Source organism: Adhaeribacter pallidiroseus, assembly GCF_003340495.1.
Taxonomy (GTDB): domain Bacteria; phylum Bacteroidota; class Bacteroidia; order Cytophagales; family Hymenobacteraceae; genus Adhaeribacter; species Adhaeribacter pallidiroseus.
Genome location: NZ_QASA01000001.1, coordinates 4,611,672 through 4,669,342 on the forward strand (window position 1 = coordinate 4,611,672; position 57,671 = coordinate 4,669,342).

Sequence of the window (57,671 nt, forward strand, 5' to 3'; positions counted from 1 at the left end):
GCGATTTCGAAGTATCGTCCATTATCATCGGGGGTAAACGAAACCAGAAAACCTAAGCTAGCACACACCAGCAGACCGGCGGTAATTTTTTTAACCATATTATTTCAGATTTGCAACAAAAGAAGCGGCTATTCCATAAAGGAACGTTGTAAACCTGAAATTAGTTTTTTTGAATAATTTTAAAAGGCTTTTTTTCTTTGGCAATATACAGGATGCCAAGCAATTGAATGGAGCTTTGCCCTTCGGGGTACAAAATGGTTTTATTTTGGCGATACGCTTCGCGAATTTGGCGTTTTAACCGGTTACGGTCTACCGCTTTTTTAAAATTTCGCTTCGAAACCGAAATAAGTATTTGCGGAACAATCGCCGCCGGGGGCGATTGTTTGATGAAAATAAACCGCAGCGGGTATAAATTAAAAGAAGAACCCTCGCGAAAAAGCTGTTCAATCAGCTTTTTACTGCACAAGCGTTCTTCTTTTTTAAAACTAGTAGTGTTTTTATCGCTGGCGGGAATTTCAGACGCGGCATTCATGCCCGTATACCCTTTTCAGGACCCGTAGTGTCCTGCCAAAATTAAGCTTTGTGTCTTCTTTCGTCTGAAACGGTCAGTTTTTTACGACCTTTTGCTCTTCTGCTGGCAAGCACTCTTCTACCGTTTGCCGTTTCCATTCTGGAGCGGAAACCGTGCTTGTTTCTTCTTTTTCTTTGAGAAGGTTGGAATGTTCTTTTCATTTTAAACCAAAGCTTTTTATATGGCCTGCAAAATTAGGACTCTTTTCTGAAATTACAAACTTATTGGTTAGAAAGTTGAAAAGTTGGAAGGTTACAAGTTAGAGGTTGCAAGTTGGAAGGTTGAAAATGCTTTGCTCTGAATGATTTTTTCACTTTTGTGAACTATATGTATTAGAAGCGCTTGTCAGTTCCATTCTAATGCGAACAATAATTAACACGCCAACGAATCTTATACTGTGGCCAGTTTAACGGAGTGTAACTGGTGACTACTTATGGGAGCCAGTTTTTAACTGGCGAAAGTCTTTCATAATGTTTTCAACTATCTTGGCTCATTCATGCGTAACTATCACTTATGATTCATTACTACATTTCCTATATAAATCCGCTTACTTCCTTTATGCAAATCCAGATGGTAATTCCAGTTCAAGAAGTTATGGCGATGGAATTACAATTACCAGCCTGGCGTCCGGGGCGTTACGAACTGCAGAATTTTGCGCAGAAAGTGCAGCATTTCCGGGTAGTAGATGCCCAGGAACAACCTTTGAAATTTAAAAAAATAACCAAAGACCGCTGGCTAATAGAAGGAACCGAACAAACGGAAGTTACAGTACTTTACAACTTTTACGCCCACCAAATGGATGCCGGTGGGTCCTGGCTCGATGAAACACAACTGTACATTAATCCGGTAAATTGCATGATGAGCGTCGCTGGATTGGAAAACCAAGCTTGTCAGTTGCAGCTAACCATACCCCCCAACTGGCAAATAGCTACGGGCCTGAAGCAAATTAACCCGCACACTTTACAAGCTGCTTCTTACGACGAATTAGTAGATTGCCCGCTAATAGCTAGTGCCAACCTGCAATGCCAAACCTATTGGGTTAACAGCATTCCGTTCCACGTGTGGTTTCAGGGCGATTGCCAGCCGGATTGGGACGTTCTCTTAACAGATTTTAAAAAATTTACTCACGCGCAATTACAATTATTCGGTAATTTTCCGGTTTCCGAGTATCATTTCCTGAATCAGATTTTACCCTATCGTTTTTACCACGGCGTGGAACACAGCAATTCTACGGTAATTGCGCTGGGCCCCGGCGAATTATTAATGACCCGCGACGTGTACAAAGAGTTGTTAGGCGTTAGCTGTCACGAGTTGTTTCATACCTGGAATATCAAACAAATCCGGCCTGCCGAAATGATGCCGTATGATTATACCGGCGAAAATTACTTCCGGACCGGGTACGTAGCCGAAGGTATTACCACCTATTACGGCGACTATTTACTAGCTCGTTGCGGCGTGTTCTCTACCGATCAATATTTTACCGAATTAAACGAAGTATTTCGGAAACATTTCGACGATCAGGGGCAACATTATTTATCCGTGGCCGATTCGTCGTTTGATTTATGGCTGGATGGTTACAAACCCGGCATTCCGGACCGCAAAGTATCTATCTACCATAAAGGCTGCATTGCCGCTCTTATTTTGGATTTAGAAATCCGCAAAATAACAACTAACCAGAAATCCCTGGACGATGTGTTGCGTAGTTTGTGGCAGCAATTTGGTAAAACCCAGACCGGCTACACCGAACAAGATTACCAGTGCCTAGCCGAAGAAGTAGCCGGCCAATCGTTGCAAATGTATTTCGACGACATTATCAATGGTACCGTACCCGTGCAAGATTCTTTAAATCAGACCTTATTATACGTAGGCTGCACTTTGCAACCAACCGTTAACCCGGGAATTACTGAAGCGCGGTTTGGATTTAGAACTAGTTTTAACAACACCAACTTACTGGTAAGTTATATTGAGCCCAACAGTCCGGCGGCACAAGTACTGGCTTTAGAAGATGAGTTGGTAGCGATTAATGGCCGAAAAATCGAAGGGAACCTGGCCGGTTTAGTCCAACAAAAATCAACCTTAGAAATAACACTTTTCCGGAATAAAACTTTGCGTACAATAACACTCGTAGCCGATGGTAAACCACATTTAACTAAGTACCTGATCCGGAAATTGCCCGCGGCCAGCCCGGAACAAAGAGAAAATTTTAAAAACTGGATCAATCAGGCGTTTTAAATCTGAGTGTTAGACTTAAAATAAAGATCAATTACATTTAGCATATAAAAAAACGGAGCTATTTGATTAGCTCCGTTTTTTTGTTAAATATTAAAATCTAATGTTTAGCGTTTAAAAACTACCGGCCTTGGTTATCGCTGGGGTTGCTCCGGGGGCGGTTTAACCGGTTATGATGGTCGTCATTGTCGCCATTCACGTGGTCGCGGTTTTTATTGCCTTCCCGGGATACCTGATTCTGGTCGGCATTCATCACTTGGGTGTCGCCGTTAGATAAGGCGCTTTTTTTCGCCATATCTTCGTTATCATCGATAATTTCGCCGCTGTTATTCAGCTTTTGCTTATTCGGATCGTCAAAAACATTATCAGGAATATTCGTTAATTTCGGTTTGCCTTTCATGATATCCTCCTTTTTAAACTTTGAGTTACTAGTAAGAATATGGATATACGGAAGCCCGGCTCAAAAGGCTAAAGATGTTGCATTAAAATCTGTTATTATGGTTCTGGAAATTGCCCTGCTGGACGTAGTACCTGCGCAAACAAGTAATTTTGAAAAAGCATTTGCCCAGGCGCAACAGATAATAGCCCGTATGCCTGGCTACGTAACACATGAACTTCAGCGCTGTCTGGAAAAAGAAAACCGGTACGCCTTATTAATAACCTGGCAAACCTTGGAAGATCATACCATTGGCTTTCGGCAATCGCCGGAATACCAGGAATGGAAAAAATTATTGCACCACTTTTATGATCCGTTTCCGGTGGTAGAACATTTTAGAAAAGTAGCTTTACCATGATTACAAGTATCGCAAACGCAGAGCATTACATCTGGGGCGACAACTGCGAAGGTTGGCACTTAGTAAAAACGCCCGCATTAAGCATTATTCAGGAACGAATGCCCGCCGACACTTCCGAGAAATTACACTATCATGCGTTGGCGCAACAGTTCTTTTTTATTCTGGCAGGTACCGCCACTTTTATCGTAGACGGAAAAACTTTTATAATTTCGGCCCCGCAAGGATTGCATATTCTGCCGGGACAAGTGCACCAAATTTTAAATCAGACCGATACAGATTTACTTTTTACTGTTACCTCGCAGCCCACCAGCCGCGGCGACCGCATAGAGGTGAATTAAAATTTTGAAAGGTACGCCGAACTCTTTCTAACAATCCAGTAGCTTTGCTCTGTTACTTACCCCCGATGCCTTATGCCGAAAGAGTTTTACTACTTTATTGCCTTTATTGCCGGTAGCGGCATTGCCGTTCAATCGGGCGCAAACGCGCAGTTGCGGCTTTTAATCAACAATCCTTTAATTACCGCTTTAATCTCTTTTCTGGTCGGCACCATAACTTTGGTTATTCTGGTATTAACCACCGCGCACAAAGAGTTACCAACCGCACAAACATTAACGCATATTGCCTGGTGGAAATGGTTGGGTGGCATTATGGGTGCCTTTTATATTTGTTCGGTAGTGATTACGGCTCCGAAAATTGGCGCCGCTAACACCTTGGGCTTTGTAATGGCGGGGCAGTTGTTGTTTGCCGTTTTATTCGATCATTTTGGCTGGCTTGGTTTTAACATTCACGCGGTAAGTCCCATGCGCATTGTAGGGGTAGCCTTGCTCCTGCTCGGCATTTACCTGGTTCAAAAGTATTAACAGTGAGGTACTAAACGCTGGATATTAGATTGCGGTAGTTAGATAAGGCTGATTTTAAAAAAGAACCGCTGCTTACAATCAAACAGCGGTTCTTTTTATTAAAAAATTTAAAAATCTAAAGTTAACGTTCAGTAGCTAGTGCCTAACATCCAGTTGCTAAATTTCAAAAGAAGCCAGATTTACGAATTGTTGTACGCGCTCCTGTACTTCGGTTTCGGTTAAATTAATAATTCGTTCGGGGCCAAATTTTTCGACGCAGAACGAGGCTAAAGCCGAACCATGAATAACGGCCCGTTTCATATTTTCGAAAGAATAATCGTCGGTTTTGGCTAAGTAACCAATAAAGCCGCCCGCAAAGGTATCGCCGGCACCAGTTGGGTCAAACACTTCTTCCAGGGGCAAGGCCGGAGCAAAAAACACTTGTTCCTCGTGAAACAATAATGCCCCGTGTTCGCCTTTTTTAATAATCAAAAACTTAGGCCCCATGGCCATAATTTTCTTAGCTGCTTTGCGTAACGAGTAATCGCCAGCCAGTTGGCGGGCTTCTTCGTCGTTAATACTAAGCACGTCTACTAGGGCAATAGTTTGCATCAAATCATCGAGGGCAATGTTCATCCAGAAATTCATGGTATCCATCACCACGAGTTTCGGGCGGTTTTTTAAACGCTCAATTACCTGCTTTTGCACTTGCGGTGCCAGATTCCCCAGCATTAAATACGAACAATCCTGGTAACTTTCCGGAATAATCGGGTCGAAGTCGCCGAGTACGTTTAGTTCGGTTACCAAGGTTTCGCGGCTGTTCATGTCGTTAAAATAGCGGCCTTTCCAAAAAAACGATTTTTCATTTTCTTTAATCTGCAAGCCTTCGGTATTAACGCCATGTTCCTGCATCATAGCGATATCCGATTGCAAAAAATCACCCCCTACTACCGATACCAGGTTGATGGGTTTCACAAAATTTGAAGCGGCTAGCGCAATAAACATACCCGCACCACCTAAAATTTTATCGGTTTTACCGAAAGGAGTTTCCAGGGCATCGAACGCCACTGACCCAATTACTAATAAACTCATTCTATAATTTTATTTTTTAAATTCGGAATGCAAAGCAAAGGGCAAAATTAGAATATTAATCAATATTTAATCTTAATCTGCTTTTTTAAGCAACAATTAAATTATCAGCTAACCACTTAACCCCAATACAGAACAGGTATCCAGCAAAGTACCAGCTATAACTAAAGGAGGTCAATCTGGCCAACACCTTAACTTGTACCAGTTTTTTTTAAATTTCGGCCCGGCGACCAGTAACATTTTACTTACCATTCATCCAGGCAGCTACTATTTTTGATTGTTCCTTCGAAGGCTTGTCACTCAGGCTGATTTTGTAACTGCGCACTTCGGAGGGTACCAGCGGAAATTCTAGATGAAGCATTTGCCCGTCGCGGTTCACGAGTAAACTGATGGGCTGGCCCGGCCTGGCTCCTACCAGCGATTGATTCACGTCGTCGGTGATACGGTAGCCGTTTAAAGCCAGAATTTCGTCGTTTACGTTTAAACCGCCTTTCCAGGCGCTGCCATCCCGCACCACCGCGGTAACGAGTTGCCGCCCGCTTGTCAAGGCAACTTTGGCTCCTAAATTAGCGTCTTGTTTTCCGGCATTTTGGTTCACAACATTTAAACCTGCATAACCAAAGAAAGTAGCGTAAGCAGGGGTTTTAATTCCGTAAATGTAATCGCTGAAAAAGGCATCGAGTTTACTGCCGGCTACTTGTTCGGCGGCTTGTTTAAACTCTGCATCGGTAAATCCGCGATCTAGTTTTTTGTAATACTGCTGGTACAACTGGCGCATTACATCATCCAAACTTTTCTGTCCGTTGGTACGATGCAAAATTTCTAAGTTTAATAATAAGCCAATCACCGCGCCCTTGGAGTAATAAGAAGTACCCGCGTTAGCCGAGTTTTCGTTGGGCCGGTAATACTTAATCCAAGCATCAAAGCTCGACTCGGCGGCTGATTGCACCCGTACGCCCGGAGCATTTTCCAAAGCGCTTATTTCTTCTGCCAGAGTAGCCAAGTATTGTTCGTTCCCTAAAAAACCGCTACGCCGTAAAATTACATTGGCGTAATAACTGGTAAACCCTTCCGAAACCCACAACAAATTGGTGTAGGTTTCGGCGTCGTAATTAAAAGGACCTAAACCAACGGGGCGTAAGCGCTTTACGTTCCAAAGATGAAAATACTCGTGCGCCGCTAAGCCCAAAATAGAATTATAACCGGCCACGGTGCTATAGCCCCATTTTTTAACCTGCAAGGTAGTCGAAAACTTATGTTCTAGGCCACCACCTCCCACGGGTAGATTATGAATAATAAATAAATACCGGTCGAGCGGCGATTCTCCCATAATCTGGATGGCGGTAGCAGTGATTTTTTTTAAATCGGCTAAAAATCTTTCCTTATTGGCGTTGGATTCTCCGAACATGGCTACCCGGTGCGGAATACCATTTACCTCAAACTGCCATACTTCGTGGTTGCCAATTTCAATCGGCGAATCTACTACCTCGTCGTAATTAGCAGCCCGGAAAGTAAAAGGCTGGTTACCCACGGCCGGTAACGCTGTAGAGACTACTTTCCAATCTTTATAAGGAACTACCTTAATTTCAGAAGCTTCGTTTTGCAGGCCATCCGGGTACATAAACATACTGGCTCCGTTTACATAGCCATGCTCCGCATTTAAGAAGCTGGTTCGTACGGTTAGTTCAAAGGCATATACCTGGTACGTTACTTTTACCTGCGGTGCTTTTGCCGCATATACCCGCCAGGTATTTTTCGTTATTTTTTCAAACCGAATGGGTTGGTTGCCGGCAGTAGCGGTAAATGCTTCTACGTTCTTGGCATATTCGCGTACTAAGTAAGAGCCCGGCGTCCAGACCGGCATTTTTACATCCAGGTACTCTTTTCCGGGATTGTCGAAAATTAATTCTACCGTAAAATAATGGGTTTGGGGCTCAGGCATGCTTAAGGTGTAATTAACCTTAGCAATGGCCCAAAGTTTGACCGGAACAATTAAAAAAATTAAAAAAAGTACGGAAAAGCATACTATTCGGAAGCGTTGAAACATGGGAAGTAAGAAATAAAGCAAGCTTTTAGTTAAAATTTTTAAAATAAAAGAGCAAGAAAAAATAGTTGTACGGTTATAGATTACCCGCGACTTACTCATAAAGAAATGAAACTAATCTGGGTACTTTTTGGCATTACATTACTGGCGCTGGTAGCTTACGGCTTCTGGCGTCCGGCAAATATACGGGACACCAACGGAGATTCCAGAGAAATGCCCACTGAAACCAAAAACTCCTTCCTTAAATCAACCAACTATTCAACAAATGCCGATACCCGAGAGGCCTCCAAGTTGTATAAAAATTATAAAGGAGAACTTTCTATTACTGCTTTACGGGACAGCTTGGTGCAGTTTGCCCAACAACACCAGGGATTGCCCTACCAAGAAGCCGGATTAAAGCCCACGGGTTTCGACTGCTCCGGATTTGTACAGTACACGTTTGCTCATTTTGGGTTAGAAGTACCGCATTCCTCCGCCTTATTAGCCAAAGAAGGCGAGCCAGTGCCCTTATCAGCAGGTCGGAAAGCCGATCTAGTTATTTTTACGGGAACTACCATCGCCGACCGTACTCCCGGCCACGTCGGCATTGTAGTGAATAACGGCGTTAACGGATTGGAATTTATTCACGCCTCCTCGAATGGCGGGGTAAAAATCAGCAAAGTTGACTCTACCGGGTATGCACAACGTTTTTTGCAAGTGCGCCGCGTATTGTAGTGCGGATACAACGAAAAGCGAAAACCAACGAATGACCAACCGGGCTTTTTTAAATTTTGGTGGATGAACCAGGTGAATTAAGGCACAAAAAAGCCTGCCTGCTTTAGGAAGCAGGCAGGCTATAAATCCTTTAAAATCTTACCAAGTTACCGACTGTTTCCAGACCAGTGATCCTTTCAGACCTTAAAAAATAATGTTCATCTGTTTTGCCGGTAATACCGAATTACAACAGACCTCCGTTGAAGGATACAACATTATTCAAACCTGATAAAATTTGTTTGGGACTAGACATTTGTACCTCCTTTCTTTAAATCCGACATATCTTACCGGGTTTGCCAAGCACCTTATGGCGCGGCCGGTAAGCCGTAGCACTCACTACTATTTTATAAAGTTAAATTTTATTCAGAAGGTTCAAAAGTAATTTGGTAATTTTTTATAAATATTTTTGGAACCTAAACACTATCAATTACTTAAAATTTATAATTATTTACGGCCAGATTAATCTAAAACATCAAATAAATACAAGCTGTTGAAAACTAGAAAGTTATAATTAATTGAGATTTAAAAAATAAACCGTACTTCTAAATTCACTGTAATTTCTATTTCTATGATATTTTAATAGCAGAATAAGACTACAGGTAGCTAACCTTTATTCTTGCAAACTTTCCTTCCCGTAAGTAAGTTGCATAGGTACGCCTATCCTAAATGAATTAAGTTTCACAAGCATTATCGAAAGAGAGATAACAAAGCAGAGAACTGTACCGGAAAAAGGAGCGCCAGATTTGTTCTTTCTGATGCACTCGGGTATTTCAGAGTAGTAAGCCTCTAATTTACCGGTTTAGAATAAGTAAATAAACCAGCCCTGGAGCCTTGTTGCTTGGAAATTGACGGGTAGTTATCTATATTTCCTACTAAATTTGGAAAAATACACGTATGAAAAACTTGTTATTAGTGTTGGTGCTTTTTTTAGCTGTAAGTAAACTAGCAATTGCTCAAACGGCTGATAATACGCCCGTTGGCACTTGGACCAACGAAGATAAAGAAGCCCGATTCGAAATATACAAATGTGGCAGTAAGTTGTGCGGCAAAATAGTTTGGCTGAAAGAACCTTTACGCGATGGAAAACCCAAACTGGACCGTTCTAACCCGGATAAGAATTTACAAAACCGGCCTATTTTGGGATTGATTTTTATGCAGAATTTTGAATCTGATAGTGATAACAAGTGGGATAATGGTACTATTTACGATCCTAAAAGCGGTAAAACGTATTCTTGCTACATGAAAGTTTTAAGTAAAGACCAAATGGAAGTAAAAGGCTACATTGGCATCTCGCTTATTGGTCGTACGCAAAACTGGGTGCGGGTAAAGTAAAACCATTCTGTTCTTGCATAAAGCAAAAGGGGAGTCGTTTTAGCGCTCCCCTTTTGCTTTATGCAGCTTTGCCATTCTTTTATGAGCGCTGCATGTAAAAAATTTAAAAAACTTCTTCAATGTGGTATTGCTTGTCCCGGAAAGTAAAAGTATCGCCGCTTGTTTTATCGGCCATAGCTTTAAAAATAGGCGACATAGTAGAGATAGCAAAGTATTTTTCGCCATTTAAATTAATCTCGCCTACACTCGCCGAAACGAAATATTTCTGCAGATTAGTATGTACTACCGAGCCCAGGGTAATTACTTTATTTTCTTTGGTAGCCACAATACGCTTTAAAATGGCTAAACCCGTAATAGCTTCATCCATTTGCTTGGCAAACATATCGCGCTGAATCTGGCAGGCTTCCCGAAACGATTCAAATTTATCCTCGATACCGGCTCCTTGGTGTTCGTTCGCACTTTCCTGTGCCTCATCCATAGCGCTTTTAGCCGTTTGAATTTGCACATTCTGGATGCGCAGGCATTCGCCGAGTAAACGTTGTTTTAACTCTAAATTTTTCGACGTTACTAACATAATTTAAACTAATTGCTTTTATCTATTCTATTTATTTTTACAGCCGGCAAAAGGAAAATATAATACTGAAATTTTAAAAAATCGTTTCGTGATGTAAATTAAATGTAAACGAAACAACTACACTATTTTATTTTAGGCCGTACGTTTTTATTAATGGCACGATGTTTATTTGGCGAACAGTAGAACCGCTGCAGAAAATGTAAACTTACTTAATGTGTTTTTAGAGCATAACTGCTTACCGAACTAAACTTCTTGAAGCTATTTATGAGCTATTGTTAAGTAAGTGTTAAACTATTTAAACCCGGAAATGTTATTTAAATTACACAGCTGAATGTTTGGCTTTAATTGGGAAAGGGCTTTGTTACACACTTTTAAATATCTTTTCGGAAAAAGCAAAGAGTCGTTAGCAACTTGTAAACGCCAGTTGGGGTTTACCCGTGCTGACCAGAAAGCTTATGCCCTTTGGCTTCAACAAAAAACGTATTTAAACTGGACCCCTGATTTGTTTAAAGCGTACCATTTCGCTAAAGCCGGTATCCGGCCTTCTTATAAACTCGAACGCCTGCAACAACCCGGCACCAATGGGGTGATTTTTTTCTTTGATGACCGTATTGGCGAACAGAATTTCCGTTTTTTGCACGAATTATTTAAAGATCAGGTCATGCAACTGGGTTATCGCTTACACGCCGCCGATATTCGTACTAATCAGAAAGATAATGTATTTGAAACTATCCATAAGTATTACTTCACACCTCCGCCTACTTGTTTAAACAACAGTGCCATTTGCAATCAGCTTTACGGGAATGTAAGTATAGATTATATTGTGTTGGATGCGCAGCCTTCTTTTATCCGCATTATTGCTAATTCTTACCTGAACGGTGCTTTTTCTACCGCCCAGCCTTTTGATGAATTACTACAGTACTTGTTAGTACAGCCCTCGGCAAAGTAAAGCCTACCCTTACTAGTTGCCATAAACCGCAGATCTAAGCAGATTTTGCTTTCTTTAATTTGCTGCATTTAAACAGTTTTTATTAAAAATTTTAGTAGTTTAGTCCTGTATTCTAGTTTTTTAGTACATGATTAAACGATTACTATTTCTACTTTTTTTTTCGTGTTTTGCTGGGTTTGCAGGGGCTACGCATATAGTAGGGGGCGAATTTGAATTAGAACACCGTTCCGGCTCTAGTTACCGGCTTACCTTAAATATGTACTTCGATAATGTTAACGGTAATCCGGGGGCATTGGACCAAGCTGTTGTTGCCAGTATTTTCGACAAGCGCACCAACTTTCTGATTCAAGAAGTATACATGCCGCTTTCTGCCACTACTCCGGTTGCTTATACCTCAATTGTCTGCACCAGCGCCGCTTTAAGTACCAGCAAGTTAATTTACACCAGCACCATCCAATTAAGCGCTGATGTATACAACAGCTCCGCGGGTTATTATATAGTCTGGGAAAGATGTTGCCGCAATAACGTTATCTCCAATATTCAACGGCCGCAAGATGCTGGTCAGGCTTTTTATATGGAGTTTCCGGCCGTTGTAAAAAACAATCAGCCTTTTATAAACTCATCGCCCAGATTGTTCCCGCCCCTCAGCGATTATGCCTGCGTAAACGAATTGTTTTATTATGACTTTGGGGGCACCGATAGCGATAAAGATTCTTTGGTATACGAAATGGTAACACCCTTTAACGGCTTTAGCACACCCGGTGAACCTTTGCCGCCTTTTCCGTCGCCGGGTCCTTACCCGATGGTTCGCTGGACCGCGGGTTTGGGCGTTAATAATCAAATTCCGGGAAACCCCAGTGTTTCCATCGATCGGTTTACGGGCCGGTTAATGGTGCAGCCCAGCCGTATAGGCTTGTTTGTGTTTGGGGTGCGTTGCAGCGAATACCGCGATCAGGTAAAAATTGGCGAAACCCGCCGCGACTTTCAATTACTGGTTTTAGACTGTCCGAAAAACGAAAAGCCCCAGATAACTGCCCGCGAACAAGGCAAAAAATCTTTTTACCGCGAAGGAGACACCTTGCGGTTAACGCCTGGCAGCAATCGCTGCATTGATATTTTTATGACGGACCCGGATCCGGATGAGCCTCTTACTATTTCTTACCGGCCCGTTAACTTCTCGCTTTCTGATCAGATTTTAAGTATTACCCAAGGTGTGGTGAACCGGGGAGGTTCCAGAGATTCTCTGCAAGCAACCGTTTGTTTTCCGGGGTGCCTCGATTCGCAAGGTAAATTATACTTACTAGATGTACTGGTGAAAGACAATGGTTGCAGCCTGCCCAAAGTAGATACCATTCGCCTGGCGGTAATTTCTGAACCTTTGCCCAACCAGCCTCCTGCCATTCGTACCACCGCCGCCGATACTATTATAAAAGCAAAAATGGGCGATATTTTAAATTTTGATGTTATTGGCAGCGACCCCGATAACGAAGTAGTAGCGGTAAAGCTAAAACCCCGCAATTTTAATCAAGCTAGTCAAAAAATTACTTTTCCGGCCAAATCAGCAGCGGGCACTGTTACGGTTCCTTTCCACTGGGAAATTAATTGCGCCACGATGGGTCAGGAGAGCTATATACTCGATTTTGAAGCCACTACGCTGGTTTGCAATCAGCCGGTAACAAAAACTACTACCATAGAAGTCCGGCCGGAAAACCAAAACGGACCACCACAAATACGTACTTTTCTTGCCGGGCAAACCATTACTATTCCTTACGGCAGTTCCGTAAACGATTCCATCTTTGGTTTAGACCCAGATGCCAATGCCATTGTTTTGTCCGCTACCGGCGATGGATTTAACATGGCCGATTACGGCATGCAGTTTACTCCGGCATCTGGCAATGGGGCAGCCCGTACTGCTTTTTCCTGGACACCAGATTGTAAATCATTAGACCGGGAAATGTTTAAAGTAGATTTTTCGGTGCAGGAAAATGCTTGCCAGGCTTATCCGGCGGCCATTAAAAGTGTAACTTTTGTGATTGAACCCCAAAAACCAAGTAGTTTTACACCGGCTAATATCTTTACGCCCAACGGCGATGGGTTAAATGATTTTTTTGAAATGCCAAACTTACCACCGGATTATTGCGAAAGCGTTTTTGCGAGCATTGAAATATTTAACCGCTGGGGAAACCAGGTTTATACCAGTAATAACCGGGCATTTAAGTGGAATGGTCAGAATGCCACCGACGGTGTTTATTACTATTTTATTAAATTCTCGAATAAAGAATACAAAGGTCACGTAACCTTGGTGCATTAATAACCAGGTACCCTGAGCTTATACCCGATATCAAATGTTTTTTTTAAAATTTTAACCAGCTGCGACTTTAACTATTCTGGGGAGAAGCAATGATACCCGAAAGCTATTCGCCAGAGTAGCTCTCCGGCACCTTGCCAAGTCTTTAAAGAAAAATCATAGCTGGTAACAGAACTGTTGGCTCCCCTGAGAAAATACAATATATGGGTACCCATTCCCGATGGCTGCAAAGCCCGTTAAGGTTACCAGAAAGCCCAGAATTTAAATTAATTTAAAAAATGCGGGTTCCTGGTGGTTGTATTTAAATCTTAATAATTAAAGAAAAGAAAAACCAGGTAAATACTTACCCACAAAATATCCATGAAGTGCCAGTAAGTACACAACATATTTACCTGTTGCCGGCGGTACGGATTTCGAATAAATACCAAAGTACGAATAGGATTTAAGGAGGCGTGCAAAGTTTTCAGGAGAATATAAGCAAGATAAACAAAGCCACCGAGCAAATGCACACTGTGTAATGCCGAAATCAGGTAAATATACGTACCCGAACCACCCCCTTGGAAAGCAATGCCGTTCATCGCCATTTCGCGCCAACCAGCTATCTGCGACCACACAAATCCCATTCCGAGAATTAAAGTAGCCCACAACGTTATTTTTAATTTTAGCAAATCATCTTTGCGGTAAAAATAAGGCGAACGGCTAACAACAAAGCTACTGCACAAAATCAGGATGGTACTAAAACTAAAAAACTTCGGAAAATGCCGGTTAATAGGCCCTTCTTCCAGCAAACGGGTTCGGATATACGCTACCATTAAAATTAAAAACAGCACCGACACCCCTACCATCACTAAATACAGCATCATTAAAAAAGGATGTACCTTTTCTATGCGGGAAAAGGTAGAACTCTGGGAGGTGCCAATCGTGTTTTTTTTATCCGGTTCCATAAATGCCTCACTTCCATTGGTAGTAGCTAAACATAACCCAAAAGGCTAGAATAAACGCTTACGGCCTTACTACCAGACAAATTACTAAATAAACGTTAAAAACGAGCGATTTGCTCTTACTGTTTTACTAAAAAAAGGCTGCTTCTATAGGTTTTATGTACGCTACAGAGTTATTTAATAGGTAACGTTGGTATAACAAAAAACCACTCCTTATGGCTCCGGTTTTTTAAATATTTTTAAAAAAGATTTGCTTTATTTCATCAGACCGTTGCGGAAGCAAGTAGAATTTTCAGAAAAAAGCATCGGGTAAGTCTATCTTTTAAAGCGGCAAATTTTTAAGTATGCCCATAACTTTCTGCTGGTTAGCCCTTGTTTTTAACTTATTTCTTCTGTTTCTACTCTCAACTTAGTAAATTTGTTTACGTGCTTACTTCAGTAATTTTTAAAAAACGTAAGCCGTATCGTACAACTTCACCACTTTATTCTTTTACTCATGAAACCAGCACTCTTTCTGTTTGCCCTCCTGTTTAGTGCTTCCGGCTGCCTGCTACCGGCTACGGCCCAAATAACTAGTCCGGTTAAAGATAAAACCGCCCAATTAAAACAATTTGGCCGACCGGTTTCGGCTACCACGGTTATTCCTGCGGCGCAATTACCTTTGGTTTTAGCCGGCAAAGATTCGGTACAAGCCAAAGTAGCCGGCGTGGTGCAAGACGTATGCCAGGTGAAAGGTTGTTGGATGGACGTGAAATTAACCAACGATACCCGCATGAAAGTACGCTTCCGGGATTACGGCTTTTTTGTACCTAAAAATTTAAACGGGAAAGAAGTAGTATTTGAAGGCACCGCTTACCAGGAAGTTATTTCGGTAGCCGACCAGCAGCATTATATGAAAGATGCCGGCAAATCACCCGCCGAAATAAAAGCCATTGTTCAACCTAAAAAAGAAATAACCTTTGTGGCCGATGGCGTACAAGTAAGATAAACTTTATCAAAAAAGCCTTATACCCGAAAGCTACCGGAAGGTAGCTTTTTTAATTTTTGGATGTTCCGGTTGCTAAAATAAACGTAGGATGTGTAGTTTTACTTAACCAACCATACCGGCCTTATGAACGAACTTCAGGCGCAAGCCCGTATTCAGGAACTTACCCAACGCATTCATTATTTAAACCACCAATATTACCAAAACAGCCTTTCGGAAGTAAGCGATTATGAATTTGATATGCTGCTGGAAGAACTTAACCGCCTGGAGCAGCAGTATCCGGCTTACCGGCTGCCCAACTCGCCTACCCAGCGCGTAGGCGGTACTGTAACCAAAACGTTTAAGGCCGTAAAGCATAAGTACCCCATGCTCTCACTGAGTAACACTTACTCCGAAGAAGATTTACGAGAATTTGATAAACGGGTGCGCAAAGTGCTGGAAGGCGATTTTGAATACATTTGTGAGCAAAAATTTGACGGAGTAGCCGTAAGTTTAACTTACCAAAATGGCGAACTAACTTTAGGCGCAACCCGTGGCGATGGTACCCGCGGCGACGATATTACGCAGAACATCCGGACCATCCGGGCCTTGCCTTTGCATTTACAAGCCGGCGACTACCCCACCGGTTTTGAAGTACGCGGCGAAGCTTTTATGCCGTTTTCCGTTTTTCAGCAACTCAACGCCGAACGCGAAGACATTGGCGAGTTATTACTGGCTAATCCGCGAAACGCTACTTCGGGCACTTTAAAATTACAAGACTCCGCGGTTGTCGCGAAACGGAAACTAAGCTGCTTTATGTACAGTTTGCTGGCCCAACCCTTGCCCTTTGAAACGCACTCCGAGTCGCTGGAAGCCTTACAACGCTGGGGCTTTCCGGTATCGCCTACGTACCGCAAATGCGCTACTCTGGACGAAGTGCTGGCCTACATTAACGAATGGGAAACCAAACGTTTTAGTTTACCTATTGCCACCGACGGTATTGTTATTAAAGTAAACAATTTTAACCAGCAGGAAGAACTGGGTTATACGGCCAAAAGCCCGCGCTGGGCCATTGCGTACAAGTATAAAGCCATGAGCGCCTCCTCCAGGCTGCAAAGCATCCGATACCAAGTGGGGCGCACCGGAGCGGTAACCCCGGTAGCTTTGCTGGAACCGGTACAACTGGCGGGCACGACGGTAAAGCGAGCTTCGTTGCACAACGCCAACGAAATACTGCGTTTGGATATTCACGAAGGCGACGTGCTATTCGTGGAAAAAGGCGGTGAAATTATTCCCAAAATAACCGGGGTAGATAAAACCCAGCGCTTACCCGATAGCCAGCCGGTAAAATACCGCGATACTTGCCCGGCTTGCGGCACGCCGCTCGTGCGTACCGAAGGCGAAGCGCATTTTTACTGCCCCAACGATACCGGCTGTCCGCCCCAGATAAAAGCCAAAATTGAGCATTTTATCACCCGCCGGGCCATGAACATTGAAAACCTGGGGCCGGAAACAATTGAGCAATTATACACCGAAGGCTTGTTACGCAACGTAGCCGACCTGTACGATTTGAAATTCGAGCAACTGGTGCACCTGGAGCGATTAGGCGAAAAGTCCGTAACTAATTTACTGGCCGGTCTCGAAAAATCAAAAGAAGTACCTTACGATCGGGTGTTGTTTGCCATCGGCATCCGGTTTGTGGGCAGCACCGTGGCCCGCAAAATTACAGAACGGTTTGCCAGCATCGAAACTTTACAAGCCGCCAGTTACGAAGATTTGATTAACGTACCCGAAATTGGCGATCGCATTGCGCTGTCTATTCTGAGTTATTTTAAAAACGACGAAAACTTACGCCTTATAGAACGCTTAAAAGCCGCGGGGTTGCAGTTTAGCCGCGAAGAAGATCAAAACCAAGCTGCTACTTCTACCAAACTGGTGGGTCTTACCTTTGTGATTTCTGGCGTTTTTGAAACCCATAGCCGTGATGAATTGCAAGATCTAATTACCCAAAATGGCGGTAAGGTAGTAAGTTCTATTTCTAAAAAACTATCTTACCTGGTAGCCGGCGATAAAATGGGCCCCGCTAAGTTAGAAAAGGCTAATGAACTAGGTATTAAAATAATCTCGGAAGTTGATTTTTTAAATATGGTAGCTTAATTAAAACTACTTTTCAATCAATTAATTCATGAATTGGCAAGTTGTTAATAATATTTGGCGCAAATGGACCTAAAATTAGAAGCTAAAGTTATCAGGCGGTTTATTGTTGATAAAAAACATGAAAGGTATCTTACATTTATTCAGGCAGAAAAAAACAGACATAAATTTATCAATGAATTAGCACACTTCAGTTCTCAGCTTAAAAACTTTGAAGAAATCAAAGGTAATGAGATGCATGTATTGGAAGAGAAACTGAAAAATTTAAAAAAGTTAACCAATTGTTATGTAATTTCAGAAAACAGGGAAATTGATGCCAGAAGAATGGAAGTGCCATTAGCTTTAGCAAAGGTGATTGGCTATGGTTCAGGAACTTTATTAGTATTTGGAGATGCAAATATAGTATATTATGAAGGAGAAGGACCAAGTGACCGATGGATAAGCAAACATGTAGAATAAACAACTTTTCCGGCAATATTATTAAACTACAACATAAACTAATAGCCTGGAGTAAGTAGTTTTTAATCCAGTATCAGCCAGTTTTATTGGTTAAAGTTAATCCCGTAGGATTTTCTGTTTTGATATTTTTAAGGCTCTATGTACTTTTGAAGGATGAAGCTTTGAGCAAAACAGCTTCTTTCTTCAAAATTTAAAGCATGAAAAGTTTACGCGGCACCGGAGTAGCGCTTATTACCCCCTTCACCCAGGACTTAGCCGTTGATTACGAAAGTTTAAGAAAGCTGCTTCACTTTAACTTAGAAGCCGGTGTAAACTATTTGGTGGTAAACGGTACCACCGCCGAGTCGCCCACCCTGACGGATACCGAGAAGATAGATATTCTAACTTTTGTGAAAGAGTTTACAGCCGGTAAAGTGCCCGTTGTTTTTGGTATTGGTGGCAATAGCACCCAACAAGTTCTGGAAATTATTAAGCAAACTGATTTTACCGGAGTAGCCGCTATTCTTTCGGTAAGTCCTTACTACAATAAACCTTCGCAACAAGGGCTTTACCAACATTATCTGGAAATAGCGAATGCTTGCCCGGTACCGGTTATTTTGTACAATGTACCGGGCCGCACGGCCAGTAACTTAACCGCCGAAACCACGCTTAAATTAGCAAAGCACCCCAACATCATCGGCACCAAAGAAGCTTCGGGCAACCTGGAACAATGCCTGCAAATTGTAAAGTACAAACCCGCAGGTTTTATGCTGATCAGTGGGGATGATATGCTTACCGTACCTTTGATTTCGGTGGGGGCCGAGGGAGTAATTTCGGTACTGGCTAATGCGTTTCCGGAAAAATATTGCCAGATGGTACAACTGGCTCTGGATAACAATTTTCAGGAAGCCACGAAAATCCTGCTCGATTTTGTAGACATTAACCCCTTAATGTACGAAGAAAGCAATCCGGTAGGTGTTAAAGCAGTGTTGGAAATGTTAGGGATAGCCCGCCCGTTTGTGCGGTTACCTTTAATGGAAGCCAGTATGGCTTTAAAAACCAAGCTGCAAAAATTATTGTAACGAGCTAATTTTTTAAATTTTTCACTCATCTGCTCATAAGAAAGCCCGGTTATTAATTCAACCGGGCTTTCTTATGTAAGTTATTGCTCATCAATTTCACGTATGTAACTGGCGCAAGTGTTAAGCGGAGCGCCACTTGTGCCTTCGTACAGGTGTCAGTCTCCTGACTGACGAATTTTTGTAGGCAGAAGTCTGTTATTCTTTCAATTATTCCATTGGATTAAAACTGCTGAATTGAGTGGGTGATGCTTATTACAACCGTTTCGTAGTGGCTTTTGGCAATTCTTGAAGCACTTTCCTGGTTATCTAAAATGCAATTGATTAATAGCTAAAAGGCTTGAACTTACCACTCTCCCAATCATGAGCTGTATGCAATATTGTACAAGTATTTCTTTAAACTTTTTACAAATTAAGTGCAATATTCGCCATCCCAAGGCTCACTAAAAGCAATTGTCGAACTGGGTTGTAGCTCAATCATTTGACATTCATCATTTGGAATTAATCCAAATGCAATCCCATCTATTTCTGTTTTAAATGGTTTCACTTCGATATTTTTAAATTTAAACCTTCCTAATTCAGATATCGATCCTTCAAGCAGTTCATTGGTTCTGTGCGGTTGAATTTCACTTGTTTTTCCGGCACATTTGTACTTTGTCTCTATATGATTTCCTTTGTTGTCAAAAAGGTAAACCAATGCGTATTCAAGTCTTTCATTTTCCCAATTATTATTTGTAAAACCATTGGGAAACACAAAAGTATCATAACCAAAAAAAAGTAGTCCACTTTCTGTCTCTCCTAAATAATGTGTATGATAATCCTCTTCACGCATTATCGGTATTAAGTCTGGATACCAATTACTCATATGCTAATCCTAAATATGTACGACTTATTAACAGAGCCAAGTAGTAATTGGCAGTTACTTTTACTAAGTAGTCTGCTAAGTCTAAGGTGAACTGTCCATCCATTGATGATACTTCAAGGCCGTCAGTCAGGAGACTGACATTTGTTCCTAAGCCCAAGTGACGCTGCGCTGAACACTTGCGCTAGTGAAAGACTTATCACTCACTTACTAGTAAATTATTACTTAAACAACGAACAACTAATAACCACCAACTACTTAACTACCAACCACTAGCCAGTACATCGGCAATGTGCATGGTTTTAATGGGCTTGTTGTTACGTTGAATATAGCCATCCAGGTGCATTAAACAACTGGTATCGGTGGATACAATGTAATTAGCGCCGGTGCTTAAGGCATTTTCTACTTTTTGTTCGGCCATGGCCACCGATATCGATTCAAATTTAACCGCGAATGTACCGCCGAAGCCACAGCAAGTGTCGGTATCGGGCATCTCGAGCAACTGTAAACCCGTAACGTTCTGCAGTAGCCGGCGGGGCGCTTCTTTAATGCCGCATTCCCGCAAGGCACTGCACGAATCGTGGTAGGTAATGGTGCCATCCAGACGGGCGCCCGGCACGGTATCAATCAACAACACATCCACCAGAAACTCGGTAAATTCAAACACCTTCCGTTCCATGTTGCGGTAATTAATAAACTTAGACGTAGTTACGAACATATCGGTGTACGCATTACGCACCATACCTACACAAGAAGCCGAGGGGCTTACTATATAATCGGAACCTTCGGCAGAGAAATCATCCAGAAATTTATGCGCTACCTGGCAACTTTCGTCTAAAAAGCCAGCATTATAAGCGGGCTGACCGCAACAGGTCTGGTTGGCGTTATAACGTACTTCGCACCCTACCCTTTCCAGAACTTTTACCATGTTCAAGCCGGTTTCCGGGTACAATTGGTCTACAAAACAAGGAATAAAAATATCAACAACGGGTTTCGCCATATTTCAGGAAGTAAAAACAGTTTCGGCCAGGGTCCATGCCGACCGAAATGCTTGCTTATTAATTTTCAAAGGTACAGCATTATTTTCGAAATATGCCACCAAATTTTCGGTTGCCAGGTTGCCGGTCAGCTCATCAGTAGCCAAGGGGCAGCCGCCAAATCCTCTTAAGGCCCCATCAAAACGGGTACAGCCGCCCGCCACAGCCGCAGCTACTTTCGCCTGCCAATTACGTGGTTGCACGTGCAGGTGCGCCCCAAACTCCACCTGCGGGAAAGTTGGGATTAAATAAGTAAAAAGTTGTTGAATATCGAGCAGTTGGGCCAAGCCCACCGTATCGGATAAAGAAATAATGGAAACGTTTAAAGTTACTAATCGCTGCACAAACTCCAAGACTATGTCGGTGCTCCAGGGTTCCTGGTACGGGTTGCCAAAGCCCATGGATAAGTAAGTAACCAAAGTCTTATTTTGCTGGTAACATAAATCCTGAATCCGGGCAATATCCTGAAAAGCCTCTGCAATAGATTTGTGGGTATTGCGCTGTTGAAAAATTTCGGACAAAGACAAAGGATAGCCGATAAAAGAGATTTTTTCCTGGGCCAGGGCTTGTTCGGCCCCTCGGACATTGGCCACAATGGCTAATAAGCGGGTAGTGGTGGCGCTCATATCCAAAGCAGCTAAAACCTGCGGCGTATCGGCCAATTGCGGAATAGCTTTCGGCGAAACGTAACTCCCAAAATCTAAAGTATCAAAACCTACTGCCAGCAGTTGCTGCAAATAGCTTATTTTTAAAGCCGTAGGTACCTGATGCGGAAACCCTTGCATGGCATCACGCGGGCATTCAATTAATTTCATGGGGGTGCGTTAGACAAGTAAGTTACTACAAAGTCAGGTTTCGGGCAAATAGCTTAACTTAAACTACCAGCCTATTTTTTAAATTTTAACTCTTGTTGAGTCTGCAAAGTAGCCTGTTAGCACAGTCTTTATCTTATTAGAAGCGTTGGCAAAACGGCCATTTAACAAATCTTCCAGACAACTGCCAAACGCTTAGATTACCCGTTGTACTTTAAATTATTTAAAAATCCATTTATTATCTTTGGGCTCGTATTTATAATCTAACCTACCTGCAAGATTGAAATTAGCTGCTATTGATATTGGCTCCAACGCTATTCGCTGCCAGATTTCCAACGTTTTTATTTACAACCAAAATCCTGTTTTTAAGCGCCTCGAATACATCCGGTACCCGATGAAACTGGGGCAGGACGTATTTGCCACCGGTATCATCTCCGAAGCCCGCGAAATGAAGTTTATTAAATTTTTACACGCGCTAAAGTTACTCATAGAAGTGCACGAAGTAGACCATTACCTGGTTTGTGCTACCTCGGCCATGCGCATGGCCCAAAATGCGCCGGAAGTTATTAAACGCGTGTACGATTTACTCGAAATGCAAATAGAAGTAATAGATGGTTATAGCGAAGCCGAATACATTAACAAGGTAATTTATAGTTTACTCGACGATAAAAACTATTTGCACATTGACGTGGGTGGCGGCAGCACCGAATTTAACGTGTACGTGGGCCAGCAAAAAGTAGCGTCGCAATCGTTTGAATTGGGTTCTATCCGGCAGTTGCAGCGCGATGGCCGCAGCGAAATGTGGGAAGTGATGAAAGACTGGGTAAAAGAAAACGCCCGCAAAAACCACGTAACGCGTGCGGTGGGTACCGGCGGTAACATCAACAAAATTTACGAACTAGCCGGTAAAATGGCCGGTAAACCTATTTTTAAAAAACAGATTGAAGACATTGTGGACCAACTGGAAAACATGACCATGGAGGAACGCCAGAGCGTGTTACTGCTAAACCCCGACCGGGCCGATGTGATTGTGCCGGCCGCCCGCATTTATTTGTCGGCTATGAAATGGGCCCGGGTAGAAAGCATGCTGGTACCCACCGTGGGTTTAAAGGATGGCATGTTGCAAGCACTATACGAAAAGCACAAAGCCGAAGTAACTCCGATTTAAGGGTTTACTTCGGCTTTAGCCTAAAAATTTAAAAAATTCAGGTTTTCCTGAACTTACTCTAATCCGGCTTGTGATTCGGCGTTCGAAGCTACTTCTAGTTCTTCTTCCGGTAATTCAGGCTCATCCTCTACGTCTAATTCATCGTCGGTTGTTAGATCGGAGTCTTCGTCACCGTGGTTTTTATAAGCTTTGGGAGAGGCCGGAATTATAGTTTGCTGCTGTAAATACTGGTGCAGCGAAACGCTATCTTCTAACTTCTCGGGGGTCAATTTATAAAACTCCTGGTGCAGGTTAAACACTTCATCAGAATCCTGTTTTTTAATGTAAGCCCCGTCTTCACGCATCACGTAGGTATTTTTATTATCTCTTAAATTGTACTTTAAAATAGTAGTAGCTTCTTTTTTCAGCTCCTCATCTACAATTAAAAATAAAGCTTCGATGCGGCGGTCAAAACTGCGCACCATCATGTCGGCACTGCCGCCCAGTATTTTGGGTTCGTTGTTGTTATGAAAATAAAATAAACGGGTATGTTCCAGGTACTCGCCCACAATTGAGGATACCGAAATGTTTTCGCTCAGCGATTTCCGGCCCGGCCGCAAGCAGCAGATGCCGCGCACGATTAATTTAATGGGCACGCCTGCTTTCGAAGCCCGGTATAATTCGTCAATTATTTCTTTATCTTCCAGCGAGTTCATTTTCATGACAATGCCGCTTGGTAAACCCCGGCGGGCGTTGCGGGCTTCGGTCCGGATCAGTTCGGCCATTTGCAGACGCATATCTTTCGGGGCCGTAATCAAATACTCGTAATCATTGGGTAAAGAATGACCGGTAATAACGTTAAAAAACTCCGATACGTCGTGGGCGTAGGTTTCGTTGGTGGTCAGTAAACTAATATCGGTGTACAACTTACTGGTTTGTTCGTTGTAATTACCGCTGCCAATGTGCACGTACCGCGTTACCTTCTCCCCTTCTTTCCGGATGATCATCATCATCTTGGTGTGCGTTTTGTACTTGCTTACGCCGTAAATAACAAAGCAACCCGCTTTTTCCAAACGTTCGCCTTCTTTAATGTTTCGTTCTTCATCAAAGCGGGCTTTTACTTCAAACAGCACCGATACGTTTTTACCGTTCTCGGCCGCTTTGAGTAAAGCCGCGGATACCCGCGACTGGTCAGCTAATCGGTAAATGGTTTGCTTTATCCCCAGAACATAGGGGTCCTCGGCCGCTTTTTCCAGGAGGCTTACTACCGGCTCAATGCTGTTGAACGGGTGGTGCAACAGCACATCGTGTTCTTTTAAATAATCAAATAAGTTTTCGTTGGCCTCTTCTATGGGCAAAGAAAAAGGCGGTACCGGCGAAGGTTGCCGGAAAAGTTTATCTTTGAAATGATTATGCTTAATAATCTGCCACAGCCCTTTTAAATCGATGAGATTATTAACCGGAAAAATATTATTATTATCGATGGCCCACCGTTCTTTTAAAACCTTCATCATGTAAGGCGACGGATTTTTTTCTACTTCCAGACGAACCACCCGGCCTTTCTTACGGGTTTTTAATTTTAATTTTATCTCCTGAATAAAGTCTGCGTCGATATCGTCGCTTTCTTCCAGGGTAAAATCGCCATTGCGGGTAATCCGAAACAGATCAATGGATACAATTTCTACGTTCCGGAAAAGTTTACCAATGCGCCAGCGAATAACTTCTTCAATGGGCACAAAAATAATTTTGTCTTTTCGCTGTATTTCAAAAAAACGCGCCAGGTTCTGCGGAATCTGCACAAAGGTAAGCCGTTGCTGCAGCTTATTCTCGTCGCTGGTTTTCGTAACCACGCCAAAAATAAGAATCTGGTTCATGAGCAACGGAAACCCGTGGTAATTATCATACATCATGGGCGTCAGCAAGGGGTAGATGGTATCTTTAAAATACCGGTCGGCCTTTTTTTGCTCTACCTCGGTTAGGTTATCGATTTTGCAGATATCAAAGCCATTTTTGTTAAAAAGCGGTACTAAGTCGTTGTTATACGTAGAATAGGCATCAATCACAAACCGGTGCGCTAACTCAAATAATTTTTTCCGGAAAGGCAACTCCCGCAAACCCGAATAATCTACCCGCTCTTTGCCGTAATCGATGTAGTTGTACAAACTGCCTACCCGGATCATAAAAAACTCGTCGAGGTTAGAAGACGTAATAGCCAGAAACTTGAGCCGGTCGAAGATACTTTTGGAAGCATCTTTTACCTGGTCGAGTACCCGGTAATTAAACCGCAGCCAGCTTAAATCGCGGCTGATGTACTTACTTTTGCGGATTTGGTCGGAGATCTTATTCGGATTCATGGTGTGATTCAACAAGTATATGTCTGCCCTAGTAGCGTTCTCTTATATAAGATACGCTTTTAAAAGCCGGCGGGTTGGTGCTGTTTTTGAACGTGCTAATTACGAATTTATTCAAAAAATCGGGCAAATAAAAAACAAAAAAAGCTTGCCGGAGCAAGCTTTTTTTAAAAATTAATGTTGTCTTAATCTAAAACATTAAGCATCTATATTAGCGTATTTGGCGTTGCGTTCAATAAAATCGCGGCGGGGAGCTACTTCATCGCCCATCAGCATCGAGAATAAGTGATCGGCTTCAGCTGCGGATTCAATAGTTACTTGCTTTAAACTGCGGGTTTCGGGGCGCATGGTAGTGGTCCAGAGTTGTTCCGGGTTCATCTCACCTAAACCTTTATATCGCTGTACGCCTACGCTGTCTTCTTTACCTTTGCCTAGTTCCTGCACGGCTTCTATCCGGTCTTGTTCGGTCCAGCAATAGCGCTCTTCTTTGCCTTTTTTAACTAAGTAAAGCGGCGGCAAGGCAATGTAGATATAGCCGTTATCAATCAGTTCGCGCATGTACCGGAAAAAGAAGGTCAGAATTAACGTCCGGATGTGCGAACCATCAATGTCCGCATCCGTCATAATAATCACCCGGTGATAGCGCAATTTTTCCATGTTCAAGGCTTTATGATCATCCGGAGTACCAAAACTTACCCCTAAAGCCGTAATCATGTTTTTAATTTCTTCGTTCTCGTAAATCCGGTGTTCCTGCGCTTTTTCTACGTTTAAAATTTTACCCCGCAAGGGCAGAATAGCCTGGAATTTACGATCACGGCCTTGCTTGGCCGAACCACCCGCCGAGTCCCCCTCTACCAGGTAAATTTCGCAATTAGCGGGTTCCGAGTCGGCGCAGTCGGCGAGTTTACCGGGTAAACCGGTACCGGATAAAACGCTTTTGCGTTGCACCATTTCGCGGGCCTTGCGGGCGGCGTAACGCGCCTGCGCCGCCAACACTACTTTTTGAATAATAATGCGGGCTTCCCGTGGGTTTTCTTCCAGGAACTGGTTCAGCATTTCGCCTACGGCGGTATCTACCGCGCCCATTACATCGGAGTTACCCAGTTTGGTTTTAGTCTGGCCTTCAAACTGCGGCTCTTGTACTTTCACCGAAATAACCGCCGTTAAACCTTCCCGGAAATCATCGCCCTGAATATCTACTTTGGCTTTTTCGAGCATCCCGGAACGGTCGGCGTAGGCTTTTAAGGTACGGGTAAGCGCCCGCCGGAAACCAGCTACGTGCGTACCGCCTTCGATGGTATTAATGTTGTTAACGTACGAAAAAATATTCTCCGTGTACGACGAGTTATACTGTAAAGCAATCTCAATCGGGATGTTATTTTTTTCGCTTTCGACGTAAATCGGTTCCGGAATTAAATTTTCGCGGGTTTCTTCTAAATACGCTACAAACTCGCGCAAACCACCTTCGGAATAAAACGACTCGGCTAAAGGCTTGCCATCCGCATCAATTTCGCGTAAATCCTGCAGGTTAATGCGGATGCCTTTATTTAAAAAAGACAGCTCGCGCAAACGGCTGGCAATGGTATCGTATTTATATTCGGTAGTGGTGAAAATAGTGTCGTCGGGCTTAAATTGCACGGTAGTGCCGTGGTCTTCGGTTTCGCCAATTTCCCGGACATCGTACTGCGGAATACCAATTTTATAAGCTTGCTCGTATTTTTTACCATTCCGACGAACAGTTACTTTTAAATCGGTAGACAGCGCGTTTACGCAGGAAACCCCCACGCCGTGCAAACCTCCCGAAACTTTATAAGAATCTTTATCAAATTTACCACCGGCGTGCAGCACGGTCATTACTACTTCCAGCGCCGACCGGCCTTCTTTCTGGTGATAATCCGTGGGGATACCCCGGCCATTATCGGAAACCGTAACCGAGTTATCGGTATTAATTGCTACATCAATGGTATCGCAATGGCCCGCTAAGGCCTCATCAATGCTATTATCAACAACTTCCCAAACTAAATGATGAAGACCCTTAATACCTATATCGCCAATATACATCGCCGGACGCTTCCGGACGGCTTCTAAACCTTCTAAAACCTGTATACTATCTGCCGAATATTCGGACATTTTTCTTTCTTGAACTTCACTCATATATCTAATTTATGCAGTCTGTCTTTAATCGGTAAAGTTACCTTTTTTATTTGGTTTTTACCAGTGTTAAATCCAGCCTATATCTATAACTTTGATAATATAACAAATATTTTTTTAAAAAATTTATATAAACTAAGCTATTAATTTAGAAACACTTAATTCTCTTGAAATAATTTTAATATTGCATTATCCTGGTTCTTACGCTCTGTTTTTGAGCAATACTTCATGCGATGCAAGCTTGAATTACCTTTTAAAATACCATTTATTCAATGCCAGGTAATAAGCAAGCTAGTTCTTCTGCTTTACTTTTTTTTGTAAACTTATCTTTTTACTAAACTTACTTAACCAGCAGCCACAAAATTTCGAATAACCTCTTCCGAAATCAAGCCTTATTCTTCAAAAAAAGTTATTTTAAACGCAAATTGCTTTAATTAAAAGGGCTTTTTTAAATTTTTACATAAATTATTCCTTTAACTCTTTCATTTTACATATTTTTCTAAAACATTTGCGTAAACACTTCGTGTTGTTCAGATAAATTTAAGGAATTTTAAATTTTTATACTCGTGAAAGAACGATTCTCTATTATTCCCTTCTTAATTTTAGTTACCATCAGCATTTTAGGGGTATTTTTTGCCGATATCCCTTCTAAACCAATGCCGACTGATGGAATTATAGCGGGTGATGTTGCCTGGATGCTGGGTGCAGCAGGTCTGGTTTTGCTTATGACGCCGGGCTTAGCTTTATTTTATGGGGGCATGGTGAGCGCCAAAAACATGATCTCGACGATGCTCCAAAGTTTTATTTGCATGGGCATCATTAGCATTTTGTGGGTAGTAGTAGGTTTTAGTTTAGCATTTGGGGATTCTATTGGTGGTTTAATCGGGGATCCGCGGACGTACTTTATGTTTCGGGGCATTCTGGAAAGTAAACCCTGGACTTTGGCCAGCACCATTCCGCTGGTGTTGTTTGCGTTTTTTCAATTAAAGTTTGCGGTTATTGCGCCGGCCTTAATTACCGGTTCTTTCTCCGAGCGCATTAAGTTTACTTCTTATATTTTATTTGTTTGCTTGTTCAGCATGTTTATCTACGCGCCGATTGCCCACTGGACCTGGCACCCCGATGGCATCTTGTTTAAAATGGGAGTTCTGGATTTTGCCGGCGGTACCGTAGTGCATATTTCGGCGGGTTGTGCCGCTTTAGCGGCCGCTTTATACTTAGGCCAACGGAAAACCGGCCAAATCCATACCACTCCGGCTAACATTCCTTTTGTGTTAATTGGCACGGGGCTGCTGTGGTTCGGGTGGTTTGGCTTTAATGCCGGCTCTGCCGTAGGCGCTAACATTCTGGCCGCAATTGCTTTGGCCACCACTAACACCGCTGCGGCTTCGGCCGGCTTTGCCTGGATTTTATTTGATGCGGTAAAAGGCAAAAAGCCTTCGGCCTTAGGCTTTTGTATTGGTTCGGTGGTAGGATTGGTGGCTATAACGCCGGCCGCTGGTTACGTAACCATTGCCAACAGTTTGTTTATTGGCACCACGGCCAGCATTATCAGCAATATGGTAGTGGCCTGGCGTACCAAATCATCTATCGACGATACGCTGGATGTTTTTCCGTGCCACGGAGTAGGTGCTATTGTGGGAACGCTGTTAACCGGGGTTTTTGCGCACCAGGCTATCAACCCCGCCAACACTACTGGCAATGGCTTGCTGTACGGCGAAAGCAAGTTATTTTTAATGCATTTAGCGGCTCTGGGTATTGTAATTGGCTTCTCATTTTTTGGCTCGCTTATTCTTTTAAAAATTACGGATTTAATTTCGCCATTAGGAGTAACCCGCGAAGAAGAAATAGCCGGCCTGGATCTAACCCAACACGGCGAGCAAGTAATGGCCGCTATTTAGCTTTCAGAAGTAAATATTTTTTTGCTGCCGGAGTAATTATCCGGGAATATAAAAAATTTAAAAAAAGTGGTCTGTAATTAACTTTACGGACCACTTTTTTTAAATATCAGATCTTGCTTCAGATGTAATTTTGCCAATTGTTAAAGCAATAATAAATTCATACGCCACACTATTTTTTACCGCCTTGGAATAAACTGGTGATTACTTGTACTTTCTAAGAAAAACAGTATGTTTGCTAAAGCAGTGTAGCAAGTGCTATTTACCGATTACCGGAATATTCTACCTTCCTTAAAACCATGAAAAAATATACCAAAATTGTAAGCTGGTGGCTTTTGCTGCAAGTACTTTTATTAGCCGGCTGTCAGTCAGACGATTCGGGCAACAACGTAACTCCCGAACCCGATGGCAGTGAACTTTTTGTGTCGGCGGAGGTAAAAACCACTGTTCCCAAAACGGTATTGCAAGGCTTAGCTTTAACGGCGGGTTACGGGCAGTTTGTATCGCTTATTAAGTACGATGTGGCTTTTTACAAATTTACTTACAAAACTACTTACAAGAATAATCCGATAAATGTATCCGGATTGTTAGCTATTCCTCAAAACACCCCGGGACCGCCGGCGTTATTGAGCGCGCAACACGGCACCATGTTCGCCGATGCCGATGCCCCTTCTAACTTTCCGGCCAGCTTTACGGGTTTTGAATTATTTGCGGCTACCGGCTACGTTACCATTATCCCGGATTTTATCGGCTATGGCGTGTCTAAAGAAATCTTTCATCCGTACTACGATCAGAAACTTTCGGCTCTTTCGGTAGTGGATATGCTGAAAGCCACCAAATACTACTTGAAGAGCCAAAATATAGCTATTAATAATAACTTATTTTTGGTAGGCTATTCCGAAGGTGGTTACGTAACTATGGCGGCGCAAAAAGAAATAGAAACCAATCCGGACCATAAACTTACTTTAACCGCCGTAGCGGCCGGGGCGGGTGGTTACGATTTAACGGGCATGTTGTCCGGGATTGCGGCTACTTCTTCCTACGCCAATCCCGCTTTTCTGGCTTTTATCATTCAAGCCTATAATACTACCTACGATTGGAAGCGCCCGCTAACCGACTTTTTTCAGGAACCCTACGCTTCTAAAATACCAACTTTGCTCGACGGTAGTAAAAATATAGATGCCATTAACCAAGAGTTAACTACGAGTCCTACGGCCTTATTTAACCCTACTTTCTACACGAACTTAACCAATCCGGCCGGCGAAACTGCCTTGAAAAAAGCCCTTACGGACAATAGTTTCTTAGATTGGGTGCCCAAAAGTCCTACCCGCTTGTATCATGGCACCGCCGACGAATCGGTTTTTTACCAAACCTCCGAAACTACCTTTAACCGGTTTAAAGCGGCCGGCGCTACCAACGTAGAATTTATTCCGATTCCGGGCGGCATGCACCGTACCAGCATTGCCCCCATGATGGCTGATGCACTGCCCTGGATTGAATCGCTGAATAAGTAGTTTTCGTTGTTAGTTATTCGAATACCAGATAACAAATTAGAAAACGCGCTATTATAAGTTATACTCTAACCTGATTTCGTAGAAGTACTTGGTATAGCCGAAGCTTATTCGTACGAGCCGTACCGCGCACGAATAAGCTTTTTTTTAAAATTGTTATTGCTACTGCTGTTTTAAACTGATTTCATAAAACATAGTATTGCGCGTATTTGCTGCTGGTGCCAATTCGACGAAAATTTACAATACATGTAGACTTACGTACTAGGGCAGAATAGGAAATGCTTCCTGAAGCGGGTAATACGAAAGCAAATGCTTTATAATTTAAAAAAACAGGCTAACTTTGCCTTTAAAAACTAATGCTATTTTATCATTTTTAAATATTTATTTAGCATATTCAACCTACCTTTTGGCAATAACGTTAGCTAGTAGTAACTAGCATAAACAAGTTATTATTTGTCTAGAACAAAGATTGATGAAGGTAAAAGTACCCGCCGCATTAAAATATTTCCTGCTGCCCATAATTTTAATTTTAGCAGCATTTCAGACAACCCTGGCCCAAAGGAATAAACCCATTGACAAAGCAGCTACCCGCCAAACTAAAGCACTCTACAAAAACCTACAGCAGGTAGCTAAAAAACACACCTTGTTTGGTCACCAACACGCTACCGAGTACGGCCATGGCTGGAACGGCGACCCCGACCGCTCCGATGTAAAATCGGTTACTGGTTCGCATCCGGCAGTAATTGGAGTAGACTTTAGCGGCTTTTCGGGACGACCACCCGAAGTAATAAAAGCGGCTAAAGAACGGGTACGCCAAACCGTGGTAGATACGTACAACCGGGGTGGCGTTATTACGGCCGCCTGGCATTTTTCTAATCCAGTAGCGCGGGGTGGTTTTAATTGGGTGGATTCCTTGTCGAAGCCGGCGGTGAAATACATTATTCCGGGTGGTGAGGCGCACGAACAATACAAAGAAATTTTGCGTGGCATCGGCGAATGGGCCCACAGCATTAAAGGCGCCGATGGCAAACTAGTACCTATCATTTTCCGGCCTTACCACGAATTCGACGGCGGGTGGTTTTGGTGGGGTAAACCACACGCGTCGCGCGAGGAGTTTATTACCCTTTGGCAGTTTACCGTTTCGTATTTACGCGACAGCTTAAACGTACATAATTTTATTTACGCTTTTTCGCCGGACAACAAATTTATTAACGAAGCGCAATACTTGGAGCGTTATCCCGGCGACAAATGGGTAGATATGGTAGGCATGGATAATTACGGCGACATGGGCCGCAACCGCTACGCGCCCGATACCGCTGCCATTAAACTAAAAGTATTATCGGATTACGCGCATAAAGCCGGCAAATTGGCGGCTTTCACCGAAACCGGTCTGGAAACTATTCCGGATACTACCTGGTGGACCAATACTTTGCTAAAAACCATGAAAACGTACGATATGCCTTTAGCTTACGTTTTGGTGTGGCGCAACGATACCCGCAGCCCCACGCACTTTTACGCGCCTTTCCCCGGCCAGGTAAGCGTGCCCAATTTTTTAAAATTTTACCGCGATCCGTATACTTTGTTCGAGAAAGATTTAAAAAACATGTACCGCCGCAGGTTTCTGGGATTATTTTAAAATTAACTTATCAGATAATCTGAATTGATAGGAGTGATAGATTAATACGTTTCCCTGTACGGAGCAGGTAGTTATTCTGGATGAGGTTATACATTTCTTAAGGGCTGTAATTTGAGTATCTTATAACAAATAATCTGAAACCAGTAACTTAAGCTTTTCTCCGGTTAAATTATCACTATAAATAATATTTAGAAGTACTAAAGTATTCAATACACGCTTTATTCAGCATCTCCAAAATTTAAAAAACCTAAGCTTTGGCCGGGCGTGGTTTACGTTCTGTTTTTTTGCTGCCTAGTTCTACTAATTTACCGCGGTTCTTGCCCGTGTTGCGGCCCCATTTAGCCATGGCCTCGATAATAGGCGTAAGTTCCCGTCCAAAATCAGTTAAGGCATATTCTACTTTCGGTGGCACTTGCGGGTAAACGGTTCGGCAGACAATGCCATCTGCTTCCAGCTCTTTTAATTGCAAACTCAGCATTTTTTCGGTGATGGAAGGTATGAGCTTTTTCAGTTCGGAGAAGCGCCGCGTTTGGCCCAAGAGGTACCACAACACCACCGATTTCCACTTGCCGCCAATGTAATTCATGGTAACATCTAAAGCACAATGAAACGTGCGCCCTTCGATTTGAAAGACCATTTGCTTGTTATTGATGAGCATGGCAAAATAAATTAAAAATTAATAGCTTGATAATCAGCAATTCCGGCAAAAACGATAGCTACGCACCCAAGTAACAGGTCTTGTTTCCCAGGTTGGTTCTAAATATCTTTCCGCACTATCTACAGGATAGTTTAAAGGTAGCCAATATAACTGATTTTTAAAATTTTAGCTTTATGAAAATAGCAGTTCTGGGTACCGGGGTGGTTGGTCAAACCATTGCGGACAAATTAATAAGTTTAGGGCACCAGGTGAAAATGGGTTCCCGGTCGGCCACGAACGAAAAAGCCACCAACTGGGCCACACAAAACGGCGCCGAAGCTTCGACGGGTACTTTCGCGGAAGCCGCGGCTTTTGGCGAACTCATCTTTTTAGCCACCAAAGGCGACGCAACTTTAGACATTATTCAACAGGCCGGGCCGGATAACTTCCGCAACAAAACCGTTATCGACATCTCTAATCCTTTAGATTTTTCCAACGGCTTTCCGCCTTTCCTTTCTATTACCAACACCAACTCGCTGGGCGAAGAAGTACAAACCGCCTTGCCCCACGCCTACGTGGTTAAAACTTTAAATACCTTGTCGGCTCATCTAATGGTAGCTCCCGGCAGCTTGCCCGAAGAAACCAGTGTATTTCTGAGTGGCAACGCAGCAGCCGGCAAAGCGCAAGCTAGGGCAATTTTAGAATCGTTTGGTTGGCAAAATATTATTGATTTAGGTGATATTACCACCGCGCGCGGTACTGAGCAACTTTTACCGTTATGGGTGCGGCTTTACGCCAAACTCGGTACTGCTAATTTTAATTTTAAGATTGTACTGGAGTAAATTTTTAAAATTTAAAAAACGGAAGATGTCTATTACTCCCGCAAACCCTAATTGCTCCGTCGAAATAATCCGGTATACCATACCAGAGGCGCAACAAACCGCTTTCGAAAATGCCTATACCCAAGCAGGCCTTTTACTCCGTGACTCACCTTACTGTTTAGGCTACGAATTAATTAAAGGCGTAAACGAACCGGCAAACTACCTGCTTACCATTTACTGGACTTCGGTGTCCGATCATTTAAACGACTTCCGGAAAAGTGCCGCCTTTGGAGCTTTTTTTAATTTAGTAAAGCCTTTCTATGCGCAGATTCAGGAAATGAAACATTACGAACCAACCAGCCTGAATTGGCAAAGAGAATCATAGATCTATCCGGCCCGTAAGAAAAGCAATAACCGAACAAACGTTTTTGTAAAACCCTTATAACTCTTTCGGTAAATACCAGTACATGGCATAGGGCCCTAAAAACCCGTGTGCATGATTGATGTTTTAATTATTGGTGCCGGCGCGGCCGGATTAATGGCCGCCCGCGAACTTACCAAACAAGGTTTACAAGTAACCGTTCTGGAAGCCCGTAATCGCCTGGGCGGTCGCGTCTATACCCAGCAGCCCGATAACTTCTCCATTCCCGTAGAAGCCGGGGCTGAGTTTGTGCACGGCGATTTGCCACTGACCCAAGCTTTATTTCAGGAAGCGCCAGTTGCCTTGCATTTACTGGACGGCAAAAACTACCAGGTACTCCGGGGCGTATTAAAAGAATCCGAAGAATTTATTCCTGATTTCGAGGAATTACTCACGCGGCTTGAAAAGCTGGAACAAGACCTGCCGTTTGTTGAATTTTTAAAAAAATACCTGCCCGAAGAAGAATACCGGGAACTGCGGGAGGGCGTTACCCGCTTTGCCGAGGGCTACGATGCCGCCGATATTAACCGGGCCAGTACATTTGCGCTCCGCACCGAGTGGCAAACCGATGGCGCCGCTAACTCGTACCATCCGGCTGGTGGCTACAGTCAAATAATAGAATTATTAGCTCACCAGGTACAAGCTGCCGGCGGCACCATACTAACCACCACACCCGTACAAGAAATAACTTGGCAACCTCACCACGTACAAGTTAAAACCACTACCGGTGCCACCTACCTAGCTTATAAAGTTTTAATTACCGTACCTTTAGGCGTATTGCAAGCCAATGCGGAGGAAGAAGGTTCTATTCGTTTTTCACCGGAATTACCTCACAGACAAAAAGCCTTGGCGGCGTTAGGATTTGGAGCCGTTATTAAAATTTTGCTGGAATTTAAATCGCCTTTTTGGGAAGAAAAAACGGAAAACGCAGCGGTAAAACAGAAAATGCCCGAGCTGGCGTTTTTGTTTACCGATGCCTCGGCCATTGCGGCCTGGTGGACGCAGCTTCCTAACCAAACGCCCGTTCTTACCGGCTGGATAGCTGGCACCGAAGCAGAAAAACGCCGGCAATCCTCCGCTAATAACCTCATTGCCGAAGCTCTGGAAACCCTGGCCTTTCTTTTTACTACTACTACCGCCTTTTTACAAGAACAATTAGTGGCTAGCCAGGTATATAATTGGGCCGCCGACCCTTTTGCCCGGGGCGCTTACGCGTATGCTACGGTAAATGGCGCGGTGGCCCAGCAAACCTTACGTATGCCGGAAGCCAATACCTTGTATTTTGCCGGTGAAGCCTTTTACGAAGGACCGGCCATCGGCACCGTAGAAGCCGCCCTGGTGAGTGGAACAGAAGCCGCTTCATATATAATTAACTCATTTTCTGATAAATAGAATTAATTAGCGCAAGTTAGCGTTTCTATGTTAACTCGTAAGTAATAGCGGTTTACCCGGACATACATCCGTATAAAATACATTTTTTAAAAAATTGCCGAAATGATAACAACCACAGATATTACCCGGGGAAAATACGGAAAAGGTACAAGAAAGTACGGCAAATATACCATTAACTGAACTATCTGATACAAGCTGTTGTAAGGCCTATACATTATTTATCCGGTCAGCTTATCATCTATGTTATTGGAAAAGAACATATTTCGGAATATCTCTTATTACCACACCCACTAGGAGAAAGTAAAGCATCGTTACTCTAATCGGTACTTGTTTATGAAAGACGAAAAACTCATGGACGATTATAGTTCCTGGATCGAAGCCTGTAAACACGGCCTGCAATTATTTAACCTCGATCACTTTTTTATAAAATATGGCTCGTAGCCTTCTTTACATTTAAGTTCACCAAGACTATTCTTAGTATAAATTTTTAAAAATATCCCATTATGAAAATTATAATAGCTGACGACCACAAAATTATCCGGGATGGTATTAAATCTTTATTGCAGCAAGAACAGGAATTTAATGTAATTGCCGAAGCGGCTAACGGTCAGGAACTGGTAGAACTTTTAGCTACGCAACCCGCCGATGTAATTGTAATGGACATAAACATGCCGGTTATGGATGGGTATAAAGCTACGGCCTATGTAAAAGAACACTATCCGGCAACCCGGATTTTAGCTTTATCGATGCTGGACCAGGAGTGCTACGTGCGTCAGATTTTAGCCATGGGTGCTTTAGGTTACGTGGTAAAAAATTGCAGCCGCGAAGAGCTTGTTTTTGCCCTTAAAAGCGTAGGCGCCGGCAATCCATTTATCTGCTCGGAGCTAGCCTACAAACTCCTGGAAAACCCCGAAAACCCCTTGGCCAAAGAAGAGCCTGTAGTGGAGCAGGAAGCTTTAAGCAAGTGTGAGCTTAATGTTTTACGCCTGATTGCCGAAGGCTATACCAACGCCGAAATCGCCGAAAAACTATTCAACAGCAAACGTACTATTGAATCGCACCGGCAAAATCTCTTAGCCAAAACGCATTCTAAAAACACGGCTGCCCTTATCAAATACGCCTTGGTTCACCACCTGATAGAGTAAAATAAAAATTACTGGCAAATAGCCACCCGAATATTTAAAGCCTTGCCCGGTAAATTTTAAAAATTTACCGGGCAAGGCTTTGTTTTTTTGGGGATGTTAGCCCACATTAGATTTAAAATTATTATCTCTAAACTTCTATGAAAACGTACTTATTACTTGTTGTACTAATTATGGTAACTGTAACAAGTTGCCATGAATCAGCTGTAGCTCCTCAAGAGGATCTTTCCTTATTAAATAACAAGTTTCATGGAAAATACAAGATAGTAACTTCCACCAGCAACATAGCCGTAGATATTAATCGGGATGGAAAAGCATCCACTGACTTAATGCAGGAGATTGATTACCTAACAGAAGCGGAACTGGATATTCGTATCTATCCGAAAAACAATAACAGTAACAGTAAGCATTTTTTGTTTTCGCAGTTATGGCAGCAGCAATTCATTTCACCCAATACAACAGATACTGTAATCAACTATGCTTTACAAGGTGTAGTAAGATCCTTTGAATTCAGTCAAAACCTAGATAGAATTCTTGTATCGCCGGATGAAAACCAAGTAGATTTAAAGCTCTTTCCATTACCTGATACCGTTACCATTGTAGCCAAAGAACAAATAGAAGTAGTCATGCAAAAGCTTATTTACACCACTAATGGCTGGAAATCATTAACCATTACCACTTTATACAAAAGGTATACAAAAACAACTTAACGAGATAACGTGTACGAACACCTATTAAAAAACACGATGCCCTTTTTAGCGCAGCTAATGTACTAGCAATAACGCTTACCGGTCTTAAAAACTTGACCGAAGTTAAGTGCGTAACTAGCTTATTATGACCAATAGCAGTAACTCCGCCAAGTTCAGCCACACCATTCAGGTACAGGCAGAAGATATTGATTTGCTGGGGCACGTGAATAATGTGGTTTACCTACGCTGGGTACAGGAAGTAGCCACCGCGCATTGGCACTACGCGGCCACTGAAAATTTAAAAAAATTGTACTTATGGGTAGTGCTTCGCCACGAGATTGATTATTTACGGCCCGCTTTTTTAACCGACCAGATTCAGGGATTTACCTGGGTAGGCGAGCACCAGGGCGCCAAGTTCGACCGGTTTGTAACTTTGTACCGGGCCGGCTCCGAGCAATTACTTGCCTCGGCCAAAACTACCTGGTGTTTACTCGACGCAACTACTCTGCGCCCCAAACGCATTGATCAGGATATACTGGCCATTCTTTAATTATTTGTTATTTTGACATTTATTTTTTAAGAAAAAAGAAATATCCTTTATTCTTTTCCATCTTTTACTTTAACTTCCCGGTTTGAGCAAGACACTTGTATTTACTTAAACCCCTTTTTATATGCTTCAGAAATACACCTACCCTATAATAATAGCGCTCAGCATTGCGGCGAGCGCCTGTCAAAGTAAAAAACCGGAGAAACAACCAGAAGCAGCCAACGCACAAACCACTCCCACCGAAGCCAGCGGCCCGCAATTTTTAAATAAACCGTTGATTACCGAAATTTACACGGCCGATCCTTCAGCGCACGTATTTAACAATAAAATTTACATCTACCCTTCGCACGATATCGAGTCGAACATTCCGCAAAACGACAACGGCGACCATTTTGCCATGCGCGATTATCATATTTTATCACAGGATAGTGTGGGTGGTAAAGTTACCGACCACGGCGTAGCTTTAGATATAAAAGATATTCCCTGGGCTGGTCGGCAATTGTGGGCTCCCGATGCCGCTTTTAAAGACGGCACTTATTTTTTATATTTTCCGGTAAAAGATAAAAACGATGTTTTCCGGATTGGGGTAGCTACCTCTAAATCCCCTACTGGTCCGTTTAAAGCTGATCCGAAACCGATTGAAGGCAGCTTTAGCATCGATCCGGCGGTTTTTAAAGATTCCGATGGCCAACATTATATGTATTTTGGCGGTATCTGGGGTGGTCAGTTACAAAAATGGGAGAATGGCAAATTTAACCCGGCTGGTTCTAAAACCGATTCGGGCAAAGAAAATGATCCGGCCATCAGCCCGAAAGTAGTAAAGTTAAGCGCCGACATGCACCAGTTTGCCGAACCCGTAAAAGATGTGCAGATTATAGACAAAGCGGGCAAGCCTTTACTTACCAAAGATCACGATCGTCGCTTTTTTGAGGCTTCCTGGATGCATAAATACAACGGCAAATACTACTTTTCGTATTCTACCGGCGACACGCATTACATTGCCTACGCTACCGGCGACAACCCCTACGGTCCGTTTACTTACCAGGGTGTTATATTAAATCCGGTACTCGGCTGGACCAATCACCAATCCATCGTGCCATTCAGCGACAAATGGTATTTATTTTACCACGACACCGAGTTATCCAAAGGTCAAACGCACTTGCGCAATATTAAGGTTACCGAACTCAAGCATAATCCGGATGGGACGATTGAAACCATTACGGCTTATAAGGAATAGGTACTGGCGTGAAGAAATAACAATTTTTTAAATTCTCGAGGGTAATCTTGGTAGAATTGCCCTGTAGTGCTACTATGGCGCGGAAGTTACTCCCGTGCCTTATAAATTACTTTGAATAATCTTGTTCGCATAGCGGCGGCGATTGCTTTGGTTTCTAAGTGCAGTTGTTGCATTGCTGGAGTATTTGTTCTTTTTATCTTGATACAAAAAGAATCAACGAAAATCAAGACGCTAAAAACTCGCTGACCAACAAAACAGTTTAGCGTCAATCCTTGCACCTGGCTCAAGCTGTTTGTTGCATAGTAGACTGGCAAAATTTGTAAATTTAAAAATAAGGCTACTACTCACCATGTCATTCAGAAGGAACCTATTTGGCTACGCAGCGAAACAGCATAAGGGCGCTGGGGTATATAAAGGCGTATTTCTTAGAAAATCTGGAGACGAGCTGCTTGTCGAAACAAAACAGTTTTATTTGGGTTAAACCATCAAAAACAGTTTAGTATTATGGAAAGCGAAAATCTAGAAAATAAATCCTACCAATTAGCCACCTTTGCCGGGGGCTGTTTTTGGTGCATGGTAAAACCCTTCGACCAATGGCCGGGCATTATAAAAGTAGTATCGGGTTATACCGGCGGCCACGTCGAAAATCCTACGTATGAACAAGTGTGTACCGACCGCACCGGCCATTACGAAGCCGTGCAAATCACCTTCGACCCGAGTATTATTTCGTACGACGAAATTTTAACGGTATTTTGGCAATCGATTGACCCTACCGATGCGGGTGGCCAGTTCGGCGATCGGGGATCGTCGTACCAGACAGCCATTTTTTACCACAGCGAAGAACAAAAAGCGGCCGCTGAAAAGTCGAAAGAAGAATTACAGAAAAACGGTCCGTTTGGGGGTTTGCCCATTGTAACGCCTATTTTACCGGCGAAGCCTTTCTACCTGGCCGAAAATTACCACCAAGATTACTACAAGAAAAACCCGACGCATTACCAGCGTTATAGCGTAGGTTCCGGCCGGGCCGGTTTCTTGGAAAGAACCTGGAAAAAAGCTTAATTTTTTAAATTTTAATCGAGCTTAACCAGATTTAAAGCAGATTTTAGAATCCGGTATAATCCGTCTGTTTTAGGCGTGATACACCAATAAAGGCAACTTGGTTTGGTAAGCCATTTGCTCCGACAAACTTTGGCTAAATATATTGCTGAGAAAATTTTTATGCTTTTTGAGTACGACTAAAACATCGGCTTGGGTAGTGCTCAAAAAGCCTTTCAGTCCTTCTACTTCGTCCGGATGAATAATTTCCTGGAAACGCAGATTTGCTTCGGGTAAGTTAGCCCGCAAATTGGCCTGAAACTGAGCGGCCTTAGAATCGCTGCTGGTGCTTTGCTCGTTACTCACGTGCACAATTTCTACGTCGGCTTTAAAAATAGCGGCTAATTGCAAAAAAGCTCGGATAGCATCTACGTCTTCGGGTTGGTAATTAGAGGCGTATACCATGTGCCGAAAAGGCTGCACCGGCGTTTTGGCTGGTACCGCCAGCACGGGGCATTTTACGCCTTCGATCACGGCCTGGGTATTGCTTCCGATTAAAATTTCCTCCAGCGTGTTACCGCCTCCAGTAGTTCCTATTACGACCATATCAAAGTGTTCGGTGCGGCATAAACCTTTAACTGCATCGGATAATAAGGCTTCTTTCACTAAAAAATCGTACTCGCAAAAACCATGACCGTACTGGGTACTAAGATGGTGGCAAAGGCGGGACAGTTTTTCCTTGGCTTGCTGCTTTTGATCTTCTAAAACCTCTTCTGCTACCAGGGCTGTTTCGGTGGTATCTATTAAAGGCAAATGCACGACGTGCAACAAGGTTAGAGGCACTTGTAAATAATGCGCTACCATAGCGGCAACTTCCACGGCATTGGCGGCCGTTTTCGAGAAATCAGTGGGGCAGAGAATCTTATTCATTGGAAAAACAGCTACTGCTACAAATACTATCCAATATATATTTTTTAAGGATTTTTTACTTCTTTCCGCAGGTTATATTTTTATTATGATTGGCTTTGGTTTAAAATCTGGCCGCATTTTCTGGAAGTACCCGAAAATGAACAGAATATATTTCTAATTACTTTTTAAAGAACCTATTCTGCGTGGTAGCTAATTTAGATTCCTTAAAAAATAAAGAAGAAAATAAATAAATCGATAAAAGTAAAGAAGTTGCCTTCCTGCTTTTTTCTGTTTTTTAAAATTTTTCTAATCCGAAGCTATTTGAATGCTTTAATCTCGGGCCAGGTCCAGTGTTGTTTGGGTAAAACGCCCGCGTACCGGGCCTGAAAGTACGAAATAACCTGCGCGCTTAGTTCTTCCGGCAAAATATTGGAGGAATAAATAGGGCGCTCCGTAGGGTTGGCGTACCGTTGCTTTTTGGGCAGATCGCTCTCGTTCAGGCGCAGAATAGGCCCCGTATCGGTTACACTTTCGGCGGTCCAGGTACGGTTGGTTGTTTCCAGATTTTGTAAAACTTGGGCCAGCGGTTTTAAAGGCAAACGGGGTAAAGTAGGTCGCGAACTAATATCTACCCAGGTGGTGTATTTGTATTCTAATTCGTAGCGATTTTGGGTGTACTGGCTCAGCACCATGTCGTAACCCTGCGTTCGGCTGAACAAAGCGTAATAATGTACCGGTTGCGGCGTCTGGATCTGTACTAAGCCAATTTCGGGAAAGGTAGTTATTTGCGTATCCGCTCCGTGGATAACCTGATAATCCGTTAGCACTTGGTTGTATTCTATTTCCCAGTCTTTTTGGAAAATTTCCGGGTGGGCCAGCACCTCGCCAAAAGCCGCCAGAAAGTATTCGAACTTCGGCACCGAGGCTTTTATTTCATTTTCTTCCAGATCATCGGCCCCGAACGGCGGGTAAAAATTTTCTTTTTCTACGGTATTAATCCAGCAAACTAGTTTAAGCGCTTGGTCGGCGGCTGGTAGGCTTAAATCCAATTCCCGGAAATCACCAATAATAGCCATTTGCTGCAACACAGCTTTATTTTGTAAAGCAAGTTCGGGGTTTAAAACACTCCAAACCCCCACAAAACCATCTACGTCGAAATGATTAGCACTCACGTACGGGACATCTAATCCCGGAATTTGTTGTTCCAGGGCGTTGAGCACAATACCGGCGCTGGTATCGTCGGCGGTGCCGGCAGGGTTTACGGCGCCGCGCCAATGCGCCAATACTAAACCTTTCGGGTACAGGCTATCGACGATAATGGCCGGATGCTGCTTTACTTGGGTAAAAGGAATGAATTGCTTCAGCATTAGTAGTTGTTCGTTGTTGGTTATCCGTTGTTAGAAATTAATATTATTAGTAATATTCATAATAACCATACTGGAAAGCTTGTGCTCTACGCAGATAAAATACGTCTGTAATTAGAGTATTAATTTCATCCACGATTCTATTTAATTTCTTCTCTCGTTCAACTTTTTCGCTTTTTAATGTTTCATAATCTGTTGAGCTCTCGTCTGCAATTAGTTGCCTGAGTGATTTAATATAAAGCTCTTTCTGTTTTGCTATATTATAAGTCTTTTCAAAGTCGTCCTCATTCTGCAGTAAGAGATAAATAGAGTATTCTGCATAGCCCAAAATTCTTAATTGCTGATGACCAAAGAAAGTGCCTCCGAATTGAAAATGTTTGAAAAGCGAATTGAGATGAGAATAAATTTCAATCAATATTTTCCTTTGTTTAGTAAATTTGTCAACGCCATTCTTTTGCTTTAAAAAGTATGCGTATAAAACAAAATACGCATCTTGGCCCTGCTCACTATCAAATTCAACATTATTGCCGAATTGGTGATAAAGGCAGTCTGGATTATAAATGATTTCTCCATAAAGTTCAGGGTGCATATCTACTATCCGGTTGAACTCTTTTTGTGCGAATTCTAAAGTGTCACTAGATTCAGTAACAATTGTTAATGTATCGTTTGTAGTATAAAACTTAGAGTTGTCTTTCTTTTGGCTTGTTGTACTATTTGGAGCAATATTTTTATCGCCTGATTTTTCAGTTTCTTCTATCCGATTATTACAACTAAAAACCCCAAGAAATATAAAAAAATATACAGCTTTTATAAACTCGTCCCTAACATACATCGAGCGAAGACATTCACTTACAAAGTCCATTATCATCTACAGCATTATTAAACTACAGTATTACTAAATCTAAACAACCAATAACTAACTACTCACCGGTACCTCCGGCGGCGATTGGCGATGCGGATAATGTTACTCTTGTTTTTTATCCAGTTCAGGTATTTTTGTAAAGGTTCGGCTTGTTGCAGCGCCTGCACCGAGGCAAATCCCCGCGCCAGTTCCCGGTTGGTAAAGGTACGGTGAATGGTGCTGTGGCAAGGCTGACACAAATCTACGGTTTCGGAGTAGCGCCCGCCTTCTTGTTTGGGCAATAAATGATGGCGGGTAACGGCATCTACTTGCCGATTACACAACTCGCAAATTATATTATCTTTTGCTTTAGCCATACATTATCCTAAACAAAAGCCATACCTTCGGGTTTTCTATTTTTTACCAGCATGGCAAATCTTTTAACCTACTAATTACCTCCTCTTGGTTCTATACGTAGTTGTAGGCTGCTATTATTCTATTTTTTAAATTTTTGTTTTATGTCCGAAACAGATTCTTCTAAAACGTATTCTTTGACTCAAGATAACCCGAATAGCATCGTTCCTCCATTGGTAATCCGGGAAGGCTGGTTATTGTTTATTCTGGCCGCTATTCAGTTTACCCATATTATTGATTTTGTAATTATGATGCCGCTGGGTCCGCAACTCATGCGCGTCTTCGACATTAGCCCGAAACAGTTTGGTTTACTCGTATCGGCGTATACGTTTGCTGCGGCTTTCTCCGGATTTATCAGCACGTTTTTTATTGATAAGTTCGACCGGAAAAATGCGTTATTGGCTTTGTACGTAGGTTTTATTGTGGGCACGTTTTGCTGCGCCATTGCGCCTAATTACCAAATATTAATGCTGGCCCGGGTGCTGGCCGGGGCTTTTGGCGGCGTAATTGGGGCGCTGGTGTTTTCCATTATCGGCGACGTGGTGCCCGAAGCGCGCCGGGGCAGCGCTACCGGCAAGGTAATGGCGGCTTTTTCGGCAGCTTCTATTATTGGCATTCCGGTGGGCTTGTACCTGGCCAGTATCAGCAGTTGGCACGCGCCGTTCTTTGGTTTGGCCGGTTTAAGTGTACTGGTATTATTTGTCGCCATTAAGTTTTTACCTACCATGCGGGGCCACCTCACCAACGCGGTAAAAACCAAACCCGTGCAACTCGTACTGGATATTATTACCAACCGTAATTTGCTTTGGGCCTTAACTTTAATGATTGTGTTGACGCTGGCGGGTTTTACGGTGGTACCTTTTATCAGCCCCTATATGGTAGGCAACATCGGCTTTGCCGAAACGGAACTGGCTTTTATTTATTTGTGCGGCGGCTTGGCTTCGGTGGTCACCTCACAATTGGCCGGTAAATTAGCCGATAAATACGGTAAACAGCGGGTATTTATTTACTCCGCTTTGTTTTCGATTATTCCCATTATTCTGGTTACCAACATGCCGCGCGTACCGCATTACGTAGCCTTAATTATTACTACCAGCTTTTTTATTGGCTTTGGCGCCCGCTTTGTACCGGCTGTTTCGTTGTTAACTTCCAGCGTCGAAAAAAGATTGCGGGGTAGCTTTATGAGTTTTCAATCATCGGTGCAACAATTGGCTTCGGGTTTATCGGCATTTCTGGCGGGTTTAATTATTCAAAAAACCCCTACCGGCGAAATCCTGCACTTTAATACGGTGGGTATTATTGCCTGCGTTGCTACCGTATTCTGTATGTTCATCATCACCCGTTTAAAAGTTGTTAGTTAGAAGGTTGAAAAGTTGGAAAGTTGGAAAGTTGGAAGGTTGGAAAGTTATAATGATTAGCTCTTTGACAAACTAGTTTTACGAATAGATTGGAACTGTGAAAACCTGAAAATTTAAAAAAGCCGCGTTGTATTGATAACAACGCGGCTTTTTTAAATTTTTCTGCCGACTATGGTCTTTGAACCGCGGACTAAAACCTAATTATCGGGAGTATTTAAACTTTGTATCCAAGGGATAACGGATAAAACCATGGGCTCCAGGCTGCTGCTGTGCGTACCACCCGGGATGGAGATTAATTCTACGTTAGTAGCACCCGCCGCTTTGAATTTATCGTAAACCGATTGGCTGGTTTGATAAAATACCGATTGGTCCGCGGTACCGTGGTATAAGCGCGTCGGGCTTTTGGGTACCCAGTTTAAAAAGCTATTATCTACCAGCGCTTGCTTTAAAGCTAATTCTTCTTGCGGCTTCTTTAAATTGGCGTAAAAGGTAGGGTTAAATAATTCTGCCGGGTTTTTAGCCAGGCTGCTGTTAATTTTACCGGCTCCGTTAGTACCGTTAAAAAGCTCCGGAATCCGGCCGGCATAAGGCTCTTGGAAAAAGTCGGTTAACGGGCGGTTCCAGTTGTAAGTAGTATTATACGATTGCAGCACAAACGCCAGGTACGAAGGGTTACCGTACGATTGTGTAGTAGTAACCGCGGCCAGCATGCCCGTTAAATCGTAACCACCCGCTCCCGCGGCGGCGGCCGTAACGGATAAACCGTGTTCCGGATGTGTTTGAATTTCCTTCTGCGCGGCCATGGTTACGTAGCCCCCTTCGGAATAACCAACCAAAAACAAGTTATTGTTTAGTTTAATAGCCTGCTTTTTCGCGTACGACTTAGCCGCTTTAATCATATCTACTACCATCAGGCCGGAATGCTTCTGATCGTAATACGGATGGAAAATATCCTTGGAAATACCGTAACCAATGTAATCCGGAATTAAGGTTACAAAGCCAGTAGAAGCAAATAATTCAAACCCGGAGAAGGTATTCGGGAAGTTCGTCGGGGCATCGCTATCCAGAAAAGACGTACCGTGCTGGGTACTCAGGATAGCCGCCGGGGTAGTCATGTTCTGCGGCACCGCTAACAAACCCGAAGCTTTAATTTCCTGATCTTTATACGTAGTAGTGTACACTAAATTGTAAATAGCTACATCGTACTTAATCTGCGGAACAAATTTGCTGTAGCCTTGGCTGGTAGCGAGCGTTTGCAATACAGTTTGCGGCACTACCGCCAATTGTTCCGCCGAAACAAAATAATCTTTTTCCGGGGTTTGGGGCGTTACGGCTTCGGTAGATTCCTTTTGGCAACCGGCGCTTACAAACATATAAGCAAACAGTAACCAACCCACTATTCCTATCTTTTTTTTCACTTAATCCTGCTTAAATTAAAGGTTTTTGTCTGTATTTTAAAGAAAAATACCGCCGGTAAAGTTCCTTCCAGCACCTATTCCTACTTCGTCTTTCGGCTTGAAAACAATTAACTCTAATTTTTAAAAATTAGTATATTCTAAAGATTCTGAAAGATAACAAATGGGTAAAAATTTAAAAAAATCAGCTTTACCGGAGTAAATAGATAGGATTGAACAAAACAAGAGCCCCTTACTTCAGAAAAGTAAGGGGCTCTTGTTATCGATTACTCTTTATAAGATCTGAAACTTGGGCTGCTAATCCAGGAGCTTATTTTGCAATCTTTGCTTTTGCAGGCGGGCTATTCCTTTAAAAATATCGCTGGTATTAGTTATTTCGGTGGCTTGCCAGTAATCGCCTTTGTTTTGCATTTTTACTTCGAGCACAAAAGTAGTATCGTAGCGAGGTTGGGTAAACTCTAATCCTACAAAAGCCGTTTCGCCTTCTTCGCGGGTATAGTTTACGCCTTTAAACTGACTGCTGTCGCTTACTACTTTATTCCACAAGCCGTTCAGCGAAATATCTACTTTTTTCTCCCGGGTAGGATCTTTGGCAAACGAACCGGTTTCGACGTATTTCTGCACTTCTTTGCGCGCTACACTCGCTAATTGCGGTTTCATGAACTGGATAGCCTGCTTTAAAACCATACTACCCGGGTTTAACAAACCAATCAGGCTTTTCTGCCGCGACATGTCGTTTACTAAATCAGTAGTAATGCTTTCAACGTTCACGTATTTTTCGAAAGCCGCCATGTCGTGGTCCTGTAGGGCTTCGTGGGCTTGCAACAACGAGTATTTCGGGCTCCTTACCAAATTGCGGTAATACGTGTATCCTCCTATTAATACGACAACTACTAAAATCCAAACAACTTTTTTCATAAGATTTAAAAGAGCTCTAAAACAAATTTAAACTTTTATCGATATTCCAATCAAATACCCGTTTACCGGTAAAAGTTCAACTATTGCTTCATAAACTGAAATGTAACCGGATACGTTACTTCTACGTCCACGGGTTCGGATTTAACTTTTCCGGGCAACCAATTAGGGGGCAGCAATTTAAAAGCCCGAACAGCTTCCTCGTCCATCCCATAGCCGATGGGATTTTTAACCTGAAAGTTACTCGCCTTACCCTTTTTATCGACGATAAAGGAAACGTTAACTATTCCCGATATTCCGTTTCTGGAAGCCCCTGCTGGATAACGAATTTCTCTGCCGAGCGTGGCATAAATACCCTCATCGCCTTCTAAGAATATAGGGGGTTGACTTAGCTTTATTTCCGCGCTAGCGGGTAGGTTAATAATCTGATACTGTCTTTCTGGAGCTGATTCATTTGGCTGGTAAAACAATAGCCGGTTTTTAGTGTAATCGTATTTTAAGCTAAGCTCCCCTTTAAAATTATAACACTCCCAAATACTATCTTTGGCGCCTTGCTTATAATATCCTTTTACTAACAATGTATTTCTAAAATTAAGTTTATTATACTCGCCGTGCTTGGTGGTTTTGTCTGATTTAAGAACAAAGAAAATTTCTCTTGTACTCTTGTCAATAACCTTTTTGGTTTCCTGCCCAAACAAACAAGTAGGAATGATTAGTAATAAAAATAGAAGCGTTTTATACATGATACTGGTAGCTGTTTAAATACGGTTAGTTGTTTTTTTTAAAATTATTGAGGCTTGCTAATTTCTGCCATTACGCTACAAAGAGAACCCTAAAAGCTATTAAGCTTAATTAAAGTACCACAGATTACTTTAATAAATAACATTATTTTAGTGTTAAGCTTTAATCAGAATTTAAATTTCGCTTAAATAGCAAGTACTCTTTATAAGCGATACTTTCTAAAACTCATCTTCCTCAAGAAAAAATTTAAAAATTCTTTCCCTTACCCTTGTAAATACTTGCACGCAGGCTTTTTAGATCGATAAGAAAATATTTTCACTAACTACGAAATATTTCGTACAAAAAATTTGGATGTACGAAATTATTCGTATATGTTTGATGCAGCTTAAGCAACACCTTTTAATCCACCTGTTATGTCCGATCATCAACCAATAAAACCTACCGAAACCGAATTAGAGATTTTGCAGATCTTGTGGGAGCATGGCCCGCAAACCGTGCGCTTTGTAAACGAAAAGCAAAACGAAATGAAAGAAGTGGGCTACACCACTACCCTGAAAATAATGCAAATTATGGCGGAAAAAAACTTTATTGCCGCTGACAAAACCAATCGCTCGCATGTTTACCAGGCCTTGTTGCCCGAAGAAGCTACCCAAAAACAACTACTCGACAAGTTCCTGGATACTACTTTCCGGGGCTCGGCCATGAAGTTAGTGATGCAGGCTCTGGGCAATCATCGCACATCCGAAGAAGAATTAAATCAAATCAGAAATTTACTCGATAAACTGGAAGGAGGTCAAAAATGAATTACTTACCCGCATTTCTATCGCCCAAACTAGTAGAAGCCCTCGGCTGGACTATTCTGCATTCGCTCTGGCAAAGTGCTTTGGTCGCCATTACCTTATCCGTACTCCTGATTTTGCTGCAGCGTCATTCCGCCCGATTTCGCTACACAGTTGCCACTACGGCCTTGTTTGCTTCCTTGCTCATTGCCGGGGTTACCTTTGTGCGTACTTACCAGCAAACGCAACCAACGGTTTCGCTGGTTATGCCTGATAGTCAGCTGCAACCCGCGCTAGTGGCAAAACCAACCAGTAAAACTAATACTGCGCTTACAAAGGCTAACGATGCCAAACCCATGCTGCGGGGGGCTATTCTGGTAAATTTTAAGTATTATTTCAGCAAGCATTTGCCGGCGGTGGTACTCGTGTGGCTGCTGGGCATGTTAACCATGCTGCTGAAATTTTTAGGCGGTCTGGCCTACGTGCAACGGTTAAAATTTCAAAAAAAGTACGCTTTAGGTTCCACCTGGAACACGCGCTTAGCCACAATGGCGCAAAGCTTACGGGTAACGCAACCAGTACGTCTTTTTGAGTCGGCGTTGGTAAAAACACCTTTAGTAATCGGCTATTTTAAACCAATAATTTTATTGCCTTTCGGTACCATAGCCGGTTTAAGTTCCGACCAAGTAGAAGCTATTTTGGCGCACGAGCTCGCGCATATTTACCGGAAAGATTATTTACTGAATATGCTGCAAGCCTTAGTAGAAATTTTATTTTTCTTTAATCCGGCTGTTTGGTGGATCAGCGATTACGTGCGGGTAGAGCGTGAAAACTGCTGCGACGATCAGGCCATTGCGGTATGCGGCAACCCGGTTACGTACGCCCGGGCCTTGGCTAATCTGCAAACTATTGCGGGAAGTGCCCCCCAACTGGCGTTGGCTTTTGCCGGTAAAGATGGCTCGCTGCTGGGCCGTATTAAACGCTTGGTGCAGCAACCTCGCTTAAGACCTACTTTTTCCGAAGGTTTTATGGCCGCTTGCGTACTGATTGTGGGACTTACCGTAATTTCGGTGAGCGCCTTTGCTGAGTTTACCGCGCCGGCTAAGGCCATAAAAGTAACAAAACCAGTTGTTAATAAAGCCGGGCAACCTGTACCTACTCCGGAAGTAAAGCCGCAAACTGAAGATAACCTGAAAGCCAGTATTTACAGCATTACGGACTCTTTAACCGGCAAAAAGAGCGACCTGATAATTATCAAAAACAAGAAAGGCGCTATTACCGAACTTTACGTAAATGGTCAGAAAATACCGAAGTCTGAGATTGTTAATTTCCAAAAAGAAATTGATGTTGCCATGGCTGGCACCCGGCAGGCTCCCCGTTTACCAGCGGCCCAAGTACCGCAGCAATTAGCTAAAATGAAAGAAGTACTGAAAGATTTAAAACCCGAGAACGAAAGCATTTCTTTTTCATTTAACGGCGACTTGGATGATTTTGGCAGATTGCTCCTACCACCCGCGCCGCTTGCTGCGCTAACACCACCTGTACCGGCACCTGCTCCGGCACCAATTGCTCCCATTATTCCGCTTACGCCTCCTTTACCACCCAAAAAACCATTGGAATATTTAAAAACGTTGGATTTGCCTACCAACACCTTATACATTATTGATGGCAAAAAGCACCCGGGCAAAAGTGGTAAAGCGGCACTGGCTAAATTAAAAAACGAAAACATCAATAGTGTGCAAATTTACCACGCGGAAGCTGCTCAAAAACAATTCGGCAACGAGGGAAAAGAAGGCGTAGTGGTAGTTAAAACCGGTAAAAGCGATCCCAACAACTTTTTACTGCAGGAAATTGGCGATGATCGTACCAACCGGGTGGAAATTAGCCGGGAGTTTATGAACGACCTGCGCCAGGAAGAACATGATGGCCGTATGCGGGAACACGAGCTGCGCATGAGAGAACACGAGGAACAGACAAGAGCGCGCATGAGAGAAAATGAAGAACGCCTAAAAGAACATGCCATCCGGATGCAAGAACACGAAGAACGTGCCCGAGAGCACGAAATACGAGCCAAAGAACATGAAAAGCGAGCGGCTCAATTTGAAAAAATAAAGCAGGAATTAATAAAGGATAAGTTGATTGATGCGAATAGCAAAAAACTCGCTATCCAGATTAACCAAGAAGGATTTACCATTAACGGCGTAAAACAGCCTGCCGCGGTTTATGATAAGTACAAAAAACTGTTTTATCCGGACAAAACGGATTGGTCAGGTTCCTTTAGCGAAACGATTAATATAACGGAAGATTAAGCAGTATGGCCTAATTATCTGTAAAAAGGAGAAACTTGCGGGTTTCTCCTTTTTTGTTTTTACCCGGATAGTTTGTGCCACCTTTTGCTTATATATTTAAACCGGTTTATTAATTTTACCGGTATAGGTCGGTTTGGTTGTTATTTAAAATACGGCTAATTTAAGCTTATTGGTTTAATCTGAAGTATACTGGCTAAAAACCTGGTAGCTTACTTTTATCTTCTATTACTACTCTACTCATGCCGCAATCTTGCTCTGGTAAAATAAAAAAGTTTTCTTTAACTGTTGTTCCGGCTATTTTATGTATTTGTTGGTGCTGGCTACTACCCACCCATAGCTATGGCCAGGAAACTTGCTTACTAACACCCATTAATCTGGAAGAACGCGCGCAAACGGCTACGCTGATCGTAGAAGCCGAAGTAGTGGATCAGCAATCGTACTGGAACGCGGCGCACCAAAATATTTACACCCGCCAAACTTTGCAAATTTTTAAAATTTTAAAAGGTACGGCTTCCGAAACCATAACCGCTATTACCGAAGGCGGCCAGGTAGGCGCCGCTATGCATTCTTTTACCGGTACCTTACAGTTAAAAAAGAAAGACCAAGGTATTTTTTTCCTGGTGCCGGCACCAACCAAGATGTTGCCGGCCGGCCGAAGAGTGGTAGATTTTACGGTGTACAGCAGCGCGCAAGGTTTTATCCGGTACAATGCGGTGAGCCAGCAAGCCGCCGAACCTTTTAAAACTTACCCCAATATTACTTCGGATTTATACCCGACTCTTCGGCGGGTTGTTCCTATTTTTAAAAAAGTGCGGTCTAATCCGGCTATAAAATCGCCCGTTCCGGCAAATGGTTCTGGCAATGCAACCGGAAATCTACGAACAAAATCCACCCCGGCTATTAGCAGCTTTTCCCCGGATACCTTAACCGCCGGTACCGGTAGCCTCCTGACCATTCGAGGTTCGGGCTTTGGCAGTAGCCGGGGCACGGGATTGGTGCAGTTTCGCAATGCCGATGATGGCGGGGCTAGCTTTATCGATGTTTCGGACGCCGATTATATTTTCTGGACCGATAATGAAATTCAGGTGCGGGTTTCCGGTAAGAACAACACGAACAATACTCCTGGCAGCGGTCAATTTCAAGTTACCAACAGCAGTGATCTGGCGGTTATCAGTGCGCAAAAGCTAGTAATCGAATACGCGGTTTCCCAGGTAATTTATGAGGAAGGCTTTTATTCTCCCCGTTTGGTAAATGCGAATGAACGGGGCGGGTATACTTTTCAATTTTCGTCGAACATGGATCAGAACGCACCTGCCAAAGCAGCCTTTACCCGGGCCTTAAATAACTGGTCGTGCCATACGGGTATTAACTGGAACATAGGCAACACCGCGCCTTTAACGGAAGCACTCGAAGATAACGTAAACTTGGTTTGTTTTGACGAAGCAGGCGATCTGCCCCAGGGAGTGCTGGCCCGCTGTATTAGCCGTTACGCCGGTTGCGGTAGTGAAATAGCCGACCAGTGGCGGGTTGCCGAAATGGACGTAGTATTTAACCAATCTACCCGCTGGAATTATAGCATCAGCTCTCCGCAAGCAAACCAAGTAGATTTTGAAACAGTAACTTTACACGAAATGGGCCATGGGCACCAGCTAAACCATGTTATTAAGCCCGGCACCGTAATGCATTACGCCATTACCCGGGGTCAGGAAGGTCGCCACCTCGATGCCCGCACCGATGTAGCCGGCGGCCAGTTTACGATGGTGCAAAATATTGTTTCTAATTCGTGCGGTCCGGGCCGTATGATTCCGCAACCGGTCACGAATTGTTCGCCTTCCTCGGATTCGCTTCAGTTTGCCGCAGAAGCCCTATCGGAAATTGAAGTAAGAGCTACTTGGGCGTTAAGCAGTAATTTTTTAATTAGTACTTTTATCCTGGAACGAAGCAAAGATGCCGCATCGTGGCGCGAATTAACCGTAGTTAGCCCAAATGCGGCCACTAATGCTTACGAATTTACTGATGTAAAACCTTTGCCCGGAATTAGTTATTACCGGTTAAAAGTAGTGAGCCCGGATCAGACTTTTAGTTATTCCCCTATTGCCCGGATTACCCGCGCCGTGCCGGCCGGTTTTGCTATTGCGCCCAATCCGGTTACCGAAAATACGTTGTGGCTGCAATACGTAACGCAGGAAAGTGGCCAGCTGCGCATTTACTTATACGATGCCGTGGGCCGTTTACACAAAATCTACACCCGCAGCTACCAACCCAATAGTGATTTAATAGATCTGGATGTTGCTAATTTACGACCCGGCATTTACGTAATAGTATACAACGATGGTCGCCAAACTTACCGCGAAAAGTTTGTCAGGTTATAAGTCAAGTCTCTTTGGCTTATAACCTTTTTTTAAATTTTTATAAAGCGGAGAGCTATTCTTGTAATTGGGTAGGTGTTTTTACTCCTTTTTTAACCTCACCAGAAAACCGCCACCCGGTGCCAGCTTAATGGGCAAGGAATCGTTACGGGTAATATTTTTTGTAAATAATTGATAATCCGAAGCATACCGATCGGCATTTATACCGTCCTGGCAGATAGTAGCTTCGTAAGGACCGGAATTTAAAAAATTGAGCTTCAAGGTAAACTCCCGGCTGGTCCAATCCGTCATGCCGCCGATGTACCAATCATCTCCTTTTTACGAGCCGTAATAATGTAATCGCTAACTTTACCTTCCAGTACCACGGTAGTGTCCCAGGTGGTAGGTACGCTGCCCAGTAATTCCATGAAAGCGGGTTCCTGCAAACCTTGCGACGGATTACCCGAGAAAAACTGCATCGGGCTATCGTACACCACAAACATGGCTAACTGGTGGCAACGCGTACCTTGCGACATTACTTTGGTTTCAATGGGCCGAAAAGTTTTAGCTGTAGCGTTATCCAGTAAACCGGGTTCGTAATCCATTGGCCCAGCCGTCATCCGGATAAAAGGCAATTGCACGTTGTGCTCGGGCGTAGGTTTGTGGCTCCAGACATTAAACTCCGAACCCAGCACGCCTTCGCGGGTAAGCGCGTGCGGCCAGGTGCGGTTAAAACCGGCCGGCTTAAATGCCCCGTGAAACATCAGCATAATTTTGTGCCGAGCGCAGGCCGCCGCTATTTTATGGTAAAAATCTACGGCTTTCTGATCATCCCGATCAATAAAATCGGTCATAATAAAATCGACACCCCATTTATTAAATTGATCTAAAGCGGGTTCCAGTTGTTTTTCTAAAGTTAAGGCCAGCGTCCACATACTTAATTTAACGCCTTGGGCTTTGGCGTAAGCCACTAACTCCGGAATGTTCAAGTCGGGATGAGTTTTAAAAAGATCCTGGTAATCGCTCCAGCCGGCATCCAGCATAATACGATCAAAGTTAAAGCGCTTGGCAAAATCAACGTAGTACTTGTAGGTAGCGGTGTTAATACCGGCTTTAAAAGGCACGTTAAACAAGTTGATGCCAATAATCCATTCGTCGGTACCTTTTCCGGGTTTTATCCAGGAAACATCGGTTACCCGCGACGGGGCCGCCAAGCGGTACACCAGATCATTCAGGGGCAAATCCTTATCTTCCGGAGCGATCATTAAAACCCGCCACGGAAAAGAGCGGCTACCCATAGTGCGGGCGATAAATTGGCTGCGCCGGGTTACAATGACCTGCGGAAATTCGCCGTTGGTGATGATTTTTTCTTCTGCGGGGTAAGGCGCAAAAGCAGCGGTTAATTGATTTTTACCGGTACCCCGCAAAAACATTCCCGGGTATTCTTCCAGGTCCGATTCGGTTATGCTGATACGGGGGCCTTTTTCCGGAACGATTAAAGTAGGCGTAAAAATAAGGTGGTGGGTGGTAATGCTATCCAAAGGTTTAATTTGGTACGGCTCCTCGAAGCTGGTATGGTAAACATCGGCATCTTTCCGGGGTTGCACCGGCGAAAAATAAACCTGTTCCGGTCCCGGGAAGCGGAATTCGGCCAGTTCGTTTTTAATTTCAATATTATTTTTAAAGTGCGTGCGCCAACGCCAGGCTACTCCATCGTTGTACACGCGCACGATTAAACTAAAAGGCTGCTTAAACCGGATAGTAAGCTCGCGGTAAACATCCGGAATTATTTTTCTTTTTTCCGGAACCGGCGAAATAATGGTGGCTTGGTGCAGTTCTAAGGTTGTTTTTTTAAAAATTAGATCGTCCGGTAAGTTTGCGCTCTGGGCTACATTTAATCGAATAGCTGAGGGTAACACCAAAGGGTGATCTTTGTAATAAACCGCGTACGTAAGCTGGTCTTTATTTTGGATGATTACTTTTACGGCTCCATCCGGAGAAAGCACGGTTGCCCCATCAGCAGCTAATACGAATTGGCTGATCCATAATAAAAAGAAACAGAGCGTATATTTCATGGAATTACCTTTTAACAAACAACACTTTCGCCTCACTTAGTAAGCTAAAAAACTACTCTTGTTTTATCAAGCAAGGCTAGTTAATATTCCGGCAGTTTATTTTCCTGACGGTACAGCAAAGTAAAATTTGTTGCTCAACAAGAATCCTGATTTTTAGTATGCCGGGTAAAATTTATCATCCTAAATAATTTACACCGGTAATGAGCTAAGCTCCCGAATATTTGATTGTAATCCTTAGCTCCAGTACTACTTTTCTTATAAAAATTAAGCTTATTTAAGTAAATAGATAATTTTGTTCATCTGGTAAATAGTCTTATTTACCCGGTAGAATTCTGGCTTAACCTAATTTAATGCTCTTTTATCTTAAATTAATGAAACATAATTTGCTTAATTGAGATATAATCATATACTTTACACTATATTTATTATTTAAAATATTATATACAAGAATATTTCTGCCGAAAACAAATAAGCGCAGGGTAAAAGAACAGCCAACATAAACAAAGAAACGCATGACAACTACCATAACCTTTACTAGAAAGCAATATATTATTTACGTCATCTGGTCTATTTTTTCAAAATAAGTTTATACTACCTGTAACCCGAACGCCTTAAGCACCAACCACTAATACATACTTATTAGAATGAAAAAGATTTTTACGCTACTTTTATTAATGCTTTCGCTGGTAACAGCCCAAGCCACTCCTTTAAATTTCCCTAACCCAGATCGTGGTAACGACGAACGTTTAAAAGTTCAGGCCATTGAGCAAACCCGGGAACTGGCGATTAAACTTGGTTTAAACGAAGCCGACTATATCCGGGTAAAAAATATTATTTTCCAGAAGTTAATAGCCATTCAGGAGGTACAAGATACGTACGCCAAGAACCCGGAACTGCAAAAGAAGAAAATGCAGGTTATTCTGGAAGATTACAACCAACAATTAGCCGGCGCCTTATCGGCCAAACAACACAAAATGTACCTAGCCATCGCTTCCGTTAATTAATAACCAGTAGTTGATCGTTATTAGTTGTTCGTTATTAGTTGTTCGTTATTAGTTGTTCGTTATTAGAACAACAAATAATTATTAAACAACAATTTACAACTGATTCTACTCTAAACTAATTACGTTGCAGGATTTATGCATTAAAAACAAAGGGCCACTAACAAGAGGCCCTTTGTTTTTTATTGGCATCCTTTTTTAAAAATTGAACAAGTTTCCTGTTCATTTCGCTTCTTAGCCTTACCCGATTTTAGAATTTTCTTTAAAAAATTACCACGAGAAATTTACAAAGTTTCTTAATTAGTAAGCTTATACCACTCCGTATTTTTTAAAAGTGGCCGCCGGCCTTCGTTTTTCGGTGCGTAGTTTTTCGCTAAATAATCCAGTATAACCGGTTCCTGCGGACCTAAATCCCATAACCCCTGGGTTTGCTGCATCCACCGGATCGTGGCCAGCCAACCTTCGCGGGTAGCGCGCTTTTCGGTAATTAATTTGGGCGAATGGCACCGCACACAAGTAGTACTTACCACCGCAAAACCCGGCGCCATAATTAATCCGGTCTTTTGATCTATACTATCTGTAATACTCGCTGGCCGCAGCGGGTGCGTACCGGCCTTGTTTAGTACAGCCGGTTTAGAATAGCTGCTGGAAAAGTTTACGATTCCTGCTATTAACGCCAAGCTTAAAAGTATTTTTTTAAATTTTGGCCCGGTTAGGCGTGCTATTTTATGCTTTGTGCTTGGTTTCATGTGTTTTTTAAATTTTTGCCGCCCCACCAGCCTATACAATTTCCACGGCAATCCGGTGACAGGCATTGT

The 57,671-nt window shown here is 42.9% G+C and carries 54 protein-coding genes (2 of these 54 cut by a window edge); 29 read left to right on the forward strand and 25 right to left on the reverse strand.

Going from position 1 to position 57,671, the window contains the following annotated elements; translation table 11 throughout:
• The 3 genes from AHMF7616_RS18375 to rpmH form a co-directional block, all read right to left on the reverse strand.
• Window positions 1–98 carry the 5' end (the start) of a S41 family peptidase gene (locus AHMF7616_RS18375; RefSeq protein WP_115374210.1) on the reverse strand. 1,588 nt of this gene lie to the left of the window's left edge, so only the first 98 of its 1,686 coding nucleotides appear in the window; the start codon lies at window positions 96–98; the stop codon falls past the left edge of the window.
• Window positions 99–160: 62 nt separating this feature from the next.
• Window positions 161–532 (reverse strand): ribonuclease P protein component, encoded by a 372-nt coding sequence (gene rnpA, locus AHMF7616_RS18380; RefSeq protein WP_233507634.1) that lies wholly within the window; start codon window positions 530–532, stop codon window positions 161–163.
• A 41-nt stretch (window positions 533–573) separates the two neighbouring features.
• Entirely contained in the window at window positions 574–732 is a 159-nt protein-coding gene (gene rpmH, locus AHMF7616_RS18385; RefSeq protein WP_007659000.1) for a 50S ribosomal protein L34, read from the reverse strand.
• Window positions 733–1,084: 352 nt separating this feature from the next.
• On the opposite strand from rpmH, the gene AHMF7616_RS18390 reads away from it, so the two are divergent.
• The gene (locus AHMF7616_RS18390; RefSeq protein WP_115374211.1) at window positions 1,085–2,803 is read left to right on the forward strand and encodes a M61 family metallopeptidase; all 1,719 of its coding nucleotides are present in this window, start codon (window positions 1,085–1,087) and stop codon (window positions 2,801–2,803) included.
• A gap of 118 nt (window positions 2,804–2,921) precedes the next feature.
• Here AHMF7616_RS18390 and AHMF7616_RS18395 read toward each other — a convergent pair whose 3' ends face one another.
• Window positions 2,922–3,200 carry a hypothetical protein gene (locus AHMF7616_RS18395; RefSeq protein WP_115374212.1) on the reverse strand — a complete coding sequence of 93 codons (279 nt, stop codon included), beginning with the start codon at window positions 3,198–3,200 and terminating at the stop codon, window positions 2,922–2,924.
• Window positions 3,201–3,297: 97 nt separating this feature from the next.
• Between AHMF7616_RS18395 and AHMF7616_RS18400 the strand changes: the two genes are divergently transcribed.
• From AHMF7616_RS18400 to AHMF7616_RS18410, 3 genes are all read left to right on the forward strand, one after another.
• Window positions 3,298–3,594, forward strand: coding sequence for an antibiotic biosynthesis monooxygenase family protein (locus AHMF7616_RS18400; RefSeq protein ID WP_115375682.1), 297 nt, complete (start codon window positions 3,298–3,300; stop codon window positions 3,592–3,594).
• On the forward strand, window positions 3,591–3,932 hold the full coding sequence (locus AHMF7616_RS18405; RefSeq protein ID WP_115374213.1) for a cupin domain-containing protein: 342 nt from the start codon (window positions 3,591–3,593) through the stop codon (window positions 3,930–3,932). The genes AHMF7616_RS18400 and AHMF7616_RS18405 overlap by 4 nt, the downstream gene beginning before the upstream one ends.
• Before the next feature lie 72 nt (window positions 3,933–4,004).
• Window positions 4,005–4,454, forward strand: a complete 450-nt coding sequence (locus tag AHMF7616_RS18410) for a DMT family transporter (RefSeq protein ID WP_115374214.1) — start codon at window positions 4,005–4,007, stop codon at window positions 4,452–4,454.
• A 156-nt stretch (window positions 4,455–4,610) separates the two neighbouring features.
• On the opposite strand, the gene AHMF7616_RS18415 is transcribed toward AHMF7616_RS18410, so the two are convergent.
• Window positions 4,611–5,525, reverse strand: coding sequence for a PfkB family carbohydrate kinase (locus tag AHMF7616_RS18415; protein WP_115374215.1), 915 nt, complete (start codon window positions 5,523–5,525; stop codon window positions 4,611–4,613).
• Between the two features lie 238 nt (window positions 5,526–5,763).
• Window positions 5,764–7,569 carry a M61 family metallopeptidase gene (locus AHMF7616_RS18420; RefSeq protein WP_115375683.1) on the reverse strand — a complete coding sequence of 602 codons (1,806 nt, stop codon included), beginning with the start codon at window positions 7,567–7,569 and terminating at the stop codon, window positions 5,764–5,766.
• A 105-nt stretch (window positions 7,570–7,674) separates the two neighbouring features.
• On the opposite strand from AHMF7616_RS18420, the gene AHMF7616_RS18425 reads away from it, so the two are divergent.
• Both AHMF7616_RS18425 and AHMF7616_RS18430 read left to right on the forward strand, forming a co-directional pair.
• Window positions 7,675–8,280: a C40 family peptidase gene (locus AHMF7616_RS18425; RefSeq protein WP_115374216.1), complete on the forward strand. Its 606-nt coding sequence runs from the start codon at window positions 7,675–7,677 to the stop codon at window positions 8,278–8,280.
• A 933-nt stretch (window positions 8,281–9,213) separates the two neighbouring features.
• On the forward strand, window positions 9,214–9,651 hold the full coding sequence (locus AHMF7616_RS18430; RefSeq protein WP_115374217.1) for a DUF2147 domain-containing protein: 438 nt from the start codon (window positions 9,214–9,216) through the stop codon (window positions 9,649–9,651).
• A 103-nt stretch (window positions 9,652–9,754) separates the two neighbouring features.
• On the opposite strand, the gene AHMF7616_RS18435 is transcribed toward AHMF7616_RS18430, so the two are convergent.
• On the reverse strand, window positions 9,755–10,225 hold the full coding sequence (locus tag AHMF7616_RS18435; protein ID WP_115374218.1) for a hypothetical protein: 471 nt from the start codon (window positions 10,223–10,225) through the stop codon (window positions 9,755–9,757).
• Between the two features lie 424 nt (window positions 10,226–10,649).
• Here AHMF7616_RS18435 and AHMF7616_RS18440 point away from each other — a divergent pair, with 424 nt between their 5' ends.
• Both AHMF7616_RS18440 and AHMF7616_RS18445 read left to right on the forward strand, forming a co-directional pair.
• A complete protein-coding gene (locus AHMF7616_RS18440; RefSeq protein WP_147275725.1) occupies window positions 10,650–11,174 on the forward strand; it encodes a hypothetical protein in 525 nt (174 codons plus the stop codon).
• Between the two features lie 127 nt (window positions 11,175–11,301).
• Window positions 11,302–13,485 (forward strand): T9SS type B sorting domain-containing protein, encoded by a 2,184-nt coding sequence (locus AHMF7616_RS18445; RefSeq protein WP_115374220.1) that lies wholly within the window; start codon window positions 11,302–11,304, stop codon window positions 13,483–13,485.
• A gap of 305 nt (window positions 13,486–13,790) precedes the next feature.
• Here the strand turns inward: AHMF7616_RS18445 and AHMF7616_RS18450 are convergent, their stop codons facing one another.
• Window positions 13,791–14,426 (reverse strand): cytochrome c oxidase subunit 3, encoded by a 636-nt coding sequence (locus AHMF7616_RS18450; RefSeq protein ID WP_233507636.1) that lies wholly within the window; start codon window positions 14,424–14,426, stop codon window positions 13,791–13,793.
• Window positions 14,427–14,919: 493 nt separating this feature from the next.
• Between AHMF7616_RS18450 and AHMF7616_RS18455 the strand changes: the two genes are divergently transcribed.
• The 4 genes from AHMF7616_RS18455 (at window position 14,920) to dapA (ending at window position 19,061) form a co-directional block, all read left to right on the forward strand.
• Window positions 14,920–15,411 carry a DUF4920 domain-containing protein gene (locus AHMF7616_RS18455; protein WP_115374221.1) on the forward strand — a complete coding sequence of 164 codons (492 nt, stop codon included), beginning with the start codon at window positions 14,920–14,922 and terminating at the stop codon, window positions 15,409–15,411.
• Between the two features lie 123 nt (window positions 15,412–15,534).
• Window positions 15,535–17,544: an NAD-dependent DNA ligase LigA gene (gene ligA, locus AHMF7616_RS18460; RefSeq protein WP_115374222.1), complete on the forward strand. Its 2,010-nt coding sequence runs from the start codon at window positions 15,535–15,537 to the stop codon at window positions 17,542–17,544.
• Window positions 17,545–17,598: 54 nt separating this feature from the next.
• Entirely contained in the window at window positions 17,599–18,000 is a 402-nt protein-coding gene (locus AHMF7616_RS18465; RefSeq protein ID WP_147275726.1) for a hypothetical protein, read from the forward strand.
• Window positions 18,001–18,197: 197 nt separating this feature from the next.
• The gene (gene dapA / locus AHMF7616_RS18470) at window positions 18,198–19,061 is read left to right on the forward strand and encodes a 4-hydroxy-tetrahydrodipicolinate synthase (protein WP_115374224.1); all 864 of its coding nucleotides are present in this window, start codon (window positions 18,198–18,200) and stop codon (window positions 19,059–19,061) included.
• Between the two features lie 409 nt (window positions 19,062–19,470).
• On the opposite strand, the gene AHMF7616_RS18475 is transcribed toward dapA, so the two are convergent.
• From AHMF7616_RS18475 to AHMF7616_RS18485, 3 genes are all read right to left on the reverse strand, one after another.
• Window positions 19,471–19,890, reverse strand: coding sequence for a hypothetical protein (locus AHMF7616_RS18475; RefSeq protein WP_147275727.1), 420 nt, complete (start codon window positions 19,888–19,890; stop codon window positions 19,471–19,473).
• A gap of 292 nt (window positions 19,891–20,182) precedes the next feature.
• On the reverse strand, window positions 20,183–20,920 hold the full coding sequence (locus AHMF7616_RS18480) for a (Fe-S)-binding protein (protein WP_115374226.1): 738 nt from the start codon (window positions 20,918–20,920) through the stop codon (window positions 20,183–20,185).
• A 3-nt stretch (window positions 20,921–20,923) separates the two neighbouring features.
• Window positions 20,924–21,772: a beta/alpha barrel domain-containing protein gene (locus AHMF7616_RS18485; RefSeq protein WP_115374227.1), complete on the reverse strand. Its 849-nt coding sequence runs from the start codon at window positions 21,770–21,772 to the stop codon at window positions 20,924–20,926.
• 277 nt (window positions 21,773–22,049) lie between these two features.
• Between AHMF7616_RS18485 and AHMF7616_RS18490 the strand changes: the two genes are divergently transcribed.
• Window positions 22,050–22,937: a Ppx/GppA phosphatase family protein gene (locus AHMF7616_RS18490; protein ID WP_115374228.1), complete on the forward strand. Its 888-nt coding sequence runs from the start codon at window positions 22,050–22,052 to the stop codon at window positions 22,935–22,937.
• A 53-nt stretch (window positions 22,938–22,990) separates the two neighbouring features.
• On the opposite strand, the gene ppk1 is transcribed toward AHMF7616_RS18490, so the two are convergent.
• Entirely contained in the window at window positions 22,991–25,270 is a 2,280-nt protein-coding gene (ppk1, locus tag AHMF7616_RS18495) for a polyphosphate kinase 1 (protein ID WP_115374229.1), read from the reverse strand.
• Window positions 25,271–25,465: 195 nt separating this feature from the next.
• Window positions 25,466–27,421, reverse strand: coding sequence for a DNA topoisomerase (ATP-hydrolyzing) subunit B (gene gyrB / locus AHMF7616_RS18500; RefSeq protein WP_115374230.1), 1,956 nt, complete (start codon window positions 27,419–27,421; stop codon window positions 25,466–25,468).
• 563 nt (window positions 27,422–27,984) lie between these two features.
• Between gyrB and AHMF7616_RS18505 the strand changes: the two genes are divergently transcribed.
• The 3 genes from AHMF7616_RS18505 (at window position 27,985) to AHMF7616_RS18515 (ending at window position 32,463) form a co-directional block, all read left to right on the forward strand.
• On the forward strand, window positions 27,985–29,319 hold the full coding sequence (locus tag AHMF7616_RS18505) for an ammonium transporter (protein ID WP_233507638.1): 1,335 nt from the start codon (window positions 27,985–27,987) through the stop codon (window positions 29,317–29,319).
• Between the two features lie 296 nt (window positions 29,320–29,615).
• Entirely contained in the window at window positions 29,616–30,830 is a 1,215-nt protein-coding gene (locus tag AHMF7616_RS18510; protein WP_115374231.1) for an alpha/beta hydrolase family protein, read from the forward strand.
• A gap of 469 nt (window positions 30,831–31,299) precedes the next feature.
• Window positions 31,300–32,463, forward strand: coding sequence for a glycoside hydrolase family 26 protein (locus tag AHMF7616_RS18515; RefSeq protein WP_115374232.1), 1,164 nt, complete (start codon window positions 31,300–31,302; stop codon window positions 32,461–32,463).
• Window positions 32,464–32,710: 247 nt separating this feature from the next.
• Here AHMF7616_RS18515 and AHMF7616_RS18520 read toward each other — a convergent pair whose 3' ends face one another.
• Window positions 32,711–33,121 carry a winged helix-turn-helix transcriptional regulator gene (locus tag AHMF7616_RS18520; RefSeq protein WP_115374233.1) on the reverse strand — a complete coding sequence of 137 codons (411 nt, stop codon included), beginning with the start codon at window positions 33,119–33,121 and terminating at the stop codon, window positions 32,711–32,713.
• Between the two features lie 173 nt (window positions 33,122–33,294).
• Between AHMF7616_RS18520 and AHMF7616_RS18525 the strand changes: the two genes are divergently transcribed.
• The 8 genes from AHMF7616_RS18525 to msrA all read left to right on the forward strand — a co-directional run bounded on the left by AHMF7616_RS18525 (window position 33,295) and on the right by msrA (window position 40,408).
• The gene (locus tag AHMF7616_RS18525; RefSeq protein WP_115374234.1) at window positions 33,295–33,942 is read left to right on the forward strand and encodes an NADPH-dependent F420 reductase; all 648 of its coding nucleotides are present in this window, start codon (window positions 33,295–33,297) and stop codon (window positions 33,940–33,942) included.
• A 25-nt stretch (window positions 33,943–33,967) separates the two neighbouring features.
• Complete coding sequence (locus tag AHMF7616_RS18530; RefSeq protein WP_115375686.1) at window positions 33,968–34,306, forward strand: antibiotic biosynthesis monooxygenase family protein; 339 nt, start codon at window positions 33,968–33,970, stop codon at window positions 34,304–34,306.
• 111 nt (window positions 34,307–34,417) lie between these two features.
• Window positions 34,418–35,734: a flavin monoamine oxidase family protein gene (locus tag AHMF7616_RS18535; RefSeq protein WP_115374235.1), complete on the forward strand. Its 1,317-nt coding sequence runs from the start codon at window positions 34,418–34,420 to the stop codon at window positions 35,732–35,734.
• Between the two features lie 503 nt (window positions 35,735–36,237).
• Window positions 36,238–36,879: a response regulator transcription factor gene (locus AHMF7616_RS18540; RefSeq protein WP_233507639.1), complete on the forward strand. Its 642-nt coding sequence runs from the start codon at window positions 36,238–36,240 to the stop codon at window positions 36,877–36,879.
• A gap of 137 nt (window positions 36,880–37,016) precedes the next feature.
• Window positions 37,017–37,586, forward strand: coding sequence for a hypothetical protein (locus tag AHMF7616_RS18545; RefSeq protein ID WP_115374237.1), 570 nt, complete (start codon window positions 37,017–37,019; stop codon window positions 37,584–37,586).
• A 124-nt stretch (window positions 37,587–37,710) separates the two neighbouring features.
• Window positions 37,711–38,115 carry an acyl-CoA thioesterase gene (locus AHMF7616_RS18550; RefSeq protein ID WP_115374238.1) on the forward strand — a complete coding sequence of 135 codons (405 nt, stop codon included), beginning with the start codon at window positions 37,711–37,713 and terminating at the stop codon, window positions 38,113–38,115.
• Between the two features lie 121 nt (window positions 38,116–38,236).
• Window positions 38,237–39,349 carry a glycoside hydrolase family 43 protein gene (locus tag AHMF7616_RS18555; RefSeq protein WP_115374239.1) on the forward strand — a complete coding sequence of 371 codons (1,113 nt, stop codon included), beginning with the start codon at window positions 38,237–38,239 and terminating at the stop codon, window positions 39,347–39,349.
• Between the two features lie 504 nt (window positions 39,350–39,853).
• Window positions 39,854–40,408 carry a peptide-methionine (S)-S-oxide reductase MsrA gene (gene msrA, locus AHMF7616_RS18565; RefSeq protein WP_115374241.1) on the forward strand — a complete coding sequence of 185 codons (555 nt, stop codon included), beginning with the start codon at window positions 39,854–39,856 and terminating at the stop codon, window positions 40,406–40,408.
• A gap of 69 nt (window positions 40,409–40,477) precedes the next feature.
• Here msrA and AHMF7616_RS18570 read toward each other — a convergent pair whose 3' ends face one another.
• From AHMF7616_RS18570 to AHMF7616_RS18585, 4 genes are all read right to left on the reverse strand, one after another.
• Window positions 40,478–41,314, reverse strand: a complete 837-nt coding sequence (locus tag AHMF7616_RS18570) for a universal stress protein (protein WP_115374242.1) — start codon at window positions 41,312–41,314, stop codon at window positions 40,478–40,480.
• 296 nt (window positions 41,315–41,610) lie between these two features.
• Complete coding sequence (locus tag AHMF7616_RS18575; RefSeq protein WP_115374243.1) at window positions 41,611–42,660, reverse strand: DUF6687 family protein; 1,050 nt, start codon at window positions 42,658–42,660, stop codon at window positions 41,611–41,613.
• 46 nt (window positions 42,661–42,706) lie between these two features.
• Entirely contained in the window at window positions 42,707–43,519 is an 813-nt protein-coding gene (locus tag AHMF7616_RS18580; RefSeq protein ID WP_233507641.1) for a hypothetical protein, read from the reverse strand.
• 62 nt (window positions 43,520–43,581) lie between these two features.
• The gene (locus AHMF7616_RS18585; RefSeq protein WP_115374245.1) at window positions 43,582–43,875 is read right to left on the reverse strand and encodes an HNH endonuclease; all 294 of its coding nucleotides are present in this window, start codon (window positions 43,873–43,875) and stop codon (window positions 43,582–43,584) included.
• Between the two features lie 141 nt (window positions 43,876–44,016).
• Between AHMF7616_RS18585 and AHMF7616_RS18590 the strand changes: the two genes are divergently transcribed.
• Window positions 44,017–45,273 (forward strand): MFS transporter, encoded by a 1,257-nt coding sequence (locus AHMF7616_RS18590; protein ID WP_115374246.1) that lies wholly within the window; start codon window positions 44,017–44,019, stop codon window positions 45,271–45,273.
• Between the two features lie 194 nt (window positions 45,274–45,467).
• On the opposite strand, the gene AHMF7616_RS18595 is transcribed toward AHMF7616_RS18590, so the two are convergent.
• The 3 genes from AHMF7616_RS18595 to AHMF7616_RS18605 all read right to left on the reverse strand — a co-directional run bounded on the left by AHMF7616_RS18595 (window position 45,468) and on the right by AHMF7616_RS18605 (window position 48,343).
• Window positions 45,468–46,688 (reverse strand): alpha/beta hydrolase family protein, encoded by a 1,221-nt coding sequence (locus AHMF7616_RS18595; protein WP_115374247.1) that lies wholly within the window; start codon window positions 46,686–46,688, stop codon window positions 45,468–45,470.
• 294 nt (window positions 46,689–46,982) lie between these two features.
• Complete coding sequence (locus AHMF7616_RS18600; RefSeq protein WP_115374248.1) at window positions 46,983–47,603, reverse strand: hypothetical protein; 621 nt, start codon at window positions 47,601–47,603, stop codon at window positions 46,983–46,985.
• An 80-nt stretch (window positions 47,604–47,683) separates the two neighbouring features.
• The gene (locus AHMF7616_RS18605; protein ID WP_115374249.1) at window positions 47,684–48,343 is read right to left on the reverse strand and encodes an energy transducer TonB; all 660 of its coding nucleotides are present in this window, start codon (window positions 48,341–48,343) and stop codon (window positions 47,684–47,686) included.
• Between the two features lie 411 nt (window positions 48,344–48,754).
• Here AHMF7616_RS18605 and AHMF7616_RS18610 point away from each other — a divergent pair, with 411 nt between their 5' ends.
• The 3 genes from AHMF7616_RS18610 to AHMF7616_RS18620 all read left to right on the forward strand — a co-directional run bounded on the left by AHMF7616_RS18610 (window position 48,755) and on the right by AHMF7616_RS18620 (window position 53,801).
• Window positions 48,755–49,144, forward strand: a complete 390-nt coding sequence (locus tag AHMF7616_RS18610; protein WP_115374250.1) for a BlaI/MecI/CopY family transcriptional regulator — start codon at window positions 48,755–48,757, stop codon at window positions 49,142–49,144.
• Window positions 49,141–51,429 carry a M56 family metallopeptidase gene (locus AHMF7616_RS18615; protein ID WP_115374251.1) on the forward strand — a complete coding sequence of 763 codons (2,289 nt, stop codon included), beginning with the start codon at window positions 49,141–49,143 and terminating at the stop codon, window positions 51,427–51,429. The genes AHMF7616_RS18610 and AHMF7616_RS18615 overlap by 4 nt, the downstream gene beginning before the upstream one ends.
• Before the next feature lie 239 nt (window positions 51,430–51,668).
• Window positions 51,669–53,801, forward strand: coding sequence for a T9SS type A sorting domain-containing protein (locus AHMF7616_RS18620; RefSeq protein ID WP_115374252.1), 2,133 nt, complete (start codon window positions 51,669–51,671; stop codon window positions 53,799–53,801).
• 78 nt (window positions 53,802–53,879) lie between these two features.
• On the opposite strand, the gene AHMF7616_RS27225 is transcribed toward AHMF7616_RS18620, so the two are convergent.
• Window positions 53,880–54,089 (reverse strand): glycoside hydrolase family 97 C-terminal domain-containing protein, encoded by a 210-nt coding sequence (locus AHMF7616_RS27225; RefSeq protein ID WP_233507642.1) that lies wholly within the window; start codon window positions 54,087–54,089, stop codon window positions 53,880–53,882.
• Window positions 54,086–55,852: a glycoside hydrolase family 97 protein gene (locus AHMF7616_RS18625; protein ID WP_233507643.1), complete on the reverse strand. Its 1,767-nt coding sequence runs from the start codon at window positions 55,850–55,852 to the stop codon at window positions 54,086–54,088. The genes AHMF7616_RS27225 and AHMF7616_RS18625 overlap by 4 nt, the downstream gene beginning before the upstream one ends.
• 644 nt (window positions 55,853–56,496) lie before the next feature.
• Between AHMF7616_RS18625 and AHMF7616_RS18630 the strand changes: the two genes are divergently transcribed.
• Window positions 56,497–56,856 carry a hypothetical protein gene (locus tag AHMF7616_RS18630; RefSeq protein ID WP_147275728.1) on the forward strand — a complete coding sequence of 120 codons (360 nt, stop codon included), beginning with the start codon at window positions 56,497–56,499 and terminating at the stop codon, window positions 56,854–56,856.
• Window positions 56,857–57,149: 293 nt separating this feature from the next.
• Here AHMF7616_RS18630 and AHMF7616_RS18635 read toward each other — a convergent pair whose 3' ends face one another.
• Window positions 57,150–57,602, reverse strand: a complete 453-nt coding sequence (locus AHMF7616_RS18635; RefSeq protein WP_115374254.1) for a hypothetical protein — start codon at window positions 57,600–57,602, stop codon at window positions 57,150–57,152.
• Window positions 57,603–57,633: 31 nt separating this feature from the next.
• A protein-coding gene (locus AHMF7616_RS18640; protein ID WP_233507644.1) for a sulfite oxidase crosses the window boundary here: on the reverse strand, window positions 57,634–57,671 show its 3' portion. 1,243 nt of this gene lie beyond the right edge of the window; only the last 38 of its 1,281 coding nucleotides appear in the window; its start codon lies beyond the right edge, outside the window — the gene reads right to left on this strand; its stop codon occupies window positions 57,634–57,636.

Coding starts and splice junctions, on each gene's coding strand:
- rnpA (WP_233507634.1), bottom strand. CDS start 532: ATGAATGCCGCGTCTGAAATTCCCGCCAGCGATAAAAACACTACTAGT.
- rpmH (WP_007659000.1), bottom strand. CDS start 732: ATGAAAAGAACATTCCAACCTTCTCAAAGAAAAAGAAGAAACAAGCAC.
- AHMF7616_RS18390 (WP_115374211.1), top strand. CDS start 1,085: ATGATTCATTACTACATTTCCTATATAAATCCGCTTACTTCCTTTATG.
- AHMF7616_RS18395 (WP_115374212.1), bottom strand. CDS start 3,200: ATGAAAGGCAAACCGAAATTAACGAATATTCCTGATAATGTTTTTGAC.
- AHMF7616_RS18400 (WP_115375682.1), top strand. CDS start 3,298: ATGGTTCTGGAAATTGCCCTGCTGGACGTAGTACCTGCGCAAACAAGT.
- AHMF7616_RS18405 (WP_115374213.1), top strand. CDS start 3,591: ATGATTACAAGTATCGCAAACGCAGAGCATTACATCTGGGGCGACAAC.
- AHMF7616_RS18410 (WP_115374214.1), top strand. CDS start 4,005: ATGCCGAAAGAGTTTTACTACTTTATTGCCTTTATTGCCGGTAGCGGC.
- AHMF7616_RS18415 (WP_115374215.1), bottom strand. CDS start 5,525: ATGAGTTTATTAGTAATTGGGTCAGTGGCGTTCGATGCCCTGGAAACT.
- AHMF7616_RS18420 (WP_115375683.1), bottom strand. CDS start 7,569: ATGTTTCAACGCTTCCGAATAGTATGCTTTTCCGTACTTTTTTTAATT.
- AHMF7616_RS18425 (WP_115374216.1), top strand. CDS start 7,675: ATGAAACTAATCTGGGTACTTTTTGGCATTACATTACTGGCGCTGGTA.
- AHMF7616_RS18430 (WP_115374217.1), top strand. CDS start 9,214: ATGAAAAACTTGTTATTAGTGTTGGTGCTTTTTTTAGCTGTAAGTAAA.
- AHMF7616_RS18435 (WP_115374218.1), bottom strand. CDS start 10,225: ATGTTAGTAACGTCGAAAAATTTAGAGTTAAAACAACGTTTACTCGGC.
- AHMF7616_RS18445 (WP_115374220.1), top strand. CDS start 11,302: ATGATTAAACGATTACTATTTCTACTTTTTTTTTCGTGTTTTGCTGGG.
- AHMF7616_RS18450 (WP_233507636.1), bottom strand. CDS start 14,426: ATGGAACCGGATAAAAAAAACACGATTGGCACCTCCCAGAGTTCTACC.
- AHMF7616_RS18455 (WP_115374221.1), top strand. CDS start 14,920: ATGAAACCAGCACTCTTTCTGTTTGCCCTCCTGTTTAGTGCTTCCGGC.
- ligA (WP_115374222.1), top strand. CDS start 15,535: ATGAACGAACTTCAGGCGCAAGCCCGTATTCAGGAACTTACCCAACGC.
- dapA (WP_115374224.1), top strand. CDS start 18,198: ATGAAAAGTTTACGCGGCACCGGAGTAGCGCTTATTACCCCCTTCACC.
- AHMF7616_RS18475 (WP_147275727.1), bottom strand. CDS start 19,890: ATGCGTGAAGAGGATTATCATACACATTATTTAGGAGAGACAGAAAGT.
- AHMF7616_RS18480 (WP_115374226.1), bottom strand. CDS start 20,920: ATGGCGAAACCCGTTGTTGATATTTTTATTCCTTGTTTTGTAGACCAA.
- AHMF7616_RS18485 (WP_115374227.1), bottom strand. CDS start 21,772: ATGAAATTAATTGAATGCCCGCGTGATGCCATGCAAGGGTTTCCGCAT.
- ppk1 (WP_115374229.1), bottom strand. CDS start 25,270: ATGAATCCGAATAAGATCTCCGACCAAATCCGCAAAAGTAAGTACATC.
- gyrB (WP_115374230.1), bottom strand. CDS start 27,421: ATGAGTGAAGTTCAAGAAAGAAAAATGTCCGAATATTCGGCAGATAGT.
- AHMF7616_RS18510 (WP_115374231.1), top strand. CDS start 29,616: ATGAAAAAATATACCAAAATTGTAAGCTGGTGGCTTTTGCTGCAAGTA.
- AHMF7616_RS18515 (WP_115374232.1), top strand. CDS start 31,300: ATGAAGGTAAAAGTACCCGCCGCATTAAAATATTTCCTGCTGCCCATA.
- AHMF7616_RS18520 (WP_115374233.1), bottom strand. CDS start 33,121: ATGCTCATCAATAACAAGCAAATGGTCTTTCAAATCGAAGGGCGCACG.
- AHMF7616_RS18525 (WP_115374234.1), top strand. CDS start 33,295: ATGAAAATAGCAGTTCTGGGTACCGGGGTGGTTGGTCAAACCATTGCG.
- AHMF7616_RS18530 (WP_115375686.1), top strand. CDS start 33,968: ATGTCTATTACTCCCGCAAACCCTAATTGCTCCGTCGAAATAATCCGG.
- AHMF7616_RS18535 (WP_115374235.1), top strand. CDS start 34,418: ATGATTGATGTTTTAATTATTGGTGCCGGCGCGGCCGGATTAATGGCC.
- AHMF7616_RS18540 (WP_233507639.1), top strand. CDS start 36,238: ATGAAAATTATAATAGCTGACGACCACAAAATTATCCGGGATGGTATT.
- AHMF7616_RS18545 (WP_115374237.1), top strand. CDS start 37,017: ATGAAAACGTACTTATTACTTGTTGTACTAATTATGGTAACTGTAACA.
- AHMF7616_RS18550 (WP_115374238.1), top strand. CDS start 37,711: ATGACCAATAGCAGTAACTCCGCCAAGTTCAGCCACACCATTCAGGTA.
- AHMF7616_RS18555 (WP_115374239.1), top strand. CDS start 38,237: ATGCTTCAGAAATACACCTACCCTATAATAATAGCGCTCAGCATTGCG.
- msrA (WP_115374241.1), top strand. CDS start 39,854: ATGGAAAGCGAAAATCTAGAAAATAAATCCTACCAATTAGCCACCTTT.
- AHMF7616_RS18570 (WP_115374242.1), bottom strand. CDS start 41,314: ATGAATAAGATTCTCTGCCCCACTGATTTCTCGAAAACGGCCGCCAAT.
- AHMF7616_RS18575 (WP_115374243.1), bottom strand. CDS start 42,660: ATGCTGAAGCAATTCATTCCTTTTACCCAAGTAAAGCAGCATCCGGCC.
- AHMF7616_RS18580 (WP_233507641.1), bottom strand. CDS start 43,519: ATGGACTTTGTAAGTGAATGTCTTCGCTCGATGTATGTTAGGGACGAG.
- AHMF7616_RS18585 (WP_115374245.1), bottom strand. CDS start 43,875: ATGGCTAAAGCAAAAGATAATATAATTTGCGAGTTGTGTAATCGGCAA.
- AHMF7616_RS18590 (WP_115374246.1), top strand. CDS start 44,017: ATGTCCGAAACAGATTCTTCTAAAACGTATTCTTTGACTCAAGATAAC.
- AHMF7616_RS18600 (WP_115374248.1), bottom strand. CDS start 47,603: ATGAAAAAAGTTGTTTGGATTTTAGTAGTTGTCGTATTAATAGGAGGA.
- AHMF7616_RS18605 (WP_115374249.1), bottom strand. CDS start 48,343: ATGTATAAAACGCTTCTATTTTTATTACTAATCATTCCTACTTGTTTG.
- AHMF7616_RS18610 (WP_115374250.1), top strand. CDS start 48,755: ATGTCCGATCATCAACCAATAAAACCTACCGAAACCGAATTAGAGATT.
- AHMF7616_RS18615 (WP_115374251.1), top strand. CDS start 49,141: ATGAATTACTTACCCGCATTTCTATCGCCCAAACTAGTAGAAGCCCTC.
- AHMF7616_RS18620 (WP_115374252.1), top strand. CDS start 51,669: ATGCCGCAATCTTGCTCTGGTAAAATAAAAAAGTTTTCTTTAACTGTT.
- AHMF7616_RS27225 (WP_233507642.1), bottom strand. CDS start 54,089: ATGACGGATTGGACCAGCCGGGAGTTTACCTTGAAGCTCAATTTTTTA.
- AHMF7616_RS18625 (WP_233507643.1), bottom strand. CDS start 55,852: ATGAAATATACGCTCTGTTTCTTTTTATTATGGATCAGCCAATTCGTA.
- AHMF7616_RS18630 (WP_147275728.1), top strand. CDS start 56,497: ATGAAAAAGATTTTTACGCTACTTTTATTAATGCTTTCGCTGGTAACA.
- AHMF7616_RS18635 (WP_115374254.1), bottom strand. CDS start 57,602: ATGAAACCAAGCACAAAGCATAAAATAGCACGCCTAACCGGGCCAAAA.